The sequence below is a fragment of the Oceanobacillus aidingensis genome (genome assembly GCF_042654105.1).
GTDB classification, from domain to species: Bacteria; Bacillota; Bacilli; order Bacillales; family Amphibacillaceae; genus Oceanobacillus; species Oceanobacillus oncorhynchi.
The window spans coordinates 1-57,245 of sequence record NZ_JBHSFT010000020.1; the positions used below are offsets into that span (position 1 = coordinate 1).

Annotated in this window: 65 protein-coding genes and 2 riboswitches (1 of these 67 running past the window's edge); of the genes, 19 read left to right on the forward strand and 46 right to left on the reverse strand. The window is 38.5% G+C overall.

Annotation, left to right across the window (positions count from 1 at the left end):
* The first annotated feature begins 113 nt into the window (after positions 1–113).
* Complete coding sequence (locus tag ACFO3P_RS13140; protein WP_042530682.1) at positions 114–467, forward strand: TraR/DksA C4-type zinc finger protein; 354 nt, start codon at positions 114–116, stop codon at positions 465–467.
* Between the two features lie 126 nt (positions 468–593).
* Here ACFO3P_RS13140 and ACFO3P_RS13145 read toward each other — a convergent pair whose 3' ends face one another.
* Positions 594–1,175, reverse strand: a complete 582-nt coding sequence (locus ACFO3P_RS13145; RefSeq protein WP_042530680.1) for an ECF transporter S component — start codon at positions 1,173–1,175, stop codon at positions 594–596.
* 217 nt (positions 1,176–1,392) lie between these two features.
* Positions 1,393–1,516, reverse strand: a riboswitch (FMN riboswitch).
* Positions 1,517–1,598: 82 nt separating this feature from the next.
* Positions 1,599–2,669, reverse strand: a complete 1,071-nt coding sequence (locus tag ACFO3P_RS13150; RefSeq protein ID WP_042530679.1) for a M20/M25/M40 family metallo-hydrolase — start codon at positions 2,667–2,669, stop codon at positions 1,599–1,601.
* A gap of 168 nt (positions 2,670–2,837) precedes the next feature.
* Between ACFO3P_RS13150 and ACFO3P_RS13155 the strand changes: the two genes are divergently transcribed.
* From ACFO3P_RS13155 to ACFO3P_RS13175, 5 genes are all read left to right on the forward strand, one after another.
* On the forward strand, positions 2,838–3,392 hold the full coding sequence (locus ACFO3P_RS13155; RefSeq protein WP_193065514.1) for a thioredoxin family protein: 555 nt from the start codon (positions 2,838–2,840) through the stop codon (positions 3,390–3,392).
* A gap of 300 nt (positions 3,393–3,692) precedes the next feature.
* A complete protein-coding gene (locus tag ACFO3P_RS13160) occupies positions 3,693–4,697 on the forward strand; it encodes a potassium channel family protein (RefSeq protein WP_042530675.1) in 1,005 nt (334 codons plus the stop codon).
* A 216-nt stretch (positions 4,698–4,913) separates the two neighbouring features.
* Positions 4,914–5,282 carry a S1 domain-containing post-transcriptional regulator GSP13 gene (gene yugI / locus ACFO3P_RS13165; protein WP_193065515.1) on the forward strand — a complete coding sequence of 123 codons (369 nt, stop codon included), beginning with the start codon at positions 4,914–4,916 and terminating at the stop codon, positions 5,280–5,282.
* A 262-nt stretch (positions 5,283–5,544) separates the two neighbouring features.
* Positions 5,545–6,891 carry a glucose-6-phosphate isomerase gene (locus ACFO3P_RS13170; RefSeq protein ID WP_193065516.1) on the forward strand — a complete coding sequence of 449 codons (1,347 nt, stop codon included), beginning with the start codon at positions 5,545–5,547 and terminating at the stop codon, positions 6,889–6,891.
* A gap of 319 nt (positions 6,892–7,210) precedes the next feature.
* Positions 7,211–8,398: a MalY/PatB family protein gene (locus tag ACFO3P_RS13175; protein ID WP_193065517.1), complete on the forward strand. Its 1,188-nt coding sequence runs from the start codon at positions 7,211–7,213 to the stop codon at positions 8,396–8,398.
* 101 nt (positions 8,399–8,499) lie between these two features.
* Here the strand turns inward: ACFO3P_RS13175 and ACFO3P_RS13180 are convergent, their stop codons facing one another.
* The 3 genes from ACFO3P_RS13180 to ACFO3P_RS13190 form a co-directional block, all read right to left on the reverse strand.
* Positions 8,500–9,069 carry a superoxide dismutase family protein gene (locus tag ACFO3P_RS13180; RefSeq protein WP_289584329.1) on the reverse strand — a complete coding sequence of 190 codons (570 nt, stop codon included), beginning with the start codon at positions 9,067–9,069 and terminating at the stop codon, positions 8,500–8,502.
* Positions 9,070–9,179: 110 nt separating this feature from the next.
* Positions 9,180–9,392: a hypothetical protein gene (locus ACFO3P_RS13185; protein ID WP_042530667.1), complete on the reverse strand. Its 213-nt coding sequence runs from the start codon at positions 9,390–9,392 to the stop codon at positions 9,180–9,182.
* Between the two features lie 132 nt (positions 9,393–9,524).
* Positions 9,525–9,788: a phosphocarrier protein HPr gene (locus tag ACFO3P_RS13190; protein WP_193063668.1), complete on the reverse strand. Its 264-nt coding sequence runs from the start codon at positions 9,786–9,788 to the stop codon at positions 9,525–9,527.
* Between the two features lie 320 nt (positions 9,789–10,108).
* On the opposite strand from ACFO3P_RS13190, the gene deoD reads away from it, so the two are divergent.
* Together deoD and ACFO3P_RS13200 are read left to right on the forward strand one after the other, a co-directional pair.
* Positions 10,109–10,816: a purine-nucleoside phosphorylase gene (deoD, locus tag ACFO3P_RS13195; protein WP_042530663.1), complete on the forward strand. Its 708-nt coding sequence runs from the start codon at positions 10,109–10,111 to the stop codon at positions 10,814–10,816.
* A 292-nt stretch (positions 10,817–11,108) separates the two neighbouring features.
* Positions 11,109–11,588 (forward strand): divergent PAP2 family protein, encoded by a 480-nt coding sequence (locus ACFO3P_RS13200; RefSeq protein WP_042530661.1) that lies wholly within the window; start codon positions 11,109–11,111, stop codon positions 11,586–11,588.
* 73 nt (positions 11,589–11,661) lie between these two features.
* Here the strand turns inward: ACFO3P_RS13200 and ACFO3P_RS13205 are convergent, their stop codons facing one another.
* Together ACFO3P_RS13205 and ACFO3P_RS13210 are read right to left on the reverse strand one after the other, a co-directional pair.
* Entirely contained in the window at positions 11,662–11,973 is a 312-nt protein-coding gene (locus ACFO3P_RS13205; protein ID WP_042530659.1) for a YuiB family protein, read from the reverse strand.
* Positions 11,974–12,095: 122 nt separating this feature from the next.
* Positions 12,096–13,304, reverse strand: coding sequence for an NAD(P)/FAD-dependent oxidoreductase (locus ACFO3P_RS13210; protein WP_193063667.1), 1,209 nt, complete (start codon positions 13,302–13,304; stop codon positions 12,096–12,098).
* Positions 13,305–13,605: 301 nt separating this feature from the next.
* Between ACFO3P_RS13210 and ACFO3P_RS13215 the strand changes: the two genes are divergently transcribed.
* Complete coding sequence (locus tag ACFO3P_RS13215) at positions 13,606–14,589, forward strand: NAD(P)/FAD-dependent oxidoreductase (protein WP_042530654.1); 984 nt, start codon at positions 13,606–13,608, stop codon at positions 14,587–14,589.
* 217 nt (positions 14,590–14,806) lie between these two features.
* Here the strand turns inward: ACFO3P_RS13215 and ACFO3P_RS13220 are convergent, their stop codons facing one another.
* The 3 genes from ACFO3P_RS13220 to ACFO3P_RS13230 form a co-directional block, all read right to left on the reverse strand.
* Positions 14,807–15,163: a HesB/IscA family protein gene (locus tag ACFO3P_RS13220; RefSeq protein ID WP_193063666.1), complete on the reverse strand. Its 357-nt coding sequence runs from the start codon at positions 15,161–15,163 to the stop codon at positions 14,807–14,809.
* Between the two features lie 78 nt (positions 15,164–15,241).
* Entirely contained in the window at positions 15,242–16,096 is an 855-nt protein-coding gene (gene dapF / locus ACFO3P_RS13225) for a diaminopimelate epimerase (protein ID WP_193063665.1), read from the reverse strand.
* Positions 16,097–16,116: 20 nt separating this feature from the next.
* A complete protein-coding gene (locus tag ACFO3P_RS13230; protein WP_193063664.1) occupies positions 16,117–16,443 on the reverse strand; it encodes a YuzD family protein in 327 nt (108 codons plus the stop codon).
* Positions 16,444–16,621: 178 nt separating this feature from the next.
* Here ACFO3P_RS13230 and ACFO3P_RS13235 point away from each other — a divergent pair, with 178 nt between their 5' ends.
* A complete protein-coding gene (locus ACFO3P_RS13235) occupies positions 16,622–16,846 on the forward strand; it encodes a NifU family protein (protein WP_040979025.1) in 225 nt (74 codons plus the stop codon).
* 77 nt (positions 16,847–16,923) lie between these two features.
* Here the strand turns inward: ACFO3P_RS13235 and ACFO3P_RS13240 are convergent, their stop codons facing one another.
* Complete coding sequence (locus tag ACFO3P_RS13240; RefSeq protein ID WP_193063663.1) at positions 16,924–17,889, reverse strand: 2-hydroxyacid dehydrogenase; 966 nt, start codon at positions 17,887–17,889, stop codon at positions 16,924–16,926.
* A 43-nt stretch (positions 17,890–17,932) separates the two neighbouring features.
* On the reverse strand, positions 17,933–18,898 hold the full coding sequence (locus ACFO3P_RS13245; RefSeq protein ID WP_193063662.1) for a hypothetical protein: 966 nt from the start codon (positions 18,896–18,898) through the stop codon (positions 17,933–17,935).
* Between the two features lie 86 nt (positions 18,899–18,984).
* Between ACFO3P_RS13245 and ACFO3P_RS13250 the strand changes: the two genes are divergently transcribed.
* The gene (locus tag ACFO3P_RS13250) at positions 18,985–19,503 is read left to right on the forward strand and encodes a phosphatidylglycerophosphatase A family protein (protein ID WP_042530643.1); all 519 of its coding nucleotides are present in this window, start codon (positions 18,985–18,987) and stop codon (positions 19,501–19,503) included.
* 70 nt (positions 19,504–19,573) lie between these two features.
* On the opposite strand, the gene ACFO3P_RS13255 is transcribed toward ACFO3P_RS13250, so the two are convergent.
* From ACFO3P_RS13255 to ACFO3P_RS13265, 3 genes are all read right to left on the reverse strand, one after another.
* Positions 19,574–20,341, reverse strand: a complete 768-nt coding sequence (locus tag ACFO3P_RS13255) for a TIGR01457 family HAD-type hydrolase (protein WP_193063661.1) — start codon at positions 20,339–20,341, stop codon at positions 19,574–19,576.
* A gap of 61 nt (positions 20,342–20,402) precedes the next feature.
* Positions 20,403–21,038 carry a helix-turn-helix transcriptional regulator gene (locus ACFO3P_RS13260; protein WP_193063660.1) on the reverse strand — a complete coding sequence of 212 codons (636 nt, stop codon included), beginning with the start codon at positions 21,036–21,038 and terminating at the stop codon, positions 20,403–20,405.
* Between the two features lie 30 nt (positions 21,039–21,068).
* Positions 21,069–21,506 (reverse strand): DUF86 domain-containing protein, encoded by a 438-nt coding sequence (locus tag ACFO3P_RS13265; protein WP_042530636.1) that lies wholly within the window; start codon positions 21,504–21,506, stop codon positions 21,069–21,071.
* 184 nt (positions 21,507–21,690) lie between these two features.
* Between ACFO3P_RS13265 and ACFO3P_RS13270 the strand changes: the two genes are divergently transcribed.
* Both ACFO3P_RS13270 and ACFO3P_RS13275 read left to right on the forward strand, forming a co-directional pair.
* Positions 21,691–23,121 carry an amidase gene (locus tag ACFO3P_RS13270; protein WP_042530635.1) on the forward strand — a complete coding sequence of 477 codons (1,431 nt, stop codon included), beginning with the start codon at positions 21,691–21,693 and terminating at the stop codon, positions 23,119–23,121.
* A 63-nt stretch (positions 23,122–23,184) separates the two neighbouring features.
* Complete coding sequence (locus ACFO3P_RS13275; RefSeq protein ID WP_042530633.1) at positions 23,185–23,433, forward strand: hypothetical protein; 249 nt, start codon at positions 23,185–23,187, stop codon at positions 23,431–23,433.
* A gap of 71 nt (positions 23,434–23,504) precedes the next feature.
* Here the strand turns inward: ACFO3P_RS13275 and ACFO3P_RS13280 are convergent, their stop codons facing one another.
* Positions 23,505–23,780 carry a YutD family protein gene (locus tag ACFO3P_RS13280; protein ID WP_042530631.1) on the reverse strand — a complete coding sequence of 92 codons (276 nt, stop codon included), beginning with the start codon at positions 23,778–23,780 and terminating at the stop codon, positions 23,505–23,507.
* A 143-nt stretch (positions 23,781–23,923) separates the two neighbouring features.
* Between ACFO3P_RS13280 and ACFO3P_RS13285 the strand changes: the two genes are divergently transcribed.
* Entirely contained in the window at positions 23,924–24,469 is a 546-nt protein-coding gene (locus ACFO3P_RS13285) for a YhcN/YlaJ family sporulation lipoprotein (protein ID WP_042530629.1), read from the forward strand.
* The gene (locus ACFO3P_RS13290; protein WP_413465444.1) at positions 24,462–25,472 is read left to right on the forward strand and encodes a M23 family metallopeptidase; all 1,011 of its coding nucleotides are present in this window, start codon (positions 24,462–24,464) and stop codon (positions 25,470–25,472) included. The genes ACFO3P_RS13285 and ACFO3P_RS13290 overlap by 8 nt, the downstream gene beginning before the upstream one ends.
* A gap of 273 nt (positions 25,473–25,745) precedes the next feature.
* Here ACFO3P_RS13290 and ACFO3P_RS13295 read toward each other — a convergent pair whose 3' ends face one another.
* The 7 genes from ACFO3P_RS13295 to ACFO3P_RS13325 all read right to left on the reverse strand — a co-directional run bounded on the left by ACFO3P_RS13295 (position 25,746) and on the right by ACFO3P_RS13325 (position 32,789).
* Positions 25,746–25,847: a methionine/alanine import family NSS transporter small subunit gene (locus ACFO3P_RS13295; RefSeq protein WP_139089031.1), complete on the reverse strand. Its 102-nt coding sequence runs from the start codon at positions 25,845–25,847 to the stop codon at positions 25,746–25,748.
* Between the two features lie 14 nt (positions 25,848–25,861).
* On the reverse strand, positions 25,862–27,385 hold the full coding sequence (locus ACFO3P_RS13300; protein ID WP_193063659.1) for a sodium-dependent transporter: 1,524 nt from the start codon (positions 27,383–27,385) through the stop codon (positions 25,862–25,864).
* Between the two features lie 217 nt (positions 27,386–27,602).
* Entirely contained in the window at positions 27,603–29,165 is a 1,563-nt protein-coding gene (locus ACFO3P_RS13305; protein ID WP_193063658.1) for a Na+/H+ antiporter NhaC family protein, read from the reverse strand.
* Positions 29,166–29,438: 273 nt separating this feature from the next.
* Positions 29,439–29,614: riboswitch (Lysine riboswitch) on the reverse strand.
* A 63-nt stretch (positions 29,615–29,677) separates the two neighbouring features.
* Positions 29,678–30,475, reverse strand: coding sequence for a sporulation protein YunB (yunB, locus tag ACFO3P_RS13310; RefSeq protein ID WP_226894835.1), 798 nt, complete (start codon positions 30,473–30,475; stop codon positions 29,678–29,680).
* 133 nt (positions 30,476–30,608) lie between these two features.
* The gene (locus ACFO3P_RS13315; protein ID WP_040979011.1) at positions 30,609–30,917 is read right to left on the reverse strand and encodes a YunC family protein; all 309 of its coding nucleotides are present in this window, start codon (positions 30,915–30,917) and stop codon (positions 30,609–30,611) included.
* Positions 30,918–31,044: 127 nt separating this feature from the next.
* Positions 31,045–32,439 carry a bifunctional metallophosphatase/5'-nucleotidase gene (locus ACFO3P_RS13320; RefSeq protein WP_212928792.1) on the reverse strand — a complete coding sequence of 465 codons (1,395 nt, stop codon included), beginning with the start codon at positions 32,437–32,439 and terminating at the stop codon, positions 31,045–31,047.
* A gap of 77 nt (positions 32,440–32,516) precedes the next feature.
* Entirely contained in the window at positions 32,517–32,789 is a 273-nt protein-coding gene (locus ACFO3P_RS13325; RefSeq protein WP_193063654.1) for a hypothetical protein, read from the reverse strand.
* Between the two features lie 322 nt (positions 32,790–33,111).
* Here ACFO3P_RS13325 and ACFO3P_RS13330 point away from each other — a divergent pair, with 322 nt between their 5' ends.
* Positions 33,112–34,143, forward strand: coding sequence for an aldose epimerase family protein (locus ACFO3P_RS13330; RefSeq protein ID WP_212928790.1), 1,032 nt, complete (start codon positions 33,112–33,114; stop codon positions 34,141–34,143).
* 101 nt (positions 34,144–34,244) lie between these two features.
* Here ACFO3P_RS13330 and ACFO3P_RS13335 read toward each other — a convergent pair whose 3' ends face one another.
* The 15 genes from ACFO3P_RS13335 to ACFO3P_RS13405 all read right to left on the reverse strand — a co-directional run bounded on the left by ACFO3P_RS13335 (position 34,245) and on the right by ACFO3P_RS13405 (position 46,599).
* Positions 34,245–35,243, reverse strand: coding sequence for a hydroxyacid dehydrogenase (locus ACFO3P_RS13335; RefSeq protein WP_193063650.1), 999 nt, complete (start codon positions 35,241–35,243; stop codon positions 34,245–34,247).
* Positions 35,244–35,249: 6 nt separating this feature from the next.
* A complete protein-coding gene (locus ACFO3P_RS13340; RefSeq protein WP_193063648.1) occupies positions 35,250–35,912 on the reverse strand; it encodes a YczE/YyaS/YitT family protein in 663 nt (220 codons plus the stop codon).
* 126 nt (positions 35,913–36,038) lie between these two features.
* Complete coding sequence (locus tag ACFO3P_RS13345) at positions 36,039–36,785, reverse strand: SIS domain-containing protein (protein WP_379542451.1); 747 nt, start codon at positions 36,783–36,785, stop codon at positions 36,039–36,041.
* A 115-nt stretch (positions 36,786–36,900) separates the two neighbouring features.
* On the reverse strand, positions 36,901–37,617 hold the full coding sequence (locus ACFO3P_RS13350) for an SIS domain-containing protein (protein WP_193063646.1): 717 nt from the start codon (positions 37,615–37,617) through the stop codon (positions 36,901–36,903).
* 18 nt (positions 37,618–37,635) lie between these two features.
* Positions 37,636–38,127, reverse strand: a complete 492-nt coding sequence (locus ACFO3P_RS13355) for a PTS sugar transporter subunit IIB (protein ID WP_193063644.1) — start codon at positions 38,125–38,127, stop codon at positions 37,636–37,638.
* A gap of 12 nt (positions 38,128–38,139) precedes the next feature.
* The gene (locus ACFO3P_RS13360) at positions 38,140–38,937 is read right to left on the reverse strand and encodes a PTS system mannose/fructose/sorbose family transporter subunit IID (protein WP_193063642.1); all 798 of its coding nucleotides are present in this window, start codon (positions 38,935–38,937) and stop codon (positions 38,140–38,142) included.
* Positions 38,930–39,712, reverse strand: a complete 783-nt coding sequence (locus tag ACFO3P_RS13365; protein WP_193063640.1) for a PTS mannose/fructose/sorbose/N-acetylgalactosamine transporter subunit IIC — start codon at positions 39,710–39,712, stop codon at positions 38,930–38,932. The genes ACFO3P_RS13360 and ACFO3P_RS13365 overlap by 8 nt, the downstream gene beginning before the upstream one ends.
* Before the next feature lie 12 nt (positions 39,713–39,724).
* The gene (locus ACFO3P_RS13370; RefSeq protein WP_193063638.1) at positions 39,725–40,150 is read right to left on the reverse strand and encodes a PTS sugar transporter subunit IIA; all 426 of its coding nucleotides are present in this window, start codon (positions 40,148–40,150) and stop codon (positions 39,725–39,727) included.
* Positions 40,151–40,164: 14 nt separating this feature from the next.
* Positions 40,165–40,866: a UTRA domain-containing protein gene (locus ACFO3P_RS13375; RefSeq protein WP_193063678.1), complete on the reverse strand. Its 702-nt coding sequence runs from the start codon at positions 40,864–40,866 to the stop codon at positions 40,165–40,167.
* 163 nt (positions 40,867–41,029) lie between these two features.
* Positions 41,030–41,809, reverse strand: coding sequence for a sugar phosphate isomerase/epimerase family protein (locus ACFO3P_RS13380; RefSeq protein WP_289584332.1), 780 nt, complete (start codon positions 41,807–41,809; stop codon positions 41,030–41,032).
* A 271-nt stretch (positions 41,810–42,080) separates the two neighbouring features.
* Positions 42,081–42,887 carry an AraC family transcriptional regulator gene (locus ACFO3P_RS13385; protein ID WP_193063634.1) on the reverse strand — a complete coding sequence of 269 codons (807 nt, stop codon included), beginning with the start codon at positions 42,885–42,887 and terminating at the stop codon, positions 42,081–42,083.
* Positions 42,888–43,172: 285 nt separating this feature from the next.
* Positions 43,173–44,219 (reverse strand): SPFH domain-containing protein, encoded by a 1,047-nt coding sequence (locus ACFO3P_RS13390; protein WP_193063677.1) that lies wholly within the window; start codon positions 44,217–44,219, stop codon positions 43,173–43,175.
* A gap of 48 nt (positions 44,220–44,267) precedes the next feature.
* Positions 44,268–45,053 carry a TPM domain-containing protein gene (locus ACFO3P_RS13395; protein ID WP_042530618.1) on the reverse strand — a complete coding sequence of 262 codons (786 nt, stop codon included), beginning with the start codon at positions 45,051–45,053 and terminating at the stop codon, positions 44,268–44,270.
* Positions 45,050–46,078, reverse strand: a complete 1,029-nt coding sequence (locus ACFO3P_RS13400) for a TFIIB-type zinc ribbon-containing protein (protein ID WP_193063632.1) — start codon at positions 46,076–46,078, stop codon at positions 45,050–45,052. Before ACFO3P_RS13400 ends, ACFO3P_RS13395 begins: the two co-directional genes overlap by 4 nt.
* 11 nt (positions 46,079–46,089) lie before the next feature.
* Entirely contained in the window at positions 46,090–46,599 is a 510-nt protein-coding gene (locus ACFO3P_RS13405) for a hypothetical protein (RefSeq protein WP_193063630.1), read from the reverse strand.
* A gap of 574 nt (positions 46,600–47,173) precedes the next feature.
* On the opposite strand from ACFO3P_RS13405, the gene ACFO3P_RS13410 reads away from it, so the two are divergent.
* The 3 genes from ACFO3P_RS13410 (at position 47,174) to ACFO3P_RS13420 (ending at position 50,139) form a co-directional block, all read left to right on the forward strand.
* Positions 47,174–48,121 carry a C40 family peptidase gene (locus ACFO3P_RS13410; protein WP_193063628.1) on the forward strand — a complete coding sequence of 316 codons (948 nt, stop codon included), beginning with the start codon at positions 47,174–47,176 and terminating at the stop codon, positions 48,119–48,121.
* Positions 48,122–48,462: 341 nt separating this feature from the next.
* Entirely contained in the window at positions 48,463–49,431 is a 969-nt protein-coding gene (locus ACFO3P_RS13415) for a bile acid:sodium symporter family protein (protein ID WP_193063626.1), read from the forward strand.
* A 141-nt stretch (positions 49,432–49,572) separates the two neighbouring features.
* On the forward strand, positions 49,573–50,139 hold the full coding sequence (locus ACFO3P_RS13420; protein ID WP_193063624.1) for a GNAT family N-acetyltransferase: 567 nt from the start codon (positions 49,573–49,575) through the stop codon (positions 50,137–50,139).
* Between the two features lie 14 nt (positions 50,140–50,153).
* Here ACFO3P_RS13420 and ACFO3P_RS13425 read toward each other — a convergent pair whose 3' ends face one another.
* From ACFO3P_RS13425 to ACFO3P_RS13460, 8 genes are all read right to left on the reverse strand, one after another.
* On the reverse strand, positions 50,154–50,819 hold the full coding sequence (locus ACFO3P_RS13425) for a Crp/Fnr family transcriptional regulator (RefSeq protein ID WP_193063623.1): 666 nt from the start codon (positions 50,817–50,819) through the stop codon (positions 50,154–50,156).
* Between the two features lie 75 nt (positions 50,820–50,894).
* Complete coding sequence (locus ACFO3P_RS13430; protein ID WP_193063621.1) at positions 50,895–51,122, reverse strand: heavy-metal-associated domain-containing protein; 228 nt, start codon at positions 51,120–51,122, stop codon at positions 50,895–50,897.
* Positions 51,123–51,154: 32 nt separating this feature from the next.
* Complete coding sequence (locus ACFO3P_RS13435; protein ID WP_193063619.1) at positions 51,155–53,050, reverse strand: heavy metal translocating P-type ATPase; 1,896 nt, start codon at positions 53,048–53,050, stop codon at positions 51,155–51,157.
* 191 nt (positions 53,051–53,241) lie between these two features.
* Positions 53,242–53,550 (reverse strand): hypothetical protein, encoded by a 309-nt coding sequence (locus ACFO3P_RS13440; protein ID WP_193063617.1) that lies wholly within the window; start codon positions 53,548–53,550, stop codon positions 53,242–53,244.
* A 54-nt stretch (positions 53,551–53,604) separates the two neighbouring features.
* The gene (locus ACFO3P_RS13445; RefSeq protein WP_193063615.1) at positions 53,605–54,309 is read right to left on the reverse strand and encodes an ABC transporter permease; all 705 of its coding nucleotides are present in this window, start codon (positions 54,307–54,309) and stop codon (positions 53,605–53,607) included.
* Between the two features lie 47 nt (positions 54,310–54,356).
* Complete coding sequence (locus ACFO3P_RS13450; RefSeq protein ID WP_193063613.1) at positions 54,357–55,193, reverse strand: ABC transporter ATP-binding protein; 837 nt, start codon at positions 55,191–55,193, stop codon at positions 54,357–54,359.
* 246 nt (positions 55,194–55,439) lie between these two features.
* The gene (locus tag ACFO3P_RS13455) at positions 55,440–55,769 is read right to left on the reverse strand and encodes a helix-turn-helix domain-containing protein (RefSeq protein ID WP_193063611.1); all 330 of its coding nucleotides are present in this window, start codon (positions 55,767–55,769) and stop codon (positions 55,440–55,442) included.
* Positions 55,770–56,547: 778 nt separating this feature from the next.
* A protein-coding gene (locus tag ACFO3P_RS13460; RefSeq protein WP_193063609.1) for an SLC13 family permease crosses the window boundary here: on the reverse strand, positions 56,548–57,245 show its final stretch. 991 nt of this gene lie beyond the right edge of the window; 698 of the gene's 1,689 nt are visible here — the last part of the coding sequence; the start codon falls outside the window, past its right edge; its stop codon occupies positions 56,548–56,550.

Consider the following 57,245-nt stretch of genomic DNA (forward strand, 5'->3'; position numbering starts at 1 on the left):
AATGGAGGTATATTCCTTGACTTACCTAATGTTTTTAATATTAATCAATGAAAATTAGAGAAAAACAGCGATATTTTAAGAAAATGAAAGTATATTGAGGGAGGATGGTAATCATGCAAGCGGAACATTTAACTAAAGAAGATATCACTTATTTTAAAAAAAGGCTTTTAGACATGAAAGAGGAAGCGGAAGCCCATATAGAAACAGATAATAATCAAGATGATGAACTTGCTTCCGTCAATAATCATCCGGCAGATTTAGGAACAGAGCAGTTTGAACAGCAGCGGGAGGCCGGGTTCAATCTAATGCGAAAAGAAGAGATTACAGAAATTGACGATGCGTTACAAAGAATAGAAGATGGCACATACGGAATCAGTGAAAAATCCGGAAAACCCATCCCTAAAGAAAGACTTGAGGTATTGCCTACTGCAAGCATTCTTGTGGAAGAAGCTTCCGACACAGAATAATTATCTGGGACTAAAAACAGAATAACAAACAAGCAGAGACTTATTTTATCCAAGTCTCTGCTTTTTTTTTGCATGTAACCTTCAGCGGAAAGTTTCTTTACAGCTCCCGGCTGAAGGAATTTCACTTTATATAAATCTGGTCCGCTGCTGCTGAATCCAGCTTTGCATTCTATTAAATAACGGGATAAACAAAATCGCGATAATAATTCCTTTAATAAAATTGAACGGAAGCACCCCGCCGATAACGGTAACCCACTTCACTTGCTCAGACATTTCCCAGCCCATAAACCAGCCGTACGCCGGTAAAATGAAGTAATAGTTGAGTACGCTCATGCCAACCGCCATGATAACGGTACCCGCTGCAAGCCCTGTAATAAGACCTTTTAAGCCTTTGACCCGATGATAAATGAGTGATACTGGCAATACAATCATAACCCCTGCCACAAAATTAGATAACACGCCAATCGGCTCTCCAGAACCAGATACAGCCAGATATAACAAGTTTTTAAATCCTACGACAAGCACTCCGGCCAACGGTGAGAATATCAACGATGCGATTAACGCTGGAACATCACTGAAATCGACCTTTAAATATGGTGTTGGTAAAAATGGCAACGGAAAATTGATAAAAAATAACACGAGTGAAATAGTACTTAATAATGCTATAATAATTAACTTTAACAGCTGATTTTTCTTCTTTTTTTGCATCAGTCTGCCTCCTCCATCATTTTTCCGATTCCAACTCGTGATGAAGGTTCGATGCTATTCTTTATTTTGTGTATAACCCAGAAAAGCGGTATCTCTTTACTAAACATTATCATGCCTATCCCGCTAAAAAAACCCTAAAGCTTTTGAGGCTTTAGGGTTCTGTGTCATCGCTAAATAAATACGCAAAAACATACACGTATAGTGAATAAAATAAGCTCGACATCTTCTCCCATCCAGACTATCACTGTCGGTTCTGGAATTTCACCAGATCAACTGTAACGTTATACAGTTCGCGGACTATTTCCGCCGGTCGGGAATTACACCCTGCCCCGAAGATTGGAATCGAATATTTAATTTAGGTATAGTATACCATATAAAACGCATTTGACAAGAGAAAAATTTTTAATTCAATATATCTTCACATTATCCATTTTTCTCATCATATAATGGGTTTAAATTTTCTTTTCCTGTCATATTTTCAAGCATCGTTACTAATAATTCAATTTCCATTTCCATATCTTTTTTACTTACTGTTTCTACAGGTGAATGCATATACCTGAGCGGCAGGGACACCAGCGCTACTGGCACACCTTTGCCTGTATAGCGCATTTTATCTGCATCTGTACTTGTCGCCTTAGGTGTTAACTCATATTGTAAAGGTATGTCTTTTTCCTTCGCTGCTTTTTTCAGCCACTGATTGATTTTACGGTGAATTGGAGCGCCTTTAGCTAAAACCGGACCGCCTTCTAACTCAACTTCCACTTGCTTTTTCGTATTCACATTAGGGTGGTCCGTTGCAAAGGTTACATCCATAGCGATGGCAAAATCCGGCTCTATACCAGCAGCGGCAAAATACGCCCCTCCCATATTTGTTTCTTCATTGACCGTACTTGCGCCATAAACACCAATGGACAAACCTTTTTCAGAGAGCCTGCGAATTACCTCCGCAACCATAAAAGCTCCGGTACGATTATCCAATCCTCTCGCTGAAATATAACGGTCCTGTAATATTTCCGGCTCCGTTTTGAACACACAGAGATCGCCAACCTGCACCTTCCTGAGCGCTTCTCCCTTTGATTGAAAGCCGCAATCAATGTATAAGTCCTGTACATCAAAATCACCCTTTATTCCGCCGAGATGCTGCGCATTTACCCCAACAACACCTGTAAAGGTTTCCTGATAGCCCAGCACCGTTACCCGCATCCCTACAGCTGCTTTTGGATTGACGCCACCCATTTTTTCAAAAAATAAAAAGCCTCGCTCATCGATGCGTTGAATCATTAAGCCAATTTCATCACAATGACCTGCTAAAAGTACTTTAAATGGAGCAGCCGGATTCAATACTGCAATTGCATTGCCGACATGATCTGTTCTGATTTCATCCGCAAACTCCTTAACATAGTGGATCCATTTCTTTTGAATTTCCATTTCCATACTTGATGGAGACGGGGTATGAAGTAAATCCATTAAAAAATCATATTGTTTATCTGCCATTTTATAGCCTCCTATCACCTATTCTTCCATCTAAAGTGATTTACCATTCACGCTTCATTTGAAGGAGGAAGATTTACAGAACCTCTCCATAATTAAGTAACAACTGTTTACCAAATTTACAGAAGAAGGTACACTTACTATATCAAATAATTGAAATGAGGGATATAGATGTCATTAAACGAATGGTATGACAAAGGACTTGATCCAGATGAATACATTGAAGCAATGGAAGTAAATAAAGAGGATTTATTATACATCTATGATAATTTTTCATTACCAGCTGATGAAGCCTTTTTTGAAGAAGTTAAAAATAAGAACTTAAGAGCCATTATTCTTACAGAAGATTGGTGTGGCGACGCGATGTTAAATATGCCGATTCTTCTTAAAATTTCAGAGGCTGTCAATATGCCTGTTAAAGCTTTGCTTCGGGACGATAATCTTGAATTAATGGATCAATACTTGACAAACGGAACAGCAAGATCAATTCCGATTATCATTTTTATTGATTCAGAAGGAAATGAGGCTGGCAAATGGGGACCGAGGGCGTCTAAAATTCAAGCTTATATAGATGAAGCACGTGCGCAGCTTCCTTCTAAGGATGCCGATGACTTTGAGGAAAAACAAAAACAAATGCATCGTTTTATCTCCAAATCTTATCGGGACGACCAAGATAATTGGTCCATTGTTTATGAAAGTATGAAAGAAACGTTGAAAGCAATATAATATTTTCTAAAAGCATCCATTCACCTGTGTAATGGATGTTTTTTTAAAGATGGGAGCGGATATTGTCTACTCCTGCGGGAAAAGCAACAGGTAGACCTGATCAGGAAGCGGTTTTCTTCCGAAGAGACTGAAGTGTTGCTTCGGAAAGCGACTTCCCGGAGCGGACATCTGCTCTCCTCTTTTTCATAAATGCTCCAGACAAAAACACTCCCCCTGGGCATGCAAGGCAGCTGCAAAAGAAAACGAATAATGACCCCTGCTCTCTGCACATACTAACCGATATAGATTGGAGGGCTCCCGATGAACGTACGTTTTTTCAGACTGCTTTATTACCGTATACCCAATATCCTGAAACTCCTGCTGCTTGTACTGATCGCGATGCCGTTCTTTGGATACCTTATTTATTTAATTGAACCGGAAACCTTCCCTTCATTAACAGATGGTATTTGGTGGGCGCTTGTCACCGGGGCGACTGTCGGCTATGGAGATTATGTGCCGGCAACATTAATCGGGAGATTACTTGCTGCATTTTTAATTTTAAGCGGCGGGGGGTTAATTGCATTCTATATTGCATCCTTATCTACGACCGTTATTAAACGTGAAAAAAAATCACAGGAAGGAAAGCTCGCTTTTCATGGAACAGACCATTATGTCTTTATCGGTTTTAATGAACGGACCCGTCAGCTTGTCCATTTAATCATCGAATATTACTACAATAAGAAAATCGTTATCATTGACCGGACATTGAATAACCTCTCTTACACCAAATTGCCAGTCCATTACATTAAAGGCAATGCAACAGAAGATGCCATCCTGCATATGGCCAATATCAAAGCAGCATCCTGTGTTTTTATTGCTGCAGATAATCAAAAATCAGATTATGAATCGGATACACATACTATACTGACTACGATTGCTGTTCGCGGAAATAACCCTGATATCCCTATCGTTTCCGAAATTCTCTCCAAGAAGCAGATTGATAATGCTGCCCGTGCAGGAGCAACAACGATTATCCGATCAAATGATTTTATGAGCAGCCTGTTTTTTCATGAATTGGATCCCGAGGTGCAATCGACACCGTTTGAAGATATTTATCACCTTCTCACCCAGCAAAAATTTGTTCATCGAGCTGTACCTTCTTCTTTAACAGGAAGAACCTATACAGAAGCAGTCACTTCTTTCTTGGAAAAAGAGATTCTAGTAATTGGCATTATTCGTGAAAAAGACTATATCCTTCATCCGGAGACAACATATATACTTGAAGAAAAAGATACCCTTATCTGTCTCAGCAAACGGCAGCATTGAAAGCATAATTGTTAGATTAGCCATTTCCTATAGATTGTGATATACTGTTTTATTGTTGAAAAAGTACGTGTTCAAAAGATGCAGAAAAAGATAACGGTTTTAATCAGCTGATTCTCAGCAAAAATTGATAAAAACCTCACCAAAATCTGGTTTTTCTTTTTCCATCCGCTTTGGATAGCTTATAAAAGGTATAAAAAGATATAGGAGATGTTTAATGTGACTGCAAACTTAGAAATTGGTCAAGTAATAGAAGGAAAAGTAACTGGTATCCAGCCTTATGGTGCATTTGTTGCAATTGATGGAGACACCCAGGGGTTAGTTCATATTTCTGAAATCATGCACGGATATGTAAAAGATATTAATGAACACTTGAATGTCGGTGATACAGTTAATGTGAAAGTCATTCAAATTGATGAAGAAAAAGGAAAAATTTCTTTATCTATCCGCGCTACCGAGGAAGCACCAAAAGAGACGGTGAAACAAGAGAATACCGCAAACAATTATGATTCTAATAATGACTCAAGCGGTTTTAATATTCTGAAGGACAAATTACAGGACTGGATTGACCAGACACAGAATAAGTAAGACAAAAATCGTCACCCAAGAGCGTTATCGCTCTTGGGTGATTTTCATATTCTGTTACCTCTGTTCTTCGGACTTTGTTTCTCTTCTAAACAGCCTATTATTATCCTCTTTTTTAAGAACATCCCGTTATTTTCAACCTTTTTTCCAGAACGTTATTTTCCTTTTGGGCACCCCCCCTTTCAGACCCTTAGCCTTGATTTCATCACATTAATAGATTAAAGTAGAATAAGATATGGAATCAATTTTTAAGGGGGAAATCTAAATGACACATGTTACGTTTAAATATGATAAAGCACTTTCATTTTTTGGCAAAGAAGAGATTAAAAACTTGTCTCCATTTGTATTGCGTGCGCACCAGATGATTCATGAAAAAATTGGTGCAGGTAATGACTTTTTAGGCTGGGTGGATCTACCTAAAAACTATGATCAGGAAGAATATGCACGCATCAAGAAAAGTGCAGAAAAAATTAAAAATGACTCTGATATCCTGCTTGTTATCGGTATCGGCGGTTCTTATCTTGGAGCGAAAGCAGCGTTAGAAATGCTCAACCACTCCTTCCAAAATCTGCTTTCCTCAGAAGAGCGAAAAGCACCTCAACTTATTTTTGTTGGCCACCACCTAAGCTCTACTTATATGAGTGAACTGACAGATATACTGAAAGATAAAGATTTCTCTATTAATGTTATTTCTAAAAGTGGAACAACTACAGAGCCTGCCATTGCTTTCCGTATCTTTAAAAAGCTGCTGGAAGAAAAATATGGTCAAGAAGAGGCTAAAAAACGTATCTATGCAACAACCGACCGCAAACGCGGCGCATTAAAAACTACAGCTGATGAAAACGGTTATGAAACATTCGTTATTCCTGATGATGTCGGCGGACGTTATTCTGTATTAACTGCAGTAGGTCTATTACCGATTGCAGCAAGCAACATTGATATAGATGCTATGATGAAAGGGGCACAAACTGCCATGGAAGACCTGGCTGTTCCTGACGTCTATCGCAACCCGGCATATCAATATGCAACCGTGCGTAACATTCTGTATCAAAAAGGAAAAGTAACTGAGTTGCTCATTAATTATGAGCCGGCGCTTCAATATTTTTCTGAATGGTGGAAACAGCTGTTTGGTGAAAGTGAAGGGAAAGATCAAAAAGGTATCTACCCGTCATCTGCCAACTTCTCTACAGACTTACACTCCCTTGGACAATATATCCAAGAAGGAAGAAGAAATATTTTCGAAACCATCCTTCATGTGAATGAGCCTAAGAAGAATTTGAAGGTAGAAGAAGAAGAAAATGATTTGGATGGCTTAAATTATCTGGCTGGCAAAAGTATTCATGAAATTAACGATAAAGCATTCCAAGGAACCTTATTAGCACATACAGATGGTGATGTTCCAAACCTGATTATCGAGGTTCCAAAACTGGATGCATATACTTTCGGCTATTTAGTATACTTCTTTGAAAAAGCATGTGCTGTCAGCGGGTATCTGCTTGGTGTTAATCCATTCGATCAGCCTGGTGTAGAAGCATATAAGAAAAATATGTTTGCCCTGCTTGGTAAAGCTGGTTTTGAAGCAGAAAAAGAAGAACTTGAGAAGAGATTGTAAAAAATAGAAAACCTTTCTTTTATGGAGAGAATCCATAAAAGAAAGGTTTTCTGCATTTGTGAGCACCGTTAAATAAGCAATCTTTAATAAAAATAAATTTAATAAACTTTTTTAAAAGTTTTTGGTTTATTTTTATTAACAGCGGGTATTACTATAATTGTAAGGCTTTCTCGTATTCCCCCTGTAGGCAGAGCGTATTCACGCTTTGCTTTTTTTTGTCCTAAAATGAATAACTGCAAGTTTCTGGTCAGCTTTCTATCTTTCTGAGGAATCTTTGTTATAATAGAAAAATGAAATCATGTAAGGAGGCAAACGAAGAATGAGTATTTTTGAAGAGGTACATGACCGTAAGCAAACCAAATCAATGAAATGGGATATGCTTCAAAAAAGATTCCAGTCGGAAGATGTTATCCCAATGTGGGTAGCAGATATGGACTTTAAAGCCCCGGAAGCTGTGAATCAGGCGCTTATTAAACGTGCAGAGCACGGAATTTACGGATATACAGTAATCGATGAAGATGTCACATCTTCTATTACAGATTGGGTTAAAAACCGGCACGGATGGGATATCCAAGCGGACTGGCTTAACTACAGTCCTGGCGTGATCAATACGCTACATATGGCATTGCAGGCATTCACTGAACCCGGCGATAAGATTATGATTCAAACACCTGTGTACACACCCTTTTATAATATTATAAAGGTGTTGGACCGTGAGGTTGTAAAGAATCCATTAATTCAACAAGATGACTATTACACCATAGATTTTGAGGATATGGAAAAGAAACTAGCAAGCGGTGTGAAGGCATTTATTTTATGTTCACCTCATAATCCGGTAGGGCGTGTCTGGACAGAGGAAGAGCTTCGAAAAATGGCAGAGCTGTGTTTACAATATGATGCGATGATTTTCTCTGATGAAATTCATGCTGATTTAGTTTTCAAAGGACATAAACATCTGCCAATTGCCAGTTTATCAGAAGAAATTGCTGATAAAACCATTACTTGCATGGCTCCCTCTAAAACTTTTAATTTAGCAGGCTTGCAAGCTTCCTATGCCGTGACGCCAAACAAGCAAAACAAACAAAAATTAGAAAAAGCATTTCTCCGTCAAGGTTTAAATAACTCTTTAAACGGAATGGCTATTACAGCTATGGAAGCAGCCTACCGTCATGGCGGGCCTTGGCTGGAAGAACTGCTCGAAGTTGTTGAAAGCCATACAGCATATATTAAAGAAATGTTTGCCGCTCATGCACCTGAACTAAAAGTAATCAAGTCGGAAGGAACCTACCTTGTCTGGGTAGATTGCTCCCAGCTGAATATGGATAAAAAAGAATTAAACCGATTCATGATTGATAAAGGACGAGTCGGCTTAAATCCTGGTCAGGACTATGGAGATGAAGGGGACGCTTTTATGCGTATTAATGTTGCATGCCCCCGGGCAACCATTGAAGAAGGCGTACAACGAATTATTCATGCAGTCGAGGCATGGAGAGCATCTACTAATTAATTAGAAAAGAGTAAAAACTGCATTCATCCTTGGGAGAATGCAGTTTTTATTATCATGAAATCAGACATTATTATATTTCACAGCCAAATGCAATTACATCTTTAGCCGTTTTCTTCGTTTTTCTGTTTATCATTATTTTCCGTCGGATCAGTCGGTGCGTCCTGCTCTTCCCCGCTTTGAGAATCTCCGCTGATTACTCCGCAAACGATACGGTCTCCTGAATTACCTGCCGGCTGGCTCATCCCATCATCTACCCCATCATGAATAATTAAAGAAGTTCCGTTATCTGCCGTCAGGCTATTTTTTCCTTTTTTTAATGTTGCCTCATTAATAATCAGCTCTTCTTGAACAGCCCCGTCCGCATCTGCTTCAATATTCGGGAGATCACCGACGTGCGGTCCATCTGTTTGCATCAGACCATGGTCTTTCCCATCCGGGTTAAAATGATTTCCGCTGGAAGAAAAATCAGGCTCCTCACATTTTCCGTATTCATGAACATGTATTGCATGAAAACCAGGACTTAAACCTTCTACTTCCACATTTACAGAAACACTGCCATCGGTTTCATTTAATCTGGCTGTTCCTACACGATCTCCATCCGCATTATACATCTCCAGCGTTTCTGAGTTTTCATGCGGCAGCAAGCATCCTGATAAAAAAAATAACATCATTAGAGAGAGCATCCATAACTTTTTATTCCGTCGTCGCATCGATAAGCTCCTTTACCTTTTTTTATAGTTTAGGCAAAGAAGTAATTTTTAATCAAAAAACTCCTCAAATCTTATTGATTAGAGGAGGTATTTGTCACATTATTATTTTTTTGCGTTTGCTGTAAAACATCCTGGTACTCCTGCTCAAAACGTTCCTGATCTTTTTTCGACTTTTTCATCATCCACCGCATCACTGTGACGGCCAATGCGATAAAAATAATTAGTGATATCACTGCAGGAATATACTCCATTTTATCTTCCGGGAAATAAAGAAATGGCATCATAAAGCTATTCACACCTTTCTGAAGACAATTATATCAAATATTCGATGCATGTAAATATGAGCATTTTTGAAAACCATATGTATATACATAAAAGCGCCCTGAAATCAGGACGCTTTTATGCATCATGTAAAATTATTCACCTAAATGTTCTTTAATTACGTCAGCGATACCGTTTAAAGCATCCGCTTCGTCTTTTCCGTCTGCTCTTACTTCAATTTCAGCACCTTTTGGAATTCCTAAAGACATTACACCCATGATGGATTTAAGGTTAACATTTTTACCTTTGTAGCTCACTTCAATTTCTGAATCAAATTGACCAGCTTTATTTACTAACAAAGTAGCCGGACGTGCGTGTACTCCAGTTTCTGCAGTGATTGTAAAAGTTTGCGATTTCATTATATACAACATCCTTTCTTTTTTTGAAAACCTGTATCGTTTATGTACCAAATTAATTAATTCACATAAACCTATGTTCTATTATATACAAAAATCACGAAATATGAAATACATAACTGCTTTTTTTATGAAATAAAGAATCGGATACGCTTTCATTTTGAATTCACACTTAGTTTAGAAACAACTATACATACACAGCTTTGTGTTCCAATCTTTGAATTTTTCTGCTTTTTATTTTGAAAATGGATTCATTTGTTTTTCAAAAATCTTTATGATACCTTTAATTTAAAGACGGAAACTAATAATGGAGGGATATGAAAATGAGTGTACATATCGGAGCAAAGCAGGGAGAAATAGCAGATAAAATCTTATTGCCGGGCGATCCGTTGCGGGCAAAATACATCGCAGAAAATTATTTAGAGGATGCTGTATTATATAATGAAGTCAGAGGCATGTACGGGTATACCGGCACTTACAAAGGAGAGCGTGTTTCTGTACAGGGAACCGGCATGGGTGTCCCTTCTATCTCCATCTATGTGAATGAGCTGATTCAAAGTTATGATGTCAAAAAACTGATTCGCGTCGGCACATGCGGTGCAATTCAAAAAGATGTCAAGGTCCGTGATGTAATCCTGGCACAGGGAGCCACAACAGACTCGCAAATAAATCAGCTTATTTTTAACGGCATTGATTATGCGCCAATTTCTGACTTTGAATTATTAAAAAATGCTTATGATGCCGGAACAGAAAAAGGATTACAGCTCCGTGTCGGAAATGTATTTACAAGCGATACCTTCTATCGTGATAATGCCAAAGAAGTAAATGAATTACTTGCCAAATATCAAGTGCTTGCCATTGAAATGGAATCTACTGCATTATATACCCTGGCTGCGAAATACGGACGTCAGGCATTATCCATTCTTACTGTTTCTGATCATATCATCACCGGCGAAGAAACAACAGCAGAAGAGCGTCAAACCACATTCCATGAAATGATGGAAATAGCATTAGACACGATTATTCAATAAAACGAAACTTCATTCAGCGGGAGTTTCACAGACGATTCTCCGTGATAAATTATTACAGAGAAGGCTCAAGCACTTCCAGGAATACACTTTTCTAATCTGCAAAACCGCATATTCCTGATAGCACCTGAGCCTTCCTTTTATTCCGGTACAAACTATGGTAAAATATTTAGAAAACTTGATTGTCACCAAGCCTGTAGGTGACAACCTTAGCTACACTTATGCAGTAAGAAAGTATATACTTTTTTAACTGCCAAAAATTGATGCGTTACTTAGGAAGGAAGTTCCCTCATCCATGACTTTATTAACGAATTTCCCATTATGGGCTGCACTCATTGCGATTGTGTTCGCTCAAGTTATAAAGATACCAATTAAACTGATTTTCACCAAAGAATTTCAGCCTGGACTTGCTTTCAGTACAGGGGGAATGCCCAGCAGCCATTCTGCAGCAGTGACATCGTTAGCTACTGCTGTCGGCATTGCAGAAGGTGTATCATCAAGTGTATTTGCGCTTGCTTGTATATTCAGTGTCATTACCATGTTTGATGCTTCCGGGGTCCGCAGGCAGGCTGGTGAACAGGCAATTGTGATTAATCAGCTCGTCCGTGATTTTCAATTGATTACCTCCAGCGCCAAAGACTGGAGCAAAAAGAAAGAAAATGAAAAAATACAAGAACTGAAAGAATTACTCGGGCACCAGCCGATTGAAGTATTTTTTGGCGCCATCACAGGAATTATTATTGCCTTTTCTCTTGCACCGTTTTTTTCTTATTAATCCATAAGAACCAAAAGACCAATGCTCCTGCTGGGAGCATTGGTCTTTTCTTTTATGTAATCCCATTTCTCTGTTAAAACATTTGATAGCCGCTTTTCCTTAAAAACCGGATAACCAAACCAGATACAATCGTTCCAATAAAACCAGATAATAAAATCACAATATCAGCAATTGTTAAAGCAACAATTCGTTCTCCAAGCGCCGAAAAAGATTCCCCCGGACTTGTGAAATAGCTGAAAAAAGAAACATTATCTATAATAAAAATCATTAGAATCGGATATAAGCACGCCATCAGCCATGTTTTTCTTAATAACATATTTAATATAAATGCAATTCCAAAAAAGATAACAAAATATAATACAACAGAAACAACAAGTTGAACCATTCTCTTCCCTCCGTCCTTTCTAAGGATGCATACAAAGCACATTTTATCTTAAAATGACAAAAAAGCAAAGCAGCATCTGCCAACCTTTGCTTTTTTGTCACTATATTTCTATCTATTATTATTTATAATAAATGAAAGTTTCCTTTTTTCAGTAATAATTGCCATCCGCCTAATTGAAATAAATAATGATTATCGTAAATTCGTTTGACTAATACAGCTCGCCACCCAAACACCTTTCGATTCTTTATGACCGCCACTCCGTCTTCTTGACCTAAAGTGGCGAGCATTCCTTGTTTAACCGGCTGACAAGCAGTAAGTTCTTTATTCCGTAACCTGGAAGAAACATTTTTTGCGACTACAGCGGCTTCCTCGATAGCTTTTTTTGCAGTTGGAAGGACTTCCTCCCCATGTTCATCTGCTGTATATGCACATTCTCCAACGACAAATATGGAATCATCTTTTGTAGAAAGCATATTGGGATCCACTTCAATTTTTTTATTTTTCAAAGCCAGTCCGGCTTTTTCAAATGCAGGATTGGCCTGTACCCCGCCAGTCCAAATAAATGTATGTGTACAAATTTTATGATTTTTCCCTTCTGTTTCATAAATAATTTTATTATCCTGACATTCCTTCAGTTTAGCTTGATGGATAATCTCTACTCCTCTGGATTGTAGAGACGTAGCTGCGTAATGTGCCAGTTTCTCATCGAACCCTGGCAGAAGAGATTTACTTTCCTCCAGTATGGAAATATGCACCTGCGTTTTCTCAATGTCAAATTCTCTGCATATCTCTGGTATTTGATTAATCAGTTCCCCTGCAAATTCAACACCTAGAATTCCACCGCCGCCAATAACAATACTTAACTTGCTCTCATCCTTCTTTTCAGCATTCGCATAACTGGCAAAATTATATTCGATATGCTCACGGACAAAACGGGCGCTGTTGATATCCGTGATAGAATAAGCATGTTCATCCAGTCCCGGAATTCCTTCAGCCCTCGGCTCAAAGCCAAGACCGATAACAAGTAAATCATAGTGTAATTCCTTATTTTTAAGCTTGATTTTTTTAGAATTTCTTTTGATAGAAACAACTTCATCTATAATAAAATTTATTTTAGAACGATTAATAATTTCTTTGATTTTTATTTTGGAGCGATCTTGATGCCGTGTACCAGCAGCATTTTCATGCAGACAGCTTGCTTGAAAATGATAGTCATATTTATGAACCAGCGTTATCTCTGCTTCATTCTTTCCAAGCTGTTTCTGAAGCTTAACTGCCGTCATTATACCTCCATAACCCGCCCCTAATATTACAATATGCGGTTTAATCATGGTTTTTCACTACTCCTATTAATTTTGTAATTTATCACTAAAATGCGAAACAAAACGCATTTTGTCATATAAATAACTTCGTTTTGTAATCAAACTGTAATAATACTAACTTATCTTAAATGCTTTAATCAAAAATAGCAAGCTTTAAAACCTCTTTTTTATCTATACCTATGAAGAAAGCATTTAGACATGCTACTATCTAAATGAAAATTTCTTCCCTTTTGAAACGATATAATTCAAACTAAAACAAGTTTGTGATACCATAGGATAGGTAAACGTCTAGAAAGAAAAGAGGTATTGTATGGAGAAAGTTTTTGATGTAACAATCATTGGAGCTGGACCCACTGGCTTATTCACAGCCTTTTACGGCGGCATGCGTCAAGCTAGTGTTAAGATAATTGAAAGCCTGCCTCATATTGGAGGACAGTTAACAGCACTATATCCAGAGAAATATATATACGATGTTGCAGGATTTCCAAAAGTCCGTGCGCAGGAGCTTGTTGACCAGCTGGAAGAACAAGCCAATTTATTCGATCCTGAAATTGTACTTGGACAAGCCATTGAGACAGTGGAACGATTAGAAGATGACAGCTTTCGTCTTGTGTCAAACACCGGGGAAGTTCATTTGACAAAAACAATGATTATCACGGCCGGCAATGGGGCTTTTCAGCCTAGAAGATTAAACGTAGGAGACAGCGAAGCCTACGAAAATACGAACTTACACTATTATGTGACGGATATGAATAAATACAAGGACAAGCATGTTGCTATTCTAGGTGGCGGAGATTCAGCTGTAGACTGGGCCTTGATGCTTGAAAAAGTTGCTTCTAAAGTGACATTGATTCATCGCAGAGACCAATTCCGAGCTCATGAGCATAGTGTAGAGCAATTAGAGGCCTCTGCTGTAGAAAAGCTGACGCCATATGCTCCAACAGCCATTGTAGCAAATAAGAAGATTGAAAAGCTTATTTTACAAAAGATAAAAGAAGAAGAATTGATTGAATTAGAAGTCGATGATGTTATTTGTAACTATGGATTCATCTCCAGTCTCGGGCCAATTAAAAACTGGGGATTAGAAATTGAAAAAAATAGTATCGTTGTAAATTCTAAAATGGAGACAAATATTCCTGGTATATACGCCGCTGGAGATATTTGTACGTATGACGGAAAAGTTAAATTGATTGCAACAGGATTTGGTGAAGGGCCGACAGCAATCAATAATGCTAAAAATTACATCGATCCCAAAGCAAGAATTCAACCGAAACACTCAACAGCAATGTTTTAAAAAGGGGAATACATGATGGAAAAATCGTTTGAATGAGAATTTTCTCTGCTTCAGACGATTTTCTTTTTTTATACAGTTCACTTCATTAAATCCTGGGGATAAAAGAGCTTGAACACCACATTGTTTAGTTTGAGGATCTTGGAGATGTTTTTAGTAGAAATTTAGATAAAAGATTTAAAAGAAAGATTGGCAGTATTTCTCTGCCAATCTTTCTTTATTAACAATCGCCAGGTGCACCGGCATTTTGTGCAGTGCGGAAGGAAGAGCCGCATCCGCAGGAAATAATTGCGTTCGGATTATCAATGCTGAACCCGCCGCCCATCATGTTTTCTTTATAATCTATCTTGGTACCTTCAATAATTGGAATATCCTGGTTAAAAAAGACGATTGGAATACCGTTAATGGTTTCAATAATATCCAATTCCTCATTTACTTCATCAGCAAAACCTAAGGAGTAGGATAAGCCGCTGCAGCCGCCGCCTTTCACGCCAAAACGAAGCATCGCCTGGTCTGATTCCTCTCTCATCATTTCTTTAATCTGTGCACTTGCACGATCAGTCAGTTCAATAATCATCTTCTGAACCTCCTTTTTTCCTTGTATATCCTATATGTTTAGTATACACCTGAACTTGTCAGAATCAAGTAATTCATTTTAAGCATAAAAAATTCCCGTTGCGATGGTTTCTGCTCCGCCGGTCATCCAGATATGATCATCTTTTCTCCATTCAATGATTAAATCTCCGCCGGCTAAATGAACAACAATCTTTTTACCTTTGGTTACTTTTTTATTTAACGTTGCTGCAACGACAGCCGCACAGGCTCCTGTTCCGCATGCTTCTGTCACGCCGGAGCCGCGTTCCCAGACACGGAAATGTATTTCCTCATCCGACACAACCTCAATAAACTCTGTATTAACCCCTTCAGGGAAGCGTTCATCCTTTTCAATAACCGGTCCCAGCGTTGTCAGCGGCGCGTCATCAATCGCATCCACCATCGTTATCACATGCGGATTTCCCATGGAAACCGCAGTGACATGCAGTGTCTTATCTGCAACCTCGAACGGCTCATTTATAACAGTTGTTCCTGCTTCTCCAAGCATCGGAATCTGTTCTCTTTGTAATATCGGAGCTCCCATATCAATGGTTACTTCGTTGACTTTCTGCTCGTCATTCTCTTTCACAGTAGCTCGAACAATATTAGCTTTTGTCTGTATCGTAAATTCTTTTTTATCCACAATTCCTGTTTCATAAGCATATTTAGCTGTACAGCGCAATCCATTCCCGCAATTCATTCCCTCTGAACCGTCCTTATTAAAGATACGCATACCTACATCTGCTTTTTCTGCCGGATGAATCAAAATCATTCCATCCGAACCAATGCCCGTATTCTGATTTGACATGTTGATAGCTAATTCAGACAGCCGGTTCTCTGGCAGCTCTGTTTGAAAAAGATCAATATAGATATAATTATTTCCCAGCCCATGCATCTTCGTAAAAGGTATTTTCATCTTCTCTTCCCCTCTTCTGTTCATCCTTCTATTTCTTCGAGTCCCAGTTCTTCCAATGCTTGATAAATTGGCTTTAAACGCGGGATTCCTTCTGCTACCATTTTATCATTAATCCATACAACTGGATAAAAAAGATCTTCTTCTATTATTTTCTCTACATATGCTTGCTGACCAGCGTCTGGTTGCGTTTGATTGATATCGATATAATTATATTGAACGCCGTCAGAAGCATATTTCCTCCCTATTGCTGCCTGAAGCCACTCATACGTATCTTTGGAACCTGGTGCTCCGACACAGCTTGCGCAGATTTGTTCACTTCCATAGACAGTTATCGTTATTGCCGGCATGTTAACACCCTCTCCTTCCAAATATCTCTTTCCTCTCGCCTGTCCTCCATATTAATTATTTTACAAAATAAGCGTAAAAAGATAAAATAAAATTAACCAGCTAATTGAAAATCATTTTCAAATAGATTTTTATGCTTAACCGCGTTATAATAGATTTGTGGGAAAGGAGTAGGTGACTGTGGAAGAGCAAGTACAAGAAGTATTAAGCAAGCTTCGTCCATTCTTATTACGTGATGGCGGAGACGTAGAGTTAGTTGACGTTGACGATGATGGCGTTGTTTTACTTCGTCTCATGGGAGCATGCGGCAATTGCCCTAGTTCAACCATTACATTAAAAGCAGGAATTGAGCGTGCATTGATGGCAGAGGTTCCTGGCGTAACAGAAATAGAACAAGTATTTTAATTAAATATAAACGGAGAGGCTTTTGGCAATATCAAAACCCTGCTCCGTTTTTTATTTTTTTAAAATCAAATTTTGTTCTATGAAATTGGTGTAATTGCTTCTTCTCCGCTGACGACTGCCAGGATATTATCCATGCATAACTCTACCATTCTTTTTCTTGTTTCTACACTGGCAGACCCGATATGCGGAAGACATACGGTATTATTTAAACCAACAAGCGGATGATCTGCTCTAATCGGCTCTTCTTCAAAGACGTCCAATCCTGCTGCTTGGATTTCTCCCGTTTTAAGTGCATGGACAAGTGCATCCTCAACCACTACTTTTCCGCGTGAGATATTAATAAAAATAGCACTTGATTTCATTTTTTCAAAAGCGGCCCGGTTAAACATTTTATCCGTTTCCTTCGTATGCGGAACTACTGTCACAACAAAATCAGAAGTCTCCAAAAGTTCTTCAAAGCTGACATACGTTGCTTGCAATCGTTCTTCTGCATCTTTTTTACGGGAACGGTTATGATATTGGATATTCATATCAAAACCTGCTGCACGTTTCGCTATTGCTTCTCCAATTCTCCCCATTCCTACAATACCGATAGTTTTTGCGTGAATATCTGAGCCGGCAAAGAAAAATGGCGCCCACGCCTGCCACTTATCCTCCTTCACCCACGCATCCGCTTCTACAATTCGTCTGGCAGCAGCCATCAATAAGGAAAAGCCTAAATCTGCGGTCGTTTCCGATAAAACATCCGGTGTATTCGCTGCGATAACATCATGCTTCTCACATGCTTCCAAATCGATGTTATCGTAACCGACGGCCATATTCGCAACCACCTTCAATTGAGGAGCTTTAGACAGAAGCTCTTCATCAATAGAATCACTTAATACGGCAAATAAGGCATTTGCATCAGCAGCCTCTTTCAAAAGCGTCTCTCTTGGCACAGGCTCCTCCTCTTTTTCCCACATCCGGATTTCCAGCTGTTCCTGATAAGCTTTTACATATTTCTCCTCTAATTTGCGCGTAATATAAACCTTTGGCTTGGACATATACGAGTATTCTCCTTCCTGCGATGAAATAATGAATTTTTGCTTATAACCAGCTTATCATAGGTATCTGCCAATCCGAAACATCAACACCTACCGTTTCATAAAACCTCGCCAGTCTCCTCTCATAAACCTCTTGATGCTTTAATAATTGCTCTAACGCTTGAGAATTCGGGTACTGGAAAGCGCCCTCTAAAAAATCGTAAAGATGGATCGGATAGAACAGCCTGGCAAAGATAAGTCTCCACGCAAATACAGACAGCGGCTGATAGTTTTGATAATCATTTAAAAACTGATTAATTTCTGCCTCCGATTTATTTTGTAAAAAAGCATAACGGATATACTCGGCAATATCACGCGTCGGATGGTCATATACGAGTTCATCTGTCCAAACAATTTTCTTTTCAGATGTATTCCATCTGGCAAAAGCAACCGTACTCTGATCTGTTTGTAAGATGCGCTGCTCTTTTTCGCTTTCCCGTAAATATTGAATAGCATTTTCGCTGATTCCTACAATATATGGTAAAATATCCATCACTTCAGATAAATAATTACTCGCTCCTTCTTCTTTTGCCTGTCTTGTTAATTCTTCCTCAAAAAAAGTCAGCTTTTCTTCCCAAAGCTTTCTCCATAACCCATAGCTTGAAATCGCCTTCGGTTCATACTGAAAACTGCTCCCAATGCGGTGAATATCACCGAGCATTTTACCAGGGCTTTCCTGACGAGATATTTGTGACTCATCGTCTAATACAAGAACCATCCACAATTCATTGCCATAATTGGTAAACCAATCTCCGTTGATATTCCGAATGGGATAAGCTACATTGTATAATCCGTTTTCTCTTAAGAAATAGGCCAAAGTGGCTTGTTCCATCAATATCATTTCCTTGTTTGTCGCAGGAATGGTAAAATAGTGATAGCGCTCTTTTTGATAACCCTCACGCTCTTCGATGAATTGCTTCCCTTCTATCTGGATAGCGTATTGACTGCGGAGCATTTCTGACATCGGCATCAACAAACTCCTCCTTATCGTATATATTAACTATATGAAGGAAAGGACTATACAATTATATTAAATCGAAAAAAGGTGTGTTTTAAATGACGAAGTATACAAGCAAAACAGAACTTGAAGTAAGAGCAAGACAGCTTTTAAAAGAACGTGGTGTCAAAATAGATGATATTGCAGAATTGGTATACTATCTGCAATCAAAATATCATAACGATTTAACGATGGATACCTGCCGTTTTAATGTAAATCGTGTGTTAACGAAAAGAGAAGTACAAAATGCAGTCATCACAGGCATTGAATTAGATATGCTGGCGGAGAAAAAGCTATTAAGCGAGCCGCTTCAGGAAACAATTCAGATTGATGAAGGCTTATATGGAATTGATGAAGTCATTGCCTTGTCTATTGTCAATGTCTACGGTTCCATCGGCTTGACCAATTTTGGATATATCGATAAACAAAAACCCGGTATCTTAGAAAAACTGAATGATAAAAGCAGCGGCGAAATCCACACATTTTTAGATGATATCGTCGGCGCTGTCGCAGCTGCAGCCTCCAGTCGTCTGGCTCATGGAGATGCAGAAAATGAACATGAAGAATTAGACGGATAAAAAACATTGGACACAAAAAAGCATTCATTCTCCCTATGCTCATATTAGATAGGGGATGAATGCTTTTTTGCTATTCAAAGGTCCATTCTGATAAATTTTCTATGATATATGTCGGCTGCTCTTCAAAGGTTGCCAGCTCTTCTGTGGAAGTCACCCCGGTAGAAACAAATAACGTATCTACACCGGCATGGATTCCCGACTGGATATCTGTCTGGTAATTATCTCCAACCATTACAACATCCTCTCTCCGCAAACCGAGTACATCTAATGCCTCTTTCATGATAACCGTATCCGGCTTGCCAATAAATACAGGCGCCTGCTGGGTGCTTGTCTGAATCAAAGCAGTAAAAGCTCCGTTGCCTGGTCCCATACCGTCTTCAGTTGGAATAGCGTGATCCCGATTGGTAGAAATAAACTGTGCACCCTTGCGGATAGCTATGCATGCTTTAGCAAGCTTGTCATAGGTAATATCCTTGTCCAGGCCTACAACAACCGCATCCGCATCTGTACTGTCCGTTAATTGGATACCATATTCTTTTATTGGATTCTTCAGACCGCTCTGCCCGATACAGTAGCAGGTTTTTACGGATTGGTCCTGCAGATACTTCGCCGTTGCCATGCTGCTGGTAACGACCTGTTTGTGATTTGCCAGGATTCCTAATCCGTTTAACTTTTCAGCTACTTCCCGGGTGCTTTTTGTAGAATTATTTGTTACAAACACATAAGGAATATTTTTTTCTGCTAATTGCTTTACAAAAGGAATTGCTTCAGGAATAACCTCATTCCCTCTGTAAACAGTCCCGTCTAAATCAATAAGATATCCTTTATATTTCTTCACATTATTACCTCTCTATCTCGATTACATCATACCTATTTTAAGACGCTTGACTGACCGATGTTTATTCTGAGTTAGCAGCTATCCGCCATTGACAGCATTTATCTCCATCAACCAGCAGCGCTTTTGTCTTAATTTCCTGATTCGGAAACAAGGCTTCATACATTTCTTTTTCATGCTTGCACATCACAGGATAATCCCTTGCCACTTCTAAAAAAGGGCAATGAAAATTATTTAATTGAAAGCCTTGCGCACCTTTATCTTCTGCTTGAAACATATAGCCGCTCCGATTTTGAAAATCCTTTAACGCAGCTACTTTTTCTTCCGTTGTAGAACAGGAATCTAAAAGCTTCTTTAATTGCTCTTTTTCCTTCGTTGACTGTTTTTTTAAAAGCTCGCTGATTAGCTGTTTTCCCTGTAATGCTTCTAAATCATGGAGCAGGTCTAAAGAGAGTTCTTTATAGCGATTAGGGAAACTTTCTTGACTTTTCTCTGTTAAACGATAAGTATGATACGGCCGTCCAATCTCTTTTTTATGCTGCTGCACCTCAATAAATCCCTCTTGCACAAGCGTATGAATCTGCTTCCGGACAGCTGTTTCTGAGATAGTAAAATGGGCCATCAGTGTATCCATCGTTATCGTACCCTGCTCTTTCAATACCTGGATAACCTTATCCTTTGTCGAGACACGTTTCCCCATCCGCTTGCCCTCCCCTTTTAAACATACATTTTATTTATTTGAAAAAGCATTTGCTACGCCTAGTTCATTCTGCAGATATGTATGAATCCGCTTTGAAAAATAGGTAAATACCTCTGCGTGCTCTTCAAAAAACTGCTCCAGACTTTGATGATCGATTGCCTGATATTCATGTACTAAAGGTTTACGCCAATGAATCAGAGCTTTATATACTGCTTCTTCCTCCGCAGGAATAACTTTTTCATCTGTTAAGATGTCAATAATATCCTCGTAACTACCCGGATCCCTCATAATAAAACCGTCTATCATCATATTTCCTACATCCAGCACACCTTCGATAAAGACATGCGCCATGCGCTCCAACGCAAGATATTCTACTGGGCTGTGATAGGAATGATTCTTTAACGTATCTAAAATCTCATTCATAAATGTCAATGTCTGATTAATTTTTTCCTGATCTACAAAATACATTATGATTCCCCCAAAAACGTCTATACTAAAGGATGTTTCCATACTACTATTATCATATCATAATTTGTAATGTATTTTCACTGAACTTTCTTGATAAAGTATAGAATTAAGAAGCGAATCTTTCCTTCTTTTTCAAAAAACGTGATATAGTAAGTCTAATACGTGTGAAGGAGATAAATGCCGAATGGAAAAGCGAGATATTTTAAAAATGGATGCCACGGGTATAGCATCCGCAATTAAAAAGAAGCATCTAACCTCTATAGATGCTGTAACAGCTTTTATTGAACAAATCAAAGCGATTAACCCTTCCATTAATGCAGTTGTTGAAGAAAGATTTACTGAAGCGCTGCAAGAGGCTCAGGAAGCAGATGAACTGCTGCAGAATAATGGGGCTCTGGGTAAATTACACGGAGTTCCCATCAGCATCAAAGAGTGCTTTCATGTGAAGGGAATGAAAACTACAGCAGGCTTAGAACACCGTCAGGACCTTATTTATCAAGAGGATGCAGAAGTTGTTCAGCAATTAAAGCAGGAGGGCGCTATTATACTCGGAAAAACAAATACGCCTGCACTTTGCTTCTGTCAGGAAACGGATAATAAGTTATATGGCAGAACAAATAATCCCTGGGACATCACCAAAACCGCTGGAGGCTCCAGCGGTGGTGAAGGTGCGCTGCTTGCTTCCGGCGGGTCTGCTGTCGGGATTGGTTCAGATATTGGCGGTTCCATTCGTTTTCCATCTCATTTTAATGGAGTTATCGGTTTCAAACCCGGGAAGGATACCATTTCCACAGAAGGCCATTTTCCGTCTGTCCAGCATGAACTGCAACATCGGATGCTGACAGTCGGGCCAATGGGGAAATCTGTAGAGGATATGCAGCTTATTTATGAAATTTTATCTCCAAGCCACTTCAAGCATCAGACATTGCAGGAATTTAAAATAGAAATATTACCAGCTAATCCAGGCTATCCGCTTTCCACAAGAACAGGGAATTTATTAGGGCAGCTGGAAAATTTTCTTGAAAGAATTTACAATGTCCAGCAGGTGATGCCGCCTTATTTTAGGGACAGTGCCTTAATATGGCAGGAAATCATGTCGATTAATGGAAGTAAATTGGTTGAAGATGAAGCTTTTAATAATGACCGCTCCGGATTAGTGCGTTCCTTTTTAAAAGAGAAACTGAGACAGCGTACGAATGTCCACCCATATTTATCCTGGGCCATTATTGGAGCAAAAATGTTTAAACCTTCGCAAAAAAGAGTCCGGGAAATAATGGATATCATTCAGCAGGGTGACGAGCTGTTAAAAACATATTTAGATAAAAGGCTGCTGATAATGCCCGTGTATTATCAGTCCGCATTAGATCACGGGCAGGTTTTTAAAGAGATTTTCTCTATCCGTAAAACCTATTTGCAATACATGCCTTATACTGCCTATGCGAATGTATGGGGGCTTCCTGCTCTGACTATTCCAGTTGGAGAAGACGAGAAAAACATGCCCATCGGCGTACAAATTATCAGCAGTATTGGTAATGAGGATGCCATTTTTCGTCTGGGTAAATTACTTACGAAACGCTTTCGCGGGTATAAGCTGGCAGAGGTGACAGACAGGTAATTATTAGAAGGCGAGATTTCCCTCCATCTGCACAAACTACAAACTAACGGGAGGGAAATAACGATGCCAAAAAAAGATTATCAAGAGCATTCAACCGTTCAAAAACAGCATGATGCCCTCATTCCAGAGGAATTTCCCGAAGGGCCTTTTGGATCTGATATTCGTGAACATGACTTGGTTTCTGGAAAGTCAACAGATTGGGAAGAAGGCCAGCAGCGCACAAGTGCCTTCACCTACGCAGACAAAAAACAGCATAAAAAGCTGCAACGAAGAGCTCCCGGAGCCCATCCTCTCGAAGAAAAAGATAATTAAAGCTTTCCTGCTGTATAAAAAAAGAAGTTCAAAATGTCTTCTTAGCCATAAGAAGATAGATTGAACTTCTTTTATTTCTGCATCTTTTTCAAAACAAAATAAGCACAGCCGAAATTACAGTATTCATAAATATAATCCTGAAAACAGCTGATTTTCGCATCTATTGGTGCTTTGGCATGATTATCATGATAAAACCCTTTTAAACGAAGCTGTTCATACGCCCAATCGCCTACGATAAAATCATATTTTGATAAAACCTCTGAATAGCGCTCTTTCACAGCTTCTGCTTCAAAGCCTTCTTTATTTTCTTCAATTAATTCATATGTTTTTCCATTTAACTCAATCATAAGAGAATAGTCACACTCCTTATCAATTATTCTTAGTTTATCACAGAAACAGTTAGAAAAACCAGAAAAAATTACCTGCATGATTTACGCTTGTTTTCCAAAACTAAGATGTAAGAAATAGTTCTTGGAAAGGAGACTTAAAGATGAAAAAAGGATTTGGAATCATTTTATTAAGCCTTGTTATAACGCTTGCAGCTTGTGCAACAGATCAAAATAACTCCGATTCTGACCCATTAGATCCAAAAAACAGAAACCCGGAGATGGAATCAAACACGAATTCGCCATCTCGTGATCAGCTTGGTTTTGTCCGTTATACACAGGATGAATTTAATCAAGATAATACATCAGAACCAAAAGAGATTCATGTAGACCGGGAAGAGATGGCTGATATGATTACCCGCATTTTATTACAGAACCCTGATTTTAAAGAAGTAGCCACGCTTGTAACGGATGAAGAAGCTTTGATTGCTTTTGAAGCTTCAGATAACCTATCCAAAGAAATGGCAATTGATAATGCAGAAAAAACAGCAATGTCTGTACTGCCTGGCTATTATACGATTCATGCTTCTAATAACAGAAGCTTGATTCAAAACATTGAAACCCTGCATTATTCTGTGATGGAGAATGAAGATGTAGATACCGGGCCTCTGGTACAGGAAATTGTCGACACGATGAAGAAGGATGATTAAAAAATACTTATCCCATAAGGAGGTGATTTATCTGGCTAGAATTCGCACTACGGTCCTGATTATGTGCTGCTTTCTTACCTTTATGCAAACCACCGCTGTTGTCCATGCAGAATCAGAGGATCAAATATATACAGACCGCATGGCTCTATTCAAAAAGGTAGAAAGCCTTACCCAGGTCCCTTGGTATTATTTTGCTGCAATGGATAATTACGAACGTAACACACTCTCTTCCTCAGAAGAAGAAAAGGTTATTTCCATACAATTTGAAGAGACCGCATGGTTTGGGCTGGGAAATGCAGCTAAATCAACAGAACAGGGAGTTATCAGACAATTTGGCGGAATTGGTAAAGACGGAAATGGTGATGGCCAGGCAGATCCCGATGATCCTGAAGACATCCTTTATACGATGGCAAATCATATCTTAGCATATGGTCTGCATAAGGATGATGTTAAAATCGCACTCTGGGAGCATTATAAACGTGACTTGACTGTCCAGACAATCATGAACACCGCCAAAGTGTTTCAAAATTTTGGCGAAATCAACCTGACAGATCGTGCCTTTCCTTTAGATACAGATTATAATTACAGTTACCGCAGTACGTGGGGAGACCGCCGCGGTTTTGGCGGCTTGCGCATCCATGAGGGGACCGATATCTTTGCATCCTACGGCGTCCCTGTCCGCTCAACAACCTATGGTGTGGTCGAAATGATGGGATGGAACTTATATGGAGGCTGGCGTATTGGTATACGGGATATCTATAATATTTATCATTATTATGGACATATGAGCGGCTATGAGGATGATGTAAAAGTAGGCCAGGTAGTAAAACCGGGAGACGTGTTAGGCAGCGTCGGATCTACTGGTTACGGCCCTCCTGGAACTTCTGGAAAATTCCCGCCGCACCTGCATTATGGCATGTATAAAGATAATGGATACAGTGAATTTTCATTTGATCCTTATCCTTATATCTCGAAATGGGAACGGATGGAGAAAAATAATTAATAACAATCCTATCCGTGAAAAAGGTGTGTATCCCAGTTGTAAAACAGGATACACACCTTTTTAAATAAAATATTGAGGATAGCCGCTCCAACGGGTTTCATGGAATGAATAACCTTCGACCCCAGAAATACACTACGCTTTCCGTCGGCTTAAGCTAAGCCGTTACCCGCGGAAAGCGACTTCCCGGAGCGGACATCTACTCGGCAAGAATACCAGTATTTTAAAGACCAATTTATTCTCTTGGCTTTTCTTAAGTTTAAATAAGAGTAACACTTATCCTTTACTTTTCTGGACAGCGTTCCAAATACTAGCTGCTAATCCGCCCCATATCACAACAATACCGATAATCATTACAATGATAGCTGAAGCACCCATACGCATCTTCCCTCCTATTTATCTTCATAATCGGATAGAGAATTTTCTGACTTCCATTTCAAAGCTGCCAGGATAATTCCAAGAACTAACACACCTACTACTACGGCCCAGCCTGTATTATTGATAAAGGCATTCGAGTAATTTTCATAGTTCCCGGTATCTGTATCAAACTCTCTTAATAAATTCTGCTTAAACAGCCCAAACATCATATAACCCATAACTACTGGTGTAATCATAGCTAAGCTGATTGTCCACCAGGAACCTAAACGGATATCTGAAATTTCATTAGCATGATTTTTAAGCATATTGGTTTTACGAAGAATCCAGGCAATCAGGACAACTTCGACAAGACCGATCATGGCAACTCCGAACTGGTTAATGAAATAATCGACATTATCTAAGAAGTACAAGCCACCTCTGGAAGCATATAATAAGGAAATCAATGCTGCGAGACCGCCTCCGAAAAGAACGGCTTTCGATCGTGTGATTTTAAACTTATCTACCAATGCTGCTACATACGCTTCTGTAATGGACATAAGAGATGTAATTCCGGCAAGCGTCAATGAGATAAAGAAGAGCGCTCCGAACAATCCATTAAATGCCGGCAACTCATTGATAATGGCCGGAAAGACAACAAAAGCAAGACCGACCCCGCCAGCGACGACATCATCCACACTGACACCGGCAGAAAATGCCATAAATCCTAATATTCCAAACACCCCAATTCCCGCTAATAATTCAAAGCCGGAATTTCCAAAACCAACAATAAATGCATTATTGGTAATATCAGATTTTTTAGGGAGATAACTTGAATACGTAATCATAATTGCAAAAGCAATCGATAAGCTGAAGAAAATTTGTCCATATGCTGCAATCCATACACTTGGTGACAAAATTTGACTGAAATCAGGTGTAAAGAAGGCATTCAATCCATTCATTGCTCCTGGCAGCGTGACTGCTCTTATTACAATAATAATAAATACGATGAGAAGCAAAGGAATAAAAATCCGGTTTGCAACCTCGATTCCTTTTTTTACACCGCGGAATAAAATTCCCAGCACCAATAGCCAAACAATCACTAACGGAATAACTACTCCCGGTACCAATCCGCCTATTTCCCCAGGAATCTCCGCCAATTGAAGATGCTCCCCAAATAAAAATCCTTCTGTATCTTCTCCCCAAGACAGATTAAACGAAAAGATAGAATAAGATATTGCCCAGGCAATAATTACCGAATAATATGTTGAAATAACAAAAGCAACAAGTACTGCCCACCATCCAATAAACTCTGTTTTCTTATTCATTTTTCGAAATGTCAAAGGTGCAGAACCCCGATACTTTTGACCCATGGTAAATTCCATAATTAAAATTGGAATACCCGCAGTCAGTAAAGCAAATAGATAAGGAATAAAAAATGCTCCGCCGCCATTTTCATAAGCAACAGCAGGAAATCTCCATATATTTCCTAAACCAACTGCTGATCCGACAGCCGCTAAAATAAACCCCGCCCTTGTTCCCCATTGTGATCGACTCTCCATCCATCATAACCCCCTTTTTTAATGAATAACAACAGAATGAAAGCGCATTAAATAAGAATAATAACAAAAATCATTACTTTCAGACTATTTATCTTGTATTATAGCTTTTTTGACATTTTTGTCAAATATCTAATTATGGAAATAGCAGGATTTAATTGCAATACCCTTATTACATCATAAAAGGCTTGGAATACTAAAATGTATTCCAAGCCTTCTGTTAAGATGCCTTCTTTTTATTTTTATTAATCAGGAAATGAGTAATCCAGACAATCCCAGCCAAAAGAACAAGCGTTACAGTTAAAGCTAACCACGTAGAATGAGTTAGTCCAATAACCAAGAAACCAATCAAAGCAGTAAAAGCAGCAATGAAAGCATAAGGCAGCTGTGTAATAACGTGGTCTATATGGTGCGCCCCGGCTCCGGTTGCAGATAAAATTGTTGTATCAGAAATAGGTGTACAATGATCACCGAACACTGCTCCGGCTAATACAGCCGCTAATGCAGGTAAAAATAGCCCCATATCTGTGTTCGCCATAACCTCCGCTGCAATCGGAAGCATAATGCCAAAAGTTCCCCATGATGACCCGGTTGCCAAAGCCATTAAACCGGCAATAATAAACAGAATAGCCGGCAGAAAATCTGCAGAAATAGAGGAATTATTTACTAAACCAGCTAAATAGCTTCCAGTCTCTAAAGCACCGATAATCGAACCAATCATCCACGCAAGAACGAGAATATTAATTGCAGGAATCATGGTTTTAAAGCCTTCAATAAAAATACGTCCCATGTCTGAGCGCGGTTTTCTTTGCTGCATATGAAAAATAATAGAAGTAAGAACAGCTGCAACACCGCCAATAATTAAGGAAAGATTAACATTCGTATTGGCAAAGGCATCAAGGATAGATGCGCTCCCTTCTGTTTCCATAATCCCTGTCACAATCATAGCAAGGACGGTAACAATAAATAAGACAATGATAGGAACAATTAAATGAAATACTTTTCCATCCTTATGCGGATCAAAAATATCACCTAAATCCCCAGAAACCTGAATTCTTTTTGGATCCAGCAGTTCTCCCTTTTCTTTTGCTCTTTTTTCATGCGTGCGCATCGGACCGATATCAAAATGAAAATACGCCACAATAAACACCAGAACAATCGAAGCAATCGCATAAAAGTTTAATGGAATCATTTGTATAAATGCTTCAATCGGCTGCAAATTTGTAATTCCATTTGCTGCAAATAACCCGCCTAAAATACCAATAATATAGGCTCCCCAGCTTGATATAGGTGCGATTACGGTAACGGGAGCAGAACTGGAATCAATGTAATATGCCAGTTTCGCCCGGGAAATTTTTTGCCTGTCTGTTACAGGTCTTGCAATCTGTCCAACTGCTAAGCTGTTAAAATAGTCATCTATAAAAATAATCAATCCAATTACAGCAGTCATGATTTCCGCACCGGTACGTGTTTTCACCCGGCGCAGCATCCAATCTCCAAAAGCTTTAGCCCCGCCAGAAGCTTGGAGAAACGCAGTAAGCACGCCCAGAAAGAGAAGAAAACTGATTAATAATAGATTCCCCATCTCCAAGGCTCCATCTGCATAAAAAATTGTATAAAATACCGTCCATATTTCTTTTAATGTTCCCCATATATGGAAATCATTTAATAATAATGCTCCTACAACAATCCCTGTTCCTATTGAGATAAGAACCTTTCTTGTTAACACCACTAATATCAGCATGACAATTGCAGGTATCAGTGACCAAAACGTACCTTCCATGTTAAGACCTCCAACGATTTATTTTCGAGCTGAGTATTTAAGCATTTTGAATAAGGTCAACGACGCGTAATGAATAATGGAAACTGCAGTTCCTTTTGAAATAATTACGTGCATATAACCGATTCGAAATAGGAAAGTAAGACACAGGGATATCTATCATACTCAAGTACTGTTTCACAGTAAAAACATATACAAATTACCCTTTAAAAACGCAAAAAAACAATGATAGAAAATAACCTATCATTGTTTCACCAATTCACGTTATCCTCCATTTCGATCAGTAGTTCTCCATGTAAATCATTACATGACAGCATAATACTTTTTCAGTAATATGCCAGCAATATAAAGCATGACCTCTTTATATACTTCGGCAAACTATCCTTTCTCCAGCAATCTTCGTTGTCATTCTCCTGCCGGATACTCATCTAATCTGCGCCTCTACCTCACCGATCTGATAAGGTTTTTATTCAATTATAAATATCTTCTCAACTAATTTGTACTATACTACATATTCAGTCACTCTGCAAATCATCTTTTGGTACGGCAATATCAGGAGCATTTCCATCCCCGCCATAGAAATCAGGCACTTTTCCCATAATTGCGCCTCCATCTAAATAAAGCTCGGTATGTACAGTTCTAACTTCGGAGGTAAATGGCACAATAATTTGTACATCTGCTTCTACATTGATATACAGGGAAACCCAAGCTCCATTAATCCCAAATTCTTCTTTATCCTCGACCACATTTGTCCGCACTGCTCCAACCACTTCCATATTAATAGGAATTTTAGGACCTAAATTAGCCAGTACAGAATTTCCCGTTACTTGCCCTAAAGGAATCTCAATCAGCGTAGGATCAATCTGTACCCTGCCATCCGCACCGCCCTCATAGTCATAAGGCTCATGCAGATTATGCTCAAATTCAAGCTGCTCCCCCCGATTCACATGCGCAAAATACTCCTCTACCCGGTCAGTAGCTACCCGGTTGATTTCACTGATAACTGCAGGATCTCGGTTATATGTTACTAAATTTCCTTCATTGTCATAGGTAATGTTCAGGATATCCTCAAATCCATATTCCTCTACATAATATACAGCGGAGTTAATCGCTCTCGTAGCAAATTCATCCGCTTTTCGTTTGGCAATATCAATAACAATCGGTTCAATTTTGACGTTTATCAAATAAAAACTAAAGCCCACTACTGCAAAGAATAAAATTAACGTCAGCATCAGAATGGAGCGTCGAGAGGGGGGCATTCTTCTTTTTCTTCCCGTTCGCTTTCGAAATCGATATCTTCTTTTAAGTTTCAATGCAACAACCCCCTTCGTAATAATTTATGCAATTATGGAAGGGAATTAGAACAAAGGAAAATGGATTGGTTTTACATGTAAAAAGACACTTCTTCTGTCCCCTGCAAGAACAAAAAAAGTGTCTTTCCATGTATTATGATATTTTAAGCAATGCTTCTTTTCCTGTCATCCCGACTTCCCAGCCGTGCTCCTTCGATGCATCTGTTATTTTCTGCAACGGAGCGTTCAGCAATTGATCAATGGTTCTTACTCCCATTGCCCGGCCGGCGATAACGTTTCTTTCTTTCAGCTTAGGTATTTCATTAAAAATATCCACATCGAGCGCTGCACACATAATATACCCTACATCATTGCTGATTGTTAATAAGGTTGTTTGCGGCAATTCCACACTCACTGCTGTAAAAATAATTCCATCCACCTCAAGAGGTTCTACCGTAATCATAAAAATGCCCCCTCTGTTTTTCTCTCGTGATAAGTGTATGCAGAGGGGCTAAAGAACGTCACACATAAAACGAAACTTCACTCAGCGGGAATTTTCGGACGGCTCTCCGTGATAGAATGGAAATGAATCAATGCTGTTTGACAGCATATACTAATAAGTCACGCAAAAATTCCGGGACAAAATATTGTTTTTTTGCAGAACGGGCAATTTCCGGCAGGAGCTGGCCAAAAGTAAAAGTATCTGCAGTAGCAACATAGTATACTTTGTCTGGATGAATAGGGTAACCATCTTCAGTATACACCCGCTTCACATACACTTCCCCATTCCGATGAAAGGCTGTCTCGACCTGAATGCCTGAAAAAATCATTTTCCCTAAGATTTCCCCGCGGAAACCAAAGCCCTTTAATTTTAATTCTGTAAAAGCAGGAGATAATGCCGCTCTGACCGTTTCTATGATTTGATCCCCCTTTAAATCCACAAGGACGGGATTGATTGGATGAGGGCAAATTCGGTGTATATCCCCTTTTGTGATTGCCCCGGCAGGCAGCGAATCTAACAGCACGCCAGCATTCAGCATAGCTATATCCGCATTGGTCCATCTTCGGAGCACTTTAGTCAGTGAATCAATAATGGGGGTTTCTCCAAACCAGTTTACTTCCAGCGGCTTTTCTACACTTGCTACCGCCTGACCCAGATATTGGTCAGCCTGTTGTAATAGCTGCTGTAAATGTTCTTCCGTCTCCAAATCCTTTCCTGTATCCTGCAGACTGATTGCTGCTGCTTCCTTCGAAATTACTTTTTTCTCCTTATGATCCCAAATAAGCTCCACTTCACCGATATAGTAGCAATGCTTTCCCGCTGCAGTGATTAAGGTCTGATTTACCAGTTCACCCTCTTTTAACAGATGATGCGTATGTCCCCCGATAATCACATCAATTGCCGGATAACGCCGGGAAATCTCCTGGTCAACGGAAATTCCTAAATGGGAAAGAAGCACAATAATATCCGATTCTTTTTTCAAGTCTTCTATATAACGTTCAATAATGTCAAATTCATTTTCTACATGCCAGTCAAGCAGCTCGTAAAAGGCATTAAACGGTGCCGTTAAACCTAAGACACCTATCCGTATCCCGCTTTCTGTCATAAAAGTGTGTGTCCGCTTCAGCCAAAATGGCGTCAATTCATCTCTGCTGAATAAATTACTGCAGACCACTTGGAAATCGGCTTTATCATATAATTGATATAATTCTTGATGGGAAAGCGTTATCCCCTCATTGTTTCCCAGCGTCACGATATCATAGCCTGCTTCATTCAGCAGCTCCACATTGGCTAACCCATTTGAAGCTTCTGTAATTGGATGAGAGCGGTCAACGTGGTCTCCTATATCCATTGTAAAGGCAGCTTCATTATTCTCTTTCCGCAGGCCCTGCTTTTCTTTTAAAAAGGCTGTTACTCTAGGCCATTGTTCAAAATGACTATGTAAATCATTTGTATAGTAAAAGTAAACTTTCTCTTCTGACATACTTCATCGCCCCTAACCAATTCCTTGTAAAATCATGCGAATCCCCATCACAATTAATAAGATTCTCAAAAGCAGCTCTAAGAGCGAACTTGAATTTTTTTGATTGGTGAACGCACCCAGTTTGCCCCAATCCATTCCCCCGGTATAAAGAAAAGCACATATGCCCACTCTATGTTGCCAAGCGCAACAGCAGGTATAATTTGAAATTTATATGTATATATTTCCGTTCCCATTTCCGCCTGGCGAAATTCTTTTTCAGAAGCATCTACATTTCGTGGTTTTTTTCCTTTTAACTGCCGAAAAAAAGAATAACGAATACCACCAGCAAACCAACTTTCTACTGTAATCATATCACATTGCTGGATAGATGAAAGCGAGGGAGTTTTTTACAAACGCATTGATTTTATTTTATATAGAAGAATCCATGTTTCCAAGATAAAACTGTTTTTTTAAATAGGTTTACGAAAGGGTTTCCTCCAAATATACTTTTTCCCTATTGCCAAAGCAATCTTCCAAAGTTAAAATTAAATTAGTTTGTTAATTAATTTAATTATCTTAGTTGGTATCTTATTAATTTTTAAGATTACTTCTCTACAATAAAAGCATCAAAAGCTTTACGATTACAACTAATCTAAAACACATTGCGTTGTTTTTCAAACTGAAGGTGAGAAAATGAATATTCAAGTAAAAGAAGTCGTAAACGGCTGGAAAGAATACACACTAACCAATGATACGATTGAAATTAGTATTCTGGATTATGGAGGAATCATCACAAAATTATATGCACCAGATCGAAATGGAAACGAGGAAAATATTGTATGGACTTTTAAAGATTATCATGATTATGAAAATAACCCATTATATTTAGGTGCTTTGATTGGCAGAGTTTCTGGACGAATACCTGACGGGCGATTTAAGATTAATCAGCAGAGCTGGCAGCTGGAAAAAAATGAAGGTAACCATCATCTGCATGGTGGAACAAATGGCTTTCATCAAATTCTGTGGGATACACAAGTGAACAAAACAGAATCGGCAATCGAATTACAATTAACGACGAATGATGTCACTTTTGCAGGCGGGCACCCTGGTAATTTGGATGTCTCTATCACTTATAGTCTTACCAGCAAGAACGAATTGTCTATACATTATCAAGCCGTTCCAGATGCAACAACCGCCCTTTCTTTAACAAATCATAGTTATTTTAATTTAACCGGAAATGTGCAAAATTCTATTTATCAGCATCATGTCACTATGCCGGACAGCACCATCATAGAATTGGATAAAAATCTGCTGCCTACCGGAAAGCTTCTGGATACGTCAAATACAGCATTCGATTTTCGATATGGAGCTCGCTTGGGAGAAGGGGTGCATTCATTATCTGAATCTGAACAATTAGCTTTAGCCGATGGATATGATCATTATTTTTTATTTAAGAACGCTAAAAACAGAATAGAAATTTATGAGCCCACCTGTGGGAGAACCTTATCTATAGAAACGAACCAGCCTGGTATGACGATGTATACTGCGAATCAGGGTTCACAAGGATATCTATTAGAAAATGGGACTGCCCCAGCTCATTATGGGGTTTGTTTTGAGACTTCCAATACACCTTTAGCACTCTATCAAGATAGACTGCCGTCCATCGTTGTAAAAGCAGGTGATGTTTATAACAAATCAACTACCTTTACATTTGGCACGAATTAGCTTTCTGATTTTATCAATGCACGAAATAACCTTCCAAAAAAAGCGAATCCGATTGAACAGGATTCGCTTTTTTTGGAAGATGACTCGTTTCCCTTCTGAAGTTAAGCCATATTCCTATATGATTCTTTCGTTATTTTGTATTGAAGCGGCTCACCTGCCGTAAAGCGCTTTGCTTCTTCCAGCATGAAAGCCCCTAAACGAGCCCTCTCATTACCAGAACTTCCTGCTATATGCGGTGTTAAAACAACGTTAGGCAGAGTGTATAATTTGGATTGTTCCGCTGGCGGTTCTGGATAAGTCACATCTAAAACAGCTGTAATATCTGTACGTTCTTGTAAAACTTCTATCATCTCATCTTCTCGAACAATAGCACCTCTAGCTGTATTAATAAATGTTGCATTTTGCTTCATAGACTGAAAATGCTCTTTTTTAATCATTCCTTTTGTTTCGGGCAAAAGCGGGCTATGTAATGAAACAACATCTGCATGTTTAAAAATCGCTTCTAAAGAACAAAGCTCTACATTTAAATTACTAGCTTCATCTTCGTTTACAAATGGATCATAAGCTAATACATTCAAGTCAAAATGCCGTAATAAATCCGTTACTTTCCTGCCGATTTGACTCAAAGAAATAATACCTGCCGTTGCTTGATAATTGCCGATTAGCGGCTGATACATACCATTAATATAATTTTTTTCCTCTTTTAGCCATCTGGATAGCTGCCAGCCGTTTTTTAAAGAAAATAGAATTTCACTTAATGTAAATTCTGCTACTGGAATGGCATTTGCCTGATTAGCTGTGGTAACTTTTATGTCTCTTTCCCATATCTCGTCTGATAATAATTTCTTCATTGTTCCAGCTGCATAAAAGATAGCTTCTAAAGATGGCGTTTTTTCTAAAAACGATTGATCAAATACCGGAGCACCCCATCCAGAGAAAATAACCTCTGCTTCTTTTAATAAATTACCTTCTTCTTGAAAATTATATTTGGTCAATGGTTTTCCAATAATATCAATATATTGCGAAATCTCTCTTTGTTTATCAGGTGTATAGACTTTTTCAAACAAATTTTCGTCCATTATAAACAGACCTTTTCTCATATGTTTTCACTCCTTTGACCGACGCATTGCAGAAATACTGCTGCTTGTTTTTTGTTTCTGAAACAGTTTAATAAGCGGTCCAATAATCAAAGCTGATATAATGGTTCCTTCTCGAACACCCTGAACAGAACCAAATACGATAAACGAAATAAACATTGCTAAGCATACCAAACTTATATCAAAATAAAGCTTTACCTTTCCAAACTCCTGTGAAGTTTTGTAAGAAATCACTTTTACAATTCCTTCAGCCGGATTATTTACCACTTGTGCCTTCAACTGTACCACCGTGCTAAATGCAATAATAACACAGCCAATGACAACCATATTTAATTGAACCCAGTAATAAGATTGCGGGATATGAATAAGGAAATAAGACCAAAAATCAATAGCTATTCCTAATATTGGCCCTACTAATAATTGCAAATACTGAACTCTGGGAAAATTTTTGCCCATCATTATTATTTCGATTAAGACAAAAAGAAGATTAAACAGCATCGTCAGCATTCCAAAACTAATAGGTAAGAATAGACTAAATGCATATGGCGGACTCGTAATAGGAGTAGTACCGAGATGTGCAAGTGTAACCAGACTAATGCCGAGTCCCATAATGAAAAGACTCAGCAAGAAAAGCCCATAAGATTTTAATAGATTGGATTGTGCCAAATACATACACTTCTTTCCATAAATATTCCGATATTTTAATAGCTGCCTTTTTATTTTTTTGAACATAGATAGTTAGCGATGGAAAAATAAAATCCTGTTTTATGGACGTTTCTCTCCCTGTCCTGGACAATCTCATTCCATATTTTTAATAAGCAGCGGCACTTTTTTTCCGTAAATATCTAGTAATTTTTTATTGTGTTCATCTGAACCAGTAATATTTCCACTCAGAAATACTGGTGGAACTTGCCCTGTTTTGATAAGTAAATCAGTGACTTCTGCTAAAATAGCTTGAAGAATCGAAATGACAATCACAGAGGACGATGGGGCAAAACGAATACCTGTGTCAGAATTACTTAACATTGCGTCTCCAACCTGTACATGGTTATCTATTGTATAATCGCAGACATCTTTCAAGTATAACCCGTCTTCATGTCTGGAAGGCTGCTGTTCAGCATATGCTGTACTGGTTAATGCCACTGTAACAGCTCCATGTTCTTTCCCATATAATGCGACATCTATTGGAACTGGGTTGATGCCTGAAGTAGAAATGACAATTAGCACATCCTTCTTAGTAATGGAATATTCCGCTAATAATGGACGAACATATCTATTTTTTCTTTCTTTTTGAGAAGATGCTGCCCCGCCTTGATGAAGCATCAATTCGTCAATCAATATAGGATAAATCGGTGCAAGTCCTCCTGCACGATAGAATACTTCCTCTGTTAAAATATGAGAATGACCACATCCGAATAAATAAACAACTCCGCCATCATTTATTTTATCTGCGATTACTTCACTCACTTTCTGCATAACGTTTGTTTCTTTATTAAACGTATTTTCAAGCTGCTCTTGTACTTTTTGATAATACTTCTTTATCATCATAATCCCCCTTGAATAATTGGTTTAAAGTTTGAAACGGCCTTCTTATCCATTGGTTATTCTCCATTTAAGAGGCAGCCCTTCCTTTCTCTTAAATGGAGATAATCATTCTAGTTTAAACGCGATGCATTCTATCTTTATATTTTTCGATTAATGACTCATTGTATTCTCGGCCGCCTTCCACGTTGGCGCTTTTCATTATCGGCGGTTCGATACCTTTTTTCACTAGATTTTCGATTGCTTGTAAAACAACACTATCAAGTAAGTAAGCTGCTGAAATAGAAGATGTAGGACCTGTTTTCATTCCATATTCCGGTATATCTATTCCGCAGTCTCCAGGGTCTCCACAGTTATCCAGGACCACATCGGCAAATTCATATAATTTTTTTCCGCTTGAGTGCAGGCTTTTCGCATTTTGAGAATCTTTTAAATTTGTAACAACAATCAGCTTATTCCCTTTTTCTTTTATATATTTAGCCATGTCAATGTGCAAAGGGTTTTTCCCAGAATTGGATATAAAAATAAAACAATCCTCATCCTGCTGGTCGACTAAACGAATAAACGCATCACCAACCCCTTCAATTACCTCAAACCAGCCATTGATTCCGTAAAACTCTTTGATAGCCTTGGAGTTAACGAATCCTCCTGCCCGGCCAGCAACTTCAATGGCAGCTGCGAAAGAATGTCCCGAGCCAAAAGATTGAATAATACCTCCCCGTTCAACCGTTTCTGTCAGGATATCGGCTGCTCTTTCAATATTCTCCCGTTGCTCTGTTCGTATTTTCTTTAAAATATAATCTATTTTCGCATAAAATTGGTCGACATAGTTCACTGCATTCACTCCTCTTACTTATCGCTTGGCTTTATTCAAAAATACTTCAATGCTTGTTTCCGGGTCATCTGGCACCATTTGAGCTGTCACCTTCACCCCGCTGTTAAGAAGTGTTTGGATCGCTTTCTCTTCATCTGCTGAGAGACTTACTGATTTTTTGATTTGCACTGTACCAAAACGATTGGAAAGATTTCCGATATTGACCTGTGGCAGCTCCAATCCTTCCTCCTGCAGACGAACTAGGATTTCTGGTGATTTAACAACCAGTAAAACACGCTGTCCCTGATAGTTGCCTGCTTTAATATTTGCGGCTGCTTTTTCAAATGGCAAAATAGATGTATTTACTCCTGATGGTGCTGCCATTCTTAATACCGCTTTCTCATGATCACTGGCAGCAATGATATCATCTATTACCATAATTCTGTTTACCCTTAAACCAGTAGACCATCGAGTAGCTACCTGTCCATGAATTAATCTATCGTCAACTCTTACATGTACAATTCCTTCCATTTCTATCTCTCCTTATGTTGTAAATATTTTTAAATTATAAGCAATAATCCCAAGTGCCATTAGAATAAAGACAACGCGTGTTGAATTTAACTTTTTCTTACCCAGCATCCAATAAGTGACTGCAACAACAAGAACTGGACCTAGGGATGGCAAAATTTGATCAGCAAGCTCTTGTATAGAAAGTGTAACTTCCCCTTGCTGGAACTCATATCCAAAAGTTGCTGTAACCACCGTTGGGATAAGCGCACCTACAACGGTAATTCCAAGGATATTAGCAGCTTTTGTAAGATTCTTTAACCTGCCGCCTATTTCGGTTACGAGTCTCACACCTTCTTGGTATCCGGACCAAACAAAGAAACGCATGGCACCAAGACGAATAAATCCAAACACAATCCAAAGAATCAAACCGATTGGGTTTCCTTCAAGTGCTAAATAGGAAGCAATGGAACCTATGATGGTAGTAGGTATAACAAAGAAAAGCGTATCACCAATCCCGGCCAGCGGTCCCATCATACCTGTTTTTAATGAAGCTACTGCTTCCATTGATTTGATTCTTTTCTCTCTTTCAAGAGCTGTATTTACACCTAATATTAAAGGGGCCATCGTATTATTCGTGTTAAAAAATTGCATATGTGTCATGGCAACTGTTTTGCGTTCTTCGGGATCCTTATATAAATTCTTAAGTAACGGCAAAATACTGAAATAATATCCTAACCCTTGAAACTTTTGATAATTCCAGCTTGCTTGTCCAAAGAAAAACCATCTCCAAAATACTTTCTTTAACTCACGATACATCTTTCGTTTACTCATCGCCCATCCCTCCATTAGCTACCGCAGGATCATTGTTATCATTATTTTTAGTGAACCGCTGATATCCTAAAATTGCCAGAGCTAGTCCAACAAGTGCAGCTCCTAATACAGACATACTTAAATATGCTGCTACGACAAATCCAATAATAAGATAAGGGATATTTTCCTTTACAGGTAAATATCGTAATAATATGGCTATACCTAGTGCAGGAAGCATTCCGCCAGCTACACTCAAACCACTCATCAGCCAATCAGGCATATAGTTCACGATAGATTCTACAAACCTTGCACCAAATACAAGTGCTAAAAACACGGGTATCATTCTAGACAGAGAAGTAGGAAGCAATCCCCATAACCCCATCCTGGCAGCTTTATCAAGGTTCCCTTGTTTGATAAAGGTCTCTGCCCTGTTTTGAAAATACGTGTTTGTAAATCGGGCAAGAACATCGAGCTGAACCATTAACAAGCCAATCGGGATTGCTAAGGATATCCCAAACTCAGCTCCTTCGCCTGAAAAGATAGCAAAAGCTGTACCAATCAATGCACCCGTCATATAATCTGGAATCGATGCACCGCCGAAATTTCCAACTCCAAGCACCAGTAAATTCAACGTCCCTCCGACAATCAATCCTGTTTGCATATCTCCAAGAATCAGCCCGGCAAAAAAACCTGCCATTGTCGGTTTAACAAATCCCATTGTTGTGTTGTTTCCATCATAAATTGCAAATGCTGCATACAGCGTTATTAATAATACTTGCCACCAGACAATCTCCATCCTTACTGCCCCCTATTCATCTAAATCATTATTATTCAATTCAAGTGGATCCGCTTTAAAAATTGCACTTCTTGAAGATTCAATAACCCGATTAAGGTCAGAAATCATAAAATCAGTTTCATCTAAAAAGAGTGTTTCCAAGACTAGCGGCAGATTAACTCCGCTAATAACAAAGGCGTTTTGTTCCATCTCTAATTTATGTGTCAGCGCTACCGCCTGGTTGTAGGGCGTTCCCCCTTTTAAATCAGCAAGAATCACTATTTTTTTATTAGAACGCTTCCATTGTTCCAAATAAGATTCCAATTTTGAGGAAAAATCCTGAACACCAGCTTCGGTAAGTTCGATAATAGAAAGCTCTTCTTGTTCTCCCGTAATCATATCAACTGCTTTTTTTAGACCACCAGCTACTCCATGGTGAGATACTAACAAGATATTCATTTGTCCAACTCCTTTTATAAAGGTTCTATTTTATTGCTGAAATACTCCCAACGCTTATACGTTTCAATATATTCCACCACTCTTTTTTCCAGTAAGTACGTGTATCTGCGTATGAACGCAGTTGGTTTATCGCCTTCAATCTCAAGCAGCTTACTTTCCTCAGACGGCGTCGGGAAACAAATTTCTGTTATTTCTGTCGAATCTGCCTGGAAAAGATTAATTTCAAAATCATGTTTTATTTTTTCATAAATTGAGGAAAATGCTTCTAACTCTCCAATATCTTCCTTAATAAATTCAGATAAAACATAAGAGTATTGGACAAGCAACGGCACATCATCAATCATGCGTACGCGCTTGATTAAGTAAAATGCTTCCTCTTTGTTAATATTTAATTCTTTAGCTATTCGTGGATCTGTCATTTTTTCTACATTTAGTACTCGGACAGATTCTTGCTTCCCTTGATATTTTTCCTGATCAGAAAAACGCACTACTTTTGCTTTTTTCCCTTTGGAAACGTAAGTCCCTTTGCCTTGATAACGTACAAGATAACCTTCCTGTGTCAGCTCCTGTAAAGCCTTAATTACAGTAATACCGCTTACATTGTATTCTCTTTTCAACTCCGCTTCACTGTAAAACTTATCTCCTGGAAGAAACTTTCCGTTATTAATCTTGTAAAGAAGACTTTGCTTGATTTGCAGATATTTTGGAATAGAAATAAGATAACCTCCTAACTAGTTAATCAGTTAATATATTAAGTTAAAATAAAAAAATAATAGCATTGTTTTCATAAAGTTGATATCCATCCAATTCCCTACACCTTGCAATCAATCCAGGCATTTCGTTTTGCAATAAGCTAGTATTTAAATTTATGTTTGTCCTTTACTTGGCGGAATATGATGTAATTATTGATTGAAGCACTTTTACATCATTCTTTAATTGTTCGATACTATCTTCTTTCACAAATTCCATCATTAAATAACACATTCCTTGTTGCTTTTCTAGTTGTTGTAAGTACTTTTCCCAATCAGAAATACCTGCTGAAAAAGGATACACAATGACGTTATTTTCAACAAGCTGCCAATGAAAAACATGAACATGGCTAAGCCATTGTCTTACGGTATCAATACTCTTCACATTCTTATTCACTGTTTCAAATGGCGAGGGCTGCCAGTATAAGGAAACGCTTGAATGATTAATTTTCTTCATTAGCCGTATGGCACTATCTGCCGTATCTGTTAAAGTTCGGCCATGATACTCTAGATTAATATGAATTCCTTGTTTTTCTGCTAAATCAGCAATTCGTTTGGCATCCTCTATCACTTTTTCCCATTGTCTTTCTGTTGCTTCGCTTGATCCAATATTTCCAGCCCATACTCGAATGGCAGGAGCCGTCAATTTTTCAGCAGTATCTAAGATAGCTTCAAAAGAAAATGGTTGTTCCTTTACCCCTAGACGATAATAGGAACCATAAGAGATAATATCTATTTCTGCTTGCCGGGTTATATTAGCAGCATACGCAGCATGTTCTAAGTCACCAGGCGGAACATGAATATCGCCGCCCCATTCTATTCCTTGTATATCCGTATTTTTAGCAGCTTCTATTATTTCTTCTACAGATAAGTTTCTAAAGGTTACAGAACATAAGCCTATTTGAAACATCCTTTTCCTCCTCTCAAATTTATTTTTCTTTCCTGTTAGTCCACTAGAAAAAATAACTTACCGTTTTATAGCATCTAAATCGCTTCTATTTGTATGCTGTTTTTTAATAGCTTTCTTTTAACAACTTACGCTTATCATACGAAAAATTTTTTTAGCTGTCTTATTAAAGGCGGAATAAAATTCTCAATTTCGGAAATAAACTTTTGAAGGTGTATACCTTCTTTTTTTAAATAAACTAAAAAAAGAATATACTAAATATCAGCATATTCTTTCAGCTATCTGACTCCTTTGTATATTGATATTTATTCCTGAATTTCTGAGGAGAGATATTCGTATACGCTTTAAATTTTCTATAGAAGGTAGAAATTGCTTCAAAACCTACTTCAAAACAAATAGATGCAATATCATTATTGGTTTCCATGAGTAATTTTTTGGCAATTTCCATTCTTACTTCATTTAAATATTTCATCGGTGTCATATCATATTGATCTTTAAAAATCGTATTGATATGTCTGGTACTTATCCCAAGCTTTTGAGAATAATCATTGGCATCTCTAATTTCAAAATATCGTGTTTCGAGGTAATCTTTTAAACGTTCAGCCCGAAGCACATTTGCATCCGTAATATTTAATTCTTTTTGACTTCGAAATAAAATCAGCAATAATTCTTCCAGATAGATTTTTACAGCTACTACATTAATCAAATCCCCTTGTGCTTGCTCATAAAGCATCCTGCGAAGTAACTGTCTTACATTTCCTGCTTCAAATGGACTTAAATCAATTAACCTCGGATTGCTAAAATCCTGCATTTCTAAAACCTTTTGAATATCCGAATCCAAATGGAGCACATCAAACTCAAGCACAAGTACTGTCATTTTCCCCTCTGATGTAATAGAGTGGTCTGAATATGGCGGGATAAAAGCCAGACTATCTTGAAAAAAAGTGTTTTTTTGATTATTAAATGTAATCTCTCCTGTATTTTCGAGAGCATAAAGAATCTGGTGAACCTTATGATGGTGTTTCTTTACAAGATTTCTATTCGAATGTTTATTTTCTTTTAAACGAATACGATATCCCATTATAACTGCTCCTTTGGTTTGTGCTTTCTTTAATTAATTCTTAGATGTAATACATTTTTTGTTAAATACTTGTAAACAAAATAGACTTTTAACGTTACGCTAAAACATAATAACTACTTTAAAATCATGTTTAGCATTAATTATTTTTTCTTGATTTTCTCATCTAACATTTCTGTTCTTTTACTACATTTATTTTATAGCATGTCATTTCATATCGTCCATCTAAAAAATAAGGATACTATCTCCTCCAAGACAGCACCCTTATTTTTAATCTATTTTTCGTATTTAAACCAGCTTATGTCCACAATTCCCGCAGAAATTCATTCCTTGTGTTTTACTTCCGCAATTCGGACAGAAGTTTGGAATTGATTCGCTTCCTTCATTATCAGAAGCATTCTGCTGGTTTCCGGTCTGTTGATTCTGGCTTTGTTGTCCACCCTGATTTTGCTGTCCGCCCTGATTGGACTGCTGGTGATTTGCTGTATTTTGGTCATTCGTACCGTTCATCATTTCCTTTGCCATCTGCATTCCCATCATCATTCCGGCCATATCTGTTGCGGAATTGCCGCCATCTGATTTCCCGGAAGCAATCGCATCCGTCATAGCGACATCTTTATACCGTCCCATATCGCCGATCATGCCATGCGAGGCAGTTTTTGTAATCATATCCTGGATTTCTTTTGGATAATTAAAGCTCATGATTTGAAAACCTTTAATCTCAAAACCATCCTGATTGACTTGCTTATCTAAATCCTCTTTGATACCCTCGCCGATTTCAAAGGAATTCGCCTGAAGATTAAACATATCCTTTCCTTCTCTGGTAATCCACTTCATTAATAATTGATCTAAAACAGCAGTAATTCTCAGGCGAATGTCTTCCACCAGAAAACTGTCTCTGACGCCTGCGATATTATCTATCAGCTTCACATAATCTTTCACTGTAAACTGAAAGGTTCCATTAGCACGGATCGGTATACCGCCAGGAAGCTGTGGAGAAGGTATGTTTATCGCATTTTTTGTGCCCCATTTCACAGTAAACTGTTTTGTATTGACAAAAAGCACTTCCACACGCATTCCGCTGTTAAATCCAAATTTAAATCCTTTTAAGGTAGATAAAAAAGGAATAATGTCTGATTCAATTTCATATTCGCCCTCTTCTTTAAAAACCCCTTCAATTTTTCCCTGGTTGAAAAAAATAGCATCCTGGCCCGGGCGAACAATTAATTTACTCCCTTTTTTCACCTCGTTGTTATTCCATTTCCAAAAGATCATATCATCACGAAATGATTCCCATTCAATCACATTTGCTAATTGCCCTCTAAAAAAGCCCATCATTCTGTTCATCCTTTCTTTATTTCAATACCTTCATTCAATCTATAATTAAAACTTTGCACGCCCGGAAGATCGGGAATGTCCGCCGCCAGTTCTGCCTATACTGCCGCCTCCCCGGCCTCCGCCGCTGTTGTTCTTCTGAATTTTCGTTTTCGTAACGGTTTGACGTAAATATCTATCTGACTTGCTTTTAATTCTTGAATTATCTGCATCAAGATACGTACTTGCATTCGTCGTCACACGGCCGCCCATATTAAAAATCATGGAACCTACAATAACTGCACCAATTATAACAGCAGCCAGCAACTGGAACCAAGTTTGAAGAAAAATACTGTCCGGGTTGATACTCGGGTTCACACCCATATATCGCTCTACCTTTTCAAAATATAATAAGCTGGCATCGTAATAATCGTTATTTCGTAAATCAGGAACTAAATCATCGGCAAGCTGCTGCGCACGCTCAGGGCCAACATACTCTTCTCCCTTATAAAATCCGCTTACCGCAATATCTCTTTCTCCGGAAGGTCCTGAAAAATCAAGCCCCATAAATACCGTATCTCCATGTTCTCCATCATATCCGGGGCCCTGTTCATCATAGAAGTCATCGATATATTTTTGGATATCTCTTCCATCAGACTCATCCTTCGTCAATATAAGGATATCAATCTCGTTCTCTTCACTATATTCAGCCGCCCTCTGCTCCAGATCCGTCCGCTCATTATCTGTAAATATGTTTGCATCATCATAAATATACTGCTTCTCTGCAGACACTGCAGGCAGCATTAGGAAAGATATAAGTACAAGTATACCAGCCGTAATTAAAAACTTCTTCATAGTAAATCACCGCCCAGCATCATCGCTATTGCTTTAAATAAAACAAAAGACCCTCCAGCAATGCTGGAAAACCAAAGCGCTGCCTTCGAATAGCTCAACGGCGGCTTTCCGACAATTTTTCCAGTCTGCCCATTCATTGCAAAGGTATGCTCTTGCTGATCAAAATCGTAATATACCATCCAGACTGGCAGCAGGACATAGTAGCTGTTTGCTTTCTTGGTGCGTATGTTTTTTTGTTGATAGCTTACAGAGCTGTATCCCCGGATGGTGGAAGCTATATACGTATCCATAAAACCTTGAATTTTTGCCTTCACCCGGTCAAATAATTCATCATCGGTATAATTATACTTTTCAGCTAAGTATCCTGCTAGATAAGGCGTTTTAAAATCCTCCAGCTTGTTATAATCATAAGGCTCTATTTTATCCATCAGCTCATCATTCATTTTTTCTGATGCATCGACCGGCACTTTTAAATAACTGATATCAATATCTCTATGCACACGATAATACTTGGTTTCCGTATAACGATAATCGCCGCGCCGATACGTGCGTACTTTGGTACCTGTTGCCTTTACGTCTACATCATTGTCTAAATCGTACATCCAAAAAGGGACATACATTCCTGTAATATTTTTCACACGGTCTGCAGTCATAAAGCCCTTAGGCGTCAACCTGCCATTTTTACACCATTTTTTAAATGCTTCCATTGCTTCTTCTTTACTGATGGTAAACGGAATTACTTTCGCAGGTGCCAACTCCCCGGATAACCGGTCAGCAAGCACCACCCCGGCCCCGCAGAAGCTGCATGAGGTCGCCGTTGTATCTGCATCAGTTAAAACAATAGCACCGCAATTCTCACAATGATATTCCTTCGCCTCGTCTTCCTCAAAGGACTGCGAGATATTCACGTCATCATACGTATCAATATGCTCCTCATGCCCGCAGCTGTCACAGGCCAAATGACCGGAAGCACTGTCAAATTCCATATCCGCCCCGCAGTTGGGACATTTATAATGCACTAACATCCGTCTTCACCTCATTTTTCTGATCGCAATTCAAGCAGCGCCTCTGCTTCAGCAAGCTCAAACTGGATCTTCTCTTCTTGTGCTGTTGTGTATTTCATTATATCGGCTTCATTTTCTTTCGCAGAGGTCTCCCTCTCTAAAGCATCCAGCTGGTCAAAGGTTTCTGAAAATGTTTGACGCATTCGGTCATAGCTTTGCTGGAAAGGGACCATCTGTGTTTCAAAATCATATTTTTGGCGTTGTAATTTTTCAATTTCTTTCTGTGCCGCTTCTTTTTGCATTTGAAATCGGCTTTTTTCATTTGCTTGTTCCGAGCTTTCTTCATATCTGGCAAACTTATCTGCCAGTCCTTGCTGCTCTATTAGCTTTTCCTGTGTTCTGGTAATGTTTAGTTGAATAGTGTCTATTTTGGCGTGCATTTCCCGCATTACGCTATCCATTTCTTTTCTGTTTTTTTGCAGCTTTTGTCTGTTTTTCTTCGCTTCTCGTTCAGATGAAAAAAGGCCTTTAAAAAAACGCATTCTGAATCATCCTTTCTGCCTCGCTTAAATAATTGTACGTTTGAACTCCACAAAAGGTTTCACTGCCTTTTCAGAACGGTAAGGACGTTTCAAAATAATCAATTACCTTATAAGGATAACTTATTTTCTATTAAAATTCTAATTACCTTTTTAAAAATTTCGATTTCTTTTACAAGATTGTAATATTAATAGCTTTTCGAAATGAAAATGAAATGAAAAAACCGTAAATTTATCTGAAATTGTTGATAGAACTTGATTCGAAACCTGTCGATTGATGTAATATATTTTAATAATTTGTTACCGACCTTTAAAAATTTGGACACCTTCTTGTGATATCTCTATGTTACCTTGTATATAGTGAAAAAATAAAAGTTCAGCGAAAATATAGCTGAATCAGGTCTGGGTTGGTTTCAGTCCGTTATCTTCTGTTTCAATCAATTTGTACTCCCCTATATACAATACATCATAGAATAGGAGATTAACGGACGGCCATACCACGATTTGAGCGAAATCTTGCTACATAGGTTTCTGTTTTTCAACAAAATAATATAAACATTCTTAAGGAGGAATTCTTTTGGCACCATTGAATCTTGATGCAAAAAAATATGTTATTTCGACTGCGTTTGCTGCAACGTTAGCACTCACTCCAGTAGTAGGCTCCAGTGTATTAGCAAATGCGGGAGAAGGATCAACAGAAGGAGATATCACCTACGAAGAAAGTAGCCTCCCTGAAGCCCAAGAGGAACAATCTTCTGAAGAAACACCTTCTGCAACAGTTAACTCTTCTCTTGTTCAACAAGGTGATTCCGGTTCAGAGGTAGAAAATATACAAAGTTCATTGCACGATCAAGGCTATTCTTCTAGTAACGTAGATGGTATTTTTGGAGAGCTTACGGAACAAGACGTAAGAGATTTCCAATCTGATCAAGGCTTGCAAGAAGACGGTATTGTAGGACCAGCTACTTCTGATGCACTAGGTACTCCTGTTGAATCCGCTCCAAGCTCTGAAGAAGCTTCAGAATCAGAAGCTAGTGAAGAGGAAGCAACAGAAGAAACAACTGAGAATGACATTGTTATTGAAGAAGTCTCGAATGATTCCGGATCCGAAGACAATGCAGGAACACAATCTGGTTCTGTCAGCGGTTCTGACATCGTTGCAGCAGCTGAAAGTGCTTTAGGAATCCCATATCAATTTGGAGCATACACTCCGGGAGAATCAAATCCTTCTGCATTGGACAGCAGCGGATTGATTAACTATACGTTTGACCAAGTAGGCATCGATGTTTCCCGTACACACAGCCAAATGTGGGCAAATGACGGAGTTCATGTAGATTCTCCAAGCGTTGGCGATGTTGTCTTCTTTGAAGGAACATATGATACAGCTGGCGCATCTCACAGCGGAATTTACATTGGTAACAACCAAATGATCCACGCAAGCAGCGGCAGCGGTGCAATGGTTGTAGCTGACATGAGCGTTGATTATTGGCAGCAACATTACCTTGGAGCAAAATCTTTCAATTAATAGTTAAAAAAACAAGCGCAACCTGGCGCTTGTTTTTTTATGTTTGCTTTTTATTCTTTTCTAGCATTGAAAATTTTATATAGACTTTTTAAATTTTTTGCGATATACTTGTCAACAATTTATTAGAAGGATTTCCGAAAAAAGGGATAAAGGAATATTTTACATAAACATTATTTTCAGACTAATCCGATATTATTTATTTATCGCAAAGTTTGTGCATTCTATTCCGTCTATCCAAACTTAAAGTTTATTTCTTGTCTATACATACTCAGAAAATGTGCATCAAAATAAAATACGGAATCCTATTCTATTATATTGAAGTAAGGGAGTATCATAGAAGTATGAAATTATTCATTCACATCAGTAATTTTTCGAATAAGTATTTTGCATTCATCACTATTTTAGTCGCTGTTGCCGCCTTCTATATGCCTGGCGGTTTTAATTGGTTAAACAATTACATGACCATATTACTCGGAATCGTTATGTTTGGAATGGGGCTCACCATGACACCAAACGATTTTAAGCTGGTGTTAACAAAACCTGTACCAGTTATTATTGGCGTTATTCTGCAATTCACCATTATGCCGCTGCTTGCATTTGGAATTGCAAAACTTTTAAATTTACCGCCTGCTCTGGCAGCTGGAATTATCTTAGTAGGATCTGTTCCCGGAGGTACTGCATCGAATGTCATGGTATATCTCGCTAAAGGAAATGTAGCGTTATCCGTTACGATGACATCTGTTTCTACTATGCTGGCACCAATTATGACACCAGTGCTTTTGTATCTTCTAGCTGGACAATGGATCCCAGTAAATCCGTTTGCCATGTTTATTTCTATCATTCAAGTTATTATTGTTCCCATTGTGTTAGGACTTATTTTTCAAAGGTTCTTTCCAGTGGCAGTTGACAAAAGTATAGAAATTTTGCCGCTGATTTCGGTTATAGCTATTTCGGGAGTAGTGGCTGCAGTTGTTTCAGGAAATACAGAAAATATTGCATCTTCAGGAGCGCTTATTTTTGTCACAGTTCTCTTGCATAATTGGTCGGGACTTTTGCTTGGCTTCTTAGTTGCCACAGTGCTTCGTCTCAATGAAGAGACAAGAAGAGCAATATCCATCGAAGTCGGCATTCAAAATGCTGGATTAGGCACCACCTTAGCGAGCGCCCATTTTGCTGCACAGCCATTGGCTGCATTGCCAGGTGCTATTGCCGTTGTGATGCATGTAATCAGCGGGTCTATCCTTGCATCCATCTGGTCAAAAATACCGGTGAATAATAATAAAAAAGGAAATAAGAGAGAAATAGCTTAATTTGCTGAGGCTATCCTCGTGGAGCTGATTAAAAATGAAACAGAGGACACAGGTGATTGAAAAGTAGAGACACGTTCCTTTTCAATCATTTTTCAAAAAAGCGATACCCAATAAAAAGGAATAGAAAAGGAGATTCGTCCATTGCAATATACAGACAATAATCTAAGCATTCGTACAATTGAAGAAAAGGATCTGCCGCGTCTGTGGGAGTTGATATTTAAGGAAGAAAAGCCAGAATGGAAAAAATGGGATGCCCCCTATTTCCCGCATCAGGCAAAATCATATGAAGCTTTTTTAACAGAACAGGCGCATTGGATAAATTCTGAAAAATATTGGGCTGTAGAGCTTGATGGTCATATTCTTGGTACGATTTCTTATTATTGGGAGCATCAGCCCTCCTGCTGGTTAGAGATTGGTATTGTTTTACATGAAGCAGCATCCTGGGGAAAGGGAATCGGCACTCGCGCTTTGAAACTATGGATCAATCATCTTTTTAATCAACTGCCGTTAGTTCGTATCGGTTTAACAACTTGGTCCGGTAACATGCGAATGATTCGGGTAGCGGAAAAACTCGGGATGCAAATGGAAGCACGAATTCGCAAGGTCCGGTATTATCAAGGTGAATATTATGATTCCATCCGCATGGGGATGCTGCGTGAAGAATGGGAGCAGCATCATTACAGCACGAGAAGACAGGTCTTAAAATAGACCTGTCTTCTCGATTACAACAAACGATTTTCCAACTCCTTTTTATCAAGCAGTTTTATCATACTTCCCTTCCTCTGAATAAGTCTTTCTCCTTCTAGCCATTTCAATTTTCGAGACAGTGTTTCTGGCGTCGTTCCCAGAAAAGAAGCCAGCTCCTTCATCTTCATAGGAATCTCTACTTGCTTGGATCCTGCAGTTTTATATAAATCAAGAAGATATGTCATTAAACGATTTTCTACTTTTTCCATCATTAAAAATTGTGCTTGCTGTTCTGCCTCCATCAATTTTTGAGCATTGATTTCTAACAGCTTCAAGCTTATTTGCGGGTATTGCAATAGTATTTTTTGAAAATCCTCCTGTTTTAACAGGCAGACTTCTGTTTTCTGCATTGCTTCCCCAAATAAATTTTCATTTTGGGCACCAAGCAGTAATCCTTCTCCTTCATAACCGTTCGGTCCGACAACTCTTAATAATTGCTCGCGGCCAGTCGCTGAAAGCTGATATACCTTCATATTTCCCTGGGCAATCACAACTAATTGCGGGTTTTCGTCTGGAGTAATAATTTGTTCACCCTTTTGAAAAATATGGTGCTTTACCAACCGGTTAATTATCCTTTGATCTTCTAAATCTAAATGCTGGAAAAGCGGTACTGCAGCTACACATAAATGCTCCTGGCTCACGGCAAGTCCTCCTTTTCAACATGGCAGCTTTTTTTAGCAGATAGATAAAGCTGCCATGTTATTGTCTTTCCTCTATTATACGCCTTGTACTTTTGTATTTTCTACTGTATACCCCAGCTTTTCAATGACTTCTGATAATTTATCCGCACTTGTTTCCTTATTATTAATTTCTGCTTTTACCTTACCGGCATGAAATAAGACATTCACCTTTGCTACGCCTTGCTGCTTCTGAACAGCACTTTCGATTTTTTGAATACATGACGGACAGGTTAAGCTTTCTAATTGAATCGTTACTTTTTCCATAATTAATCCCCACTTTCCTTTTATTTATATTTCTATCGTACTTCTAAAGTTTTATTTTGTACTTGATAGCTATCAAGTTTTTCATCCTTCGTACGATAGCGTAATAAACGCATGCCATTGATAACTACTGCTAGAATACTTAATTCATGTACCAGCATACCGCTGGCCATGTGGATATATCCAAAAATCAATCCGATGAGGAGAAAAACCACCGTCCCCACTGCAATGATGATATTTCCCTTCATATTGGCTGTTGTTTTCTTTGTTAAACCAAAGGCGTGGATCAATTTTTTAAAATGAGAGTGCATTAGGATAATATCAGAGGTTTCCACTGCTATATCCGTCCCGCTTCCCATTGCAATTCCTCCATCAGCTAAAGCAATAGAAGGGCTGTCATTCACTCCATCTCCGATAAAAGCTACCGTTCTTCCTTCTTCTTGAAGCCGTTTTATAAAGCTGGACTTATCCTCTGGAAGGAAATCCCCATGAACCTCCGTTATACCCAATTCATTTCCCACTATCTCTGCCGTTGTCTGATTATCTCCTGTCAACATCACAAAACGCTTGATCCCCATTTGTTTTAAAATACGCAACGTTCTTTTTGCATCTGGCCGAACCTGGTCTTTGATACCAATCAGCAGTGTTAGCTGACGATTGATTGCTACAAATACGGTAGAATTCCCTGACTGTTGAAGATAAAGTAAATCCTGTTTTGCCTGATTATTTATCCAAACAGCATGATTCTCCATGAAGGTCTGATTACCAATCATTATTTCCTCCGAACCGATGTGAGCAATAATTCCTTGTCCTTTCACAACCTCTGTTTTATCAATTTTTGCATATTCGGTTTTCCCCACATAATCTAAGATTGCTTGCCCCAATGGATGCTCTGATTCTCTCTCCACACTCGCAGCTAACCGAAGTGCTTCTTGAAAATCATCCGTATATGCTTTCGCTTCAGAAACTGCCGGTTTGCCACTCGTTAATGTTCCAGTTTTATCAAATACCATCGTATCTGCCTTGCTGAATGCAGCCATCAATTCCCCGCTCTTGATTAGAATGCCATTTTTTGCTCCATTGCCAATTCCGGCAACATTAGAGACCGGGACACCAATAACCAGCGCCCCCGGACATCCTAAAATTAAAATCGTAATTGCCAGATGGACATTCTGAAAAATCAAACCGACAATAAGCGCAAGCAGCAACACAATCGGCGTATAATATTTGGCAAACCGATCCATAAAACGTTCCGCTTCGGATTTATTATCCTGTGCTTCTTCCACAAGTTCAATAATTTTTCCAAAGGTCGTGTCTTCTCCAATTTTCTCCGCCTCTATCTTCAACGTACCATTTTCTAAAATTGTACCGGCAAACACTTTCTCTCCGGTTGTTTTTCCTGCTGTCATGGATTCACCTGTCACACTTGCTTCATTGATATAGCCTTTTCCTTCTTGAATAATACCATCCACAGGAATTTGCGCTCCTGTCTTAACAAGGAGCAAATCCCCTTTCGTTACGTCATCAATATTAATTTCTTCTATATTATCACCGTTGATTCGTAAAGCGCTGGCGGGAGCCATTTTGGTAAGTTCCCGAATAGCAGAGCGTGTTTTTTCCAATGTTTTTTGTTCCAATAACCCTCCGAACAAAAACAGGAAAATAACAATAGCAGCTTCACTGAATTCACCGATGATAAACGCTCCAGTAACAGCAATGGATACCAACAGTTCAATACTGATTACTTTTACTTTCAGTGCTTGGTACGCTTGGATAAATATCGGCGGAATCCCGATAATTGCAGCCATTGCAAGTGAATATACCGGATTCCAATCAAATAAAAATTTTGAAATAAATGCTGTAATAATCAATATTCCGCAGATTAGTACAACGGGATGCTTATGTCCCATAAAGAAATTCTGCAGCTTCATTTTCTCTCCCCCTCTCCGATTACACTGTCATTTTATCGTGAAAGAAAGAGAAAATAATTGATGCTTATCAAGATAGGAAAACTCATTTTGCAAAACGGTTATTTGTACAAATAAAAAAAGCATCCTCGAAAGATACTTTCTTTACATATACCGAAATAAATCCCAAACAGTGGGCTATTTTGAACATAAACCTACAAAATTCCTTTTGTTATCCTCGTTAATACTTTATGAAGCAAATCTAAACAAAAAAAGAGGACGACAGCTATCGTTACAAAAAATGCAGCCGAACGGAGAAATGCAAATGGAATAAAGCTGACCAGCCAGTTTCCAGCATAGTATATTAGCACAAATGCTATCGCAATCGTTACCAAGTAGGAGATAATAACACCGATTATTTGAACAGCATGAAGTTTTGAATAGGTTGCTCTCAGCTCTTTTCTGTTTTTCCAAAAATTAAAAGCGAATAGAACTATACTCAAAAAAGAAAATACACCTGCCAAGATTCTCCTCCTTTACTTTTATATTGTAAATCTCTTATTGCTTTTTCGTAGTAATCAACGTTTTCTATTTGCCATTATTAGAAATAGCACCATAATAATCCCAGTATAAATCATTATCCATAAAAATGGAAATCCCGATAAATAGGTCAAGTTTTCTTCCTCCCATTGAAATAGCGGCTTCTGGGTAATCGTGGCCGGTGGAATAATCCATGTAATATATTTGAGAGATGCCGGTAAAGCATTCTCGATACCTAGTGCAGCAATGGAAAGAATGACCGTCAGTGCTAAACCGCCATAGGCATTGATGGCACTTTCCATCATTACGCTACTGAAAAAAGCGGCAATACAAATTCCGAGCGCAGCCAATAGGAGATGATTCACTATCGATACGAAGCCAACTGTCATGGAGACAGAATCAGAAAATAGATGAAATATAATCGGATAAAGAAAGGCAAACACTGCCAATAGCAAGGCAATCAGCCAAACCGCTGCTAATTTTGACAAGTAGTATCGATAGCTGCTTCTCAGATTTAAAACCAGCAGCTGTCTTTGTACTGGTGAATCCAGAGACAAGACGCTCATACATAACCAGGCAGAGACCACAAACAAAAACAATGCTGTAATCGCATAGCTATCGACAACCGGATTCGGCTTATACGTATAAAAAACAGCGATTAACACAATAAAGGTGGAGACCGGCGGAAAATATTTATGAGAACGGATATAATCATGCAAGCTGTATTTAATGACTTCTTTCAAATAAATCTCTCCTTCTATGTAAAACGAACAAACACATAGTTTGTTCTTCACTCCATTTTATAATCGATGTTTCCGACGTACTCAATGCTTCCCTGCAATTCAAGAATCCTGGACAGGAGCTGATCGCTATTTTCTGAATTCACATATAGCAGCAAGCTATTTTCTCTTCTTTCTTTATTTATTAATTCGTTCCATTCCTGCACATCTATATCCGTTAAACCCTTTACTTCAATCACCTTCACAGCATCTTTTTCCACAAGTTTTTCTTCTGTTAATTGCCCATCTTTTATGTAATAGGTTTGGTCAACAACCTCTTCAAAAATGGGAGCTTCATGATAGGTTAATAGAATGGCGGTTCCTTGTTCCTTTAATTCGTCTAGAATCAAAAGTAATTCCTGCTGCGCGGAAAAATCGAGCCCGGATAACGGTTCATCTAAAACTAACAGCTCTGGCTGCGGAAGAATGGCTTGAATAATACCTACCTTTTGGATATTCCCTTTAGACAACGTGCTAATTCGCCGGTCACTCCATTTATCCAATTGAAACCGATGCAATAACGACGAAATACGCTGTTTGAGCTCAGCCTCTGAAACATCGCCTATCCTTCCGGTATAGTGCAAATATTCATTTGGTGTAAAACGGAGATAGTTTGGAAACCTTTCTGGTACATACCCTATCCGGATATTCTTATCAGTATATACTACCTGCCCTGAATCCGGTCGTTCTACTCCTGCTGCCATACGTAAAAAGGTGCTCTTTCCACTGCCATTCCCACCTAAGACAGCAATGACCTCCTTTTCTTCCAAGCGAAGTGACATGTCGTATAAAATAGTTTTCTTCCCGTATTTTTTCTTGATACTCTTTAGCTCTACAAGCTGATTCATGTAATTCTCCTTGTCATATCATTTGGTATATACTGACATACTCAATTCTGCCTTTTTACAGTTCCTTCGCTAAATGATCTATGTTCAAAGGATATTATTATAGCTATTTATCATATTATATTTATTTATCTTACAATTAAATGTAAATGATAAATAGAAACTTCATTAAAGCCAGTTACACTGCGAAAAATTGATTATAAAATAACTCTCGATGATTTCCATAAAGCTGCTGAACGATTTACTGACTTAATTCCCTTTTTCCTGCCTCCATTTATTAAATTCTAGATATTCTCTAAAATGCTCTTTCGACACACCAGATTCCATTGCTTCTTTTACAATATTCACCCATTCACTATCTAATTCTGTTTCATGTATCGAGTTGTTTTCAATTATTAAATCTTTCACATAAACCTCTAACACTTGGCTGATTTTCTCGATGAATTGGATGGAGGGGTTTGATTGAAGGTCTCGCTCGATGGAACTTAAATAGGATTTTGCTACTCCTGCCTTTTCAGCCAGTTCTGATAGCGACATTCGCTTTTCTTGACGTAATTGTTTGATTTTTTCACCAATCAAGTTATTCACCTGCTTTTTCTGAAAATTATATCATAATATTGCTGGGGAGTTCTATTATTAAAAATTAACAGTTTGTTCTCAGATAGAGGCTAAATATAATCAGAAGAAGAATAAATTAGATGAACAATCGTTCCGTTTTTAAAACAATTTAAGTTATTTAGATAATCGATATGATTAATTCATTTAAAAGGATTTATTTTTACATATAATCTTTCCATATAAATCTGTCGAAAAAACTCAAGTAACCCACTGCGGATTATACAATGTCTCCAAGCTTTGTGTTGTTTATCTTTATTCTCTGTAATAGGCTTCAAGTGTCCTGTTAGTTGGGTTGCATTACTTGAAGTGAAGACTCTTGCTGATTTTTCATTTCCGTTATCGTCATGATTTCTCTTTTTATTTTGCAGAATTGAAATGAAAATATACAACTCATCCGTTCATTCTCTTATGAAAACGCATAGCCTGCAGTTACATTTTTTCTGATATTTGGCTCATACTAACCAAAAAGGAGGTATTGGAATGAGCGTAGATAAAGGAAAAAAGAAGAAGAAAAAGAATAAAGAAGAATTAAATGCCATGAAGGGCGGGAAAGAAAGGCATCGCAGAAATCGTTCTTAGGTTGGTGTATAAGAGGAAGGCTGAATCAAAGTTATTTCATCGCTGAGGCTCCATCATATAACGAAAGCCTCCCTGAATTGAATTCCAGAGAGGCTTTCGTTATGAACTATTTACAAGTAAAAATCGAATACATAAATACCAGCCAGCTGCCTAATTCCAATCAATTCCCGCTCAAGAATTCACTTGGAATGGAGGTTAAATCAATTCCCCAAACTATTGGAACAAAATAATACACAGCTAAAATAATAATAATTGTTCCTACGATATTGACCCAGAATCCTGTTTTGATCATCTCAATAATTTTCAGTTTTCCTGTACCGAAAATAATGGCATTCGGCGGTGTTCCAACCGGTAGCATGAATGCACAGTTTGCTGCCAGTGCACATGGAATCATCAGCGCAAACGGATGAATGTTTAACGCAACCGCCAATGCTCCAACTACCGGCAAAATCATGGTCGCTGTTGCTGTATTGGAAGTAATCTCCGTCAGAGCCATAATCATCAAGGTTGCTGCAGCAATAACCACAAGAATATGGAAGCCGTCTAAAACAGTCAGCTGCTCCCCGAGCCAGTCAGATAAGCCTGTTTCTGTAAAACCAGCCGCAATTGCCAATCCGCCTCCAAACAGCAGGAGCACCCCCCATGGAATATCACGGGAATCCTTCCAAGATAAAATACGTTCCTCTTTTTTTGCTGGAATAGCAAATAATAATACTGCGGCTACAATTGCAATCATCCCATCAGAAATCCCTGGAACGTTAACAATGCTAAAATTTCCATCTGTCCAGAGGAAATCTCTTGTAATCCACATAAATGCAGCAAAAACAAACACTACTGCGACCATCTTCTCTTCATAGC

Coding starts and splice junctions, on each gene's coding strand:
- ACFO3P_RS13450 (WP_193063613.1), bottom strand. CDS start 55,193: ATGAATCAGCTTGTAGAGCTAAAGAGTATCAAGAAAAAATACGGGAAG.
- ACFO3P_RS13275 (WP_042530633.1), top strand. CDS start 23,185: ATGCCAAAAAAAGATTATCAAGAGCATTCAACCGTTCAAAAACAGCAT.
- ACFO3P_RS13140 (WP_042530682.1), top strand. CDS start 114: ATGCAAGCGGAACATTTAACTAAAGAAGATATCACTTATTTTAAAAAA.
- ACFO3P_RS13285 (WP_042530629.1), top strand. CDS start 23,924: ATGAAAAAAGGATTTGGAATCATTTTATTAAGCCTTGTTATAACGCTT.
- ACFO3P_RS13405 (WP_193063630.1), bottom strand. CDS start 46,599: ATGCGTTTTTTTAAAGGCCTTTTTTCATCTGAACGAGAAGCGAAGAAA.
- dapF (WP_193063665.1), bottom strand. CDS start 16,096: ATGAAAATACCTTTTACGAAGATGCATGGGCTGGGAAATAATTATATC.
- ACFO3P_RS13185 (WP_042530667.1), bottom strand. CDS start 9,392: ATGATGCCATTTCTTTATTTCCCGGAAGATAAAATGGAGTATATTCCT.
- ACFO3P_RS13290 (WP_413465444.1), top strand. CDS start 24,462: ATGATTAAAAAATACTTATCCCATAAGGAGGTGATTTATCTGGCTAGA.
- ACFO3P_RS13200 (WP_042530661.1), top strand. CDS start 11,109: ATGACTTTATTAACGAATTTCCCATTATGGGCTGCACTCATTGCGATT.
- ACFO3P_RS13215 (WP_042530654.1), top strand. CDS start 13,606: ATGGAGAAAGTTTTTGATGTAACAATCATTGGAGCTGGACCCACTGGC.
- ACFO3P_RS13260 (WP_193063660.1), bottom strand. CDS start 21,038: ATGGGGAAACGTGTCTCGACAAAGGATAAGGTTATCCAGGTATTGAAA.
- ACFO3P_RS13435 (WP_193063619.1), bottom strand. CDS start 53,050: ATGAAGCTGCAGAATTTCTTTATGGGACATAAGCATCCCGTTGTACTA.
- ACFO3P_RS13205 (WP_042530659.1), bottom strand. CDS start 11,973: ATGGTTCAACTTGTTGTTTCTGTTGTATTATATTTTGTTATCTTTTTT.
- ACFO3P_RS13390 (WP_193063677.1), bottom strand. CDS start 44,219: ATGGGCTTTTTTAGAGGGCAATTAGCAAATGTGATTGAATGGGAATCA.
- ACFO3P_RS13325 (WP_193063654.1), bottom strand. CDS start 32,789: ATGATTACAGTAGAAAGTTGGTTTGCTGGTGGTATTCGTTATTCTTTT.
- ACFO3P_RS13295 (WP_139089031.1), bottom strand. CDS start 25,847: ATGGGTGCTTCAGCTATCATTGTAATGATTATCGGTATTGTTGTGATA.
- ACFO3P_RS13340 (WP_193063648.1), bottom strand. CDS start 35,912: ATGTATTTGGCACAATCCAATCTATTAAAATCTTATGGGCTTTTCTTG.
- ACFO3P_RS13230 (WP_193063664.1), bottom strand. CDS start 16,443: ATGCCGGCAATAACGATAACTGTCTATGGAAGTGAACAAATCTGCGCA.
- ACFO3P_RS13335 (WP_193063650.1), bottom strand. CDS start 35,243: ATGAGAAAAGGTCTGTTTATAATGGACGAAAATTTGTTTGAAAAAGTC.
- ACFO3P_RS13145 (WP_042530680.1), bottom strand. CDS start 1,175: ATGCAAAAAAAGAAGAAAAATCAGCTGTTAAAGTTAATTATTATAGCA.
- ACFO3P_RS13395 (WP_042530618.1), bottom strand. CDS start 45,053: ATGAAGAAGTTTTTAATTACGGCTGGTATACTTGTACTTATATCTTTC.
- ACFO3P_RS13220 (WP_193063666.1), bottom strand. CDS start 15,163: ATGATTATTGAACTGACTGATCGTGCAAGTGCACAGATTAAAGAAATG.
- ACFO3P_RS13305 (WP_193063658.1), bottom strand. CDS start 29,165: ATGGAAGGTACGTTTTGGTCACTGATACCTGCAATTGTCATGCTGATA.
- ACFO3P_RS13180 (WP_289584329.1), bottom strand. CDS start 9,069: ATGATGTTATTTTTTTTATCAGGATGCTTGCTGCCGCATGAAAACTCA.
- ACFO3P_RS13400 (WP_193063632.1), bottom strand. CDS start 46,078: ATGTTAGTGCATTATAAATGTCCCAACTGCGGGGCGGATATGGAATTT.
- deoD (WP_042530663.1), top strand. CDS start 10,109: ATGAGTGTACATATCGGAGCAAAGCAGGGAGAAATAGCAGATAAAATC.
- ACFO3P_RS13240 (WP_193063663.1), bottom strand. CDS start 17,889: ATGTCCAAGCCAAAGGTTTATATTACGCGCAAATTAGAGGAGAAATAT.
- ACFO3P_RS13385 (WP_193063634.1), bottom strand. CDS start 42,887: ATGGGATATCGTATTCGTTTAAAAGAAAATAAACATTCGAATAGAAAT.
- ACFO3P_RS13380 (WP_289584332.1), bottom strand. CDS start 41,809: ATGTTTCAAATAGGCTTATGTTCTGTAACCTTTAGAAACTTATCTGTA.
- ACFO3P_RS13330 (WP_212928790.1), top strand. CDS start 33,112: ATGAATATTCAAGTAAAAGAAGTCGTAAACGGCTGGAAAGAATACACA.
- ACFO3P_RS13315 (WP_040979011.1), bottom strand. CDS start 30,917: ATGATTACGGTAGAACCTCTTGAGGTGGATGGAATTATTTTTACAGCA.
- ACFO3P_RS13155 (WP_193065514.1), top strand. CDS start 2,838: ATGTCATTAAACGAATGGTATGACAAAGGACTTGATCCAGATGAATAC.
- ACFO3P_RS13415 (WP_193063626.1), top strand. CDS start 48,463: ATGAAATTATTCATTCACATCAGTAATTTTTCGAATAAGTATTTTGCA.
- ACFO3P_RS13320 (WP_212928792.1), bottom strand. CDS start 32,439: ATGTCAGAAGAGAAAGTTTACTTTTACTATACAAATGATTTACATAGT.
- ACFO3P_RS13345 (WP_379542451.1), bottom strand. CDS start 36,785: ATGATAAAGAAGTATTATCAAAAAGTACAAGAGCAGCTTGAAAATACG.
- ACFO3P_RS13430 (WP_193063621.1), bottom strand. CDS start 51,122: ATGGAAAAAGTAACGATTCAATTAGAAAGCTTAACCTGTCCGTCATGT.
- ACFO3P_RS13360 (WP_193063642.1), bottom strand. CDS start 38,937: ATGAGTAAACGAAAGATGTATCGTGAGTTAAAGAAAGTATTTTGGAGA.
- ACFO3P_RS13365 (WP_193063640.1), bottom strand. CDS start 39,712: ATGGAGATTGTCTGGTGGCAAGTATTATTAATAACGCTGTATGCAGCA.
- ACFO3P_RS13370 (WP_193063638.1), bottom strand. CDS start 40,150: ATGAATATCTTGTTAGTATCTCACCATGGAGTAGCTGGTGGTCTAAAA.
- ACFO3P_RS13210 (WP_193063667.1), bottom strand. CDS start 13,304: ATGATTAAACCGCATATTGTAATATTAGGGGCGGGTTATGGAGGTATA.
- ACFO3P_RS13270 (WP_042530635.1), top strand. CDS start 21,691: ATGGAAAAGCGAGATATTTTAAAAATGGATGCCACGGGTATAGCATCC.
- ACFO3P_RS13190 (WP_193063668.1), bottom strand. CDS start 9,788: ATGAAATCGCAAACTTTTACAATCACTGCAGAAACTGGAGTACACGCA.
- ACFO3P_RS13355 (WP_193063644.1), bottom strand. CDS start 38,127: ATGGAAGGAATTGTACATGTAAGAGTTGACGATAGATTAATTCATGGA.
- ACFO3P_RS13250 (WP_042530643.1), top strand. CDS start 18,985: ATGACGAAGTATACAAGCAAAACAGAACTTGAAGTAAGAGCAAGACAG.
- ACFO3P_RS13170 (WP_193065516.1), top strand. CDS start 5,545: ATGACACATGTTACGTTTAAATATGATAAAGCACTTTCATTTTTTGGC.
- ACFO3P_RS13175 (WP_193065517.1), top strand. CDS start 7,211: ATGAGTATTTTTGAAGAGGTACATGACCGTAAGCAAACCAAATCAATG.
- ACFO3P_RS13265 (WP_042530636.1), bottom strand. CDS start 21,506: ATGTATTTTGTAGATCAGGAAAAAATTAATCAGACATTGACATTTATG.
- ACFO3P_RS13300 (WP_193063659.1), bottom strand. CDS start 27,385: ATGGAGAGTCGATCACAATGGGGAACAAGGGCGGGGTTTATTTTAGCG.
- ACFO3P_RS13280 (WP_042530631.1), bottom strand. CDS start 23,780: ATGATTGAGTTAAATGGAAAAACATATGAATTAATTGAAGAAAATAAA.
- ACFO3P_RS13150 (WP_042530679.1), bottom strand. CDS start 2,669: ATGGCAGATAAACAATATGATTTTTTAATGGATTTACTTCATACCCCG.
- ACFO3P_RS13160 (WP_042530675.1), top strand. CDS start 3,693: ATGAACGTACGTTTTTTCAGACTGCTTTATTACCGTATACCCAATATC.
- ACFO3P_RS13245 (WP_193063662.1), bottom strand. CDS start 18,898: ATGCCGATGTCAGAAATGCTCCGCAGTCAATACGCTATCCAGATAGAA.